This is a genomic window from Nonomuraea aridisoli (assembly GCF_003236395.1).
GTDB classification, from domain to species: domain Bacteria; phylum Actinomycetota; class Actinomycetes; order Streptosporangiales; family Streptosporangiaceae; genus Nonomuraea; species Nonomuraea aridisoli.
This window is the reverse complement of the sequence record NZ_POUD01000001.1, coordinates 1-54,116: the sequence shown is the minus strand read 5'-3', so window position 1 is coordinate 54,116 and position 54,116 is coordinate 1. Positions and strand designations below refer to the sequence as shown.

The window sequence follows — 54,116 nt, the reverse complement described above, 5'->3', positions numbered from 1 at the left end:
AGTTTCACGGTCGTGGCGCCGGCCGCGGCGTCGGCGGCCAGGGTGCCGCTGCCTTTCAGCTGGCTCTGCCACCACGAGTAGGGCGCGGTACGGCCGACGGCCGGGTTGGTGACGCTGCGGCGCACGTAGGCGGGCCCGTTGCCGAGCCGGACACCGACGGTGTTGGCTCCCGCGCGCAGGTCGTCGGTGACGTCGTAGGTCCGGTACTCGCTGGAGAGCTGGTAGTTGGAGTTGCCGGGCGCCAGCACCTCGTCCGTGAGCTCGCGGCCGTTGAGCGTCGGCAGGTGCAGCCCCACGCCGGAGAGGTAGAGACGGGCGCCGGCCACGCGCTTGCCGCGGTCGAGCTCGAACTTCCGGGCGAAGATCGGCATCGGTCGGCCTTCGGTGCGGCCGGGGTACTCGATCCAGCGGGCGGGCTCCCAGTCGCTCTGCTCCAGCAGGCCCATCTCCCAGGACGAGGGCTTGCTCCAGTCCGACGCCTTCTTCTCCGCGTCCCAGACGCGCACGTGCCAGGCGACCTGCCGGCGTGAGGCCGGCGGCCGGCCGGCGTAGGGGACACCGGCCTGGGTGGCGGACTCCACCTTGCCGGAGTCCCAGATCAGCCGCCCGCGTCTGAGGTCGGCCTCGCTCGCGGCGGCCTGGATCTGGTACGCGGTCTGCCGGTCTCCCGGGCAGGCGGCTTCTGATCCGGGCCGGTGGCACGGGTGACCGGCGGCCTGCCGGGTCTGGGTCATGCGCCAGCCCAATAAGGGGGTGGCGCTGTCGAGCCCGAGGGGCCGGTCTTTTCTGCCGTCCACCCGGAGGTCGACGACCTCGACGAGGGGTTGCCCACCGGCGGCGGTGGCCGGTGGGGCGGTGAGCGGGTGTGAGAGGACGAGAGCGAGGGACACTCCCAGTCCGGCGAGCACAGTTCTCCGGCGGCGCACTCTGGACACAGGTCACTCCCTTCCGGCCGACATCGCAGAGCCGGCCGGTGACTTCGCCTGCGGTGGCGGTGAGGATGGCCGACACGACGTCGGGGCCTGGAAGGGCTCCTCTCGGGTCGCTAAAAACGATTTAAGTTACCCGTGGATGTCGTTAACGTAAGCTTTTCCGCAAAGACCGTCAAGAGCGATTTTGAGTAACGATTCACGGATTTATTCCACTAAATAGCGCCGTGGCCCGCTCCTCCTGGGTAACGGTATCCATCGTCACCAGTCGTGGACGGTGCCGTCCTGCAGCCGGTTGATCGGCAGGTAGGCCGGGGCGTACGGGTACGCGGCGGCCAGCTCCTCCTCCAGCTCCACCCCGATGCCGGCGGCCTCCCCGGGGTGCAGGTATCCGTCGGTGAAGGTGTAGGCGTGGGGGAAGACGGCGCCGGTCTGCTCGGTGTGGCCCGCGTACTCCTGGATCCCGAAGTTGTGGATCGCCAGGTCCAGGTGGATCGCGGCGGCCATGCCGACGGGAGAGATGTCCTCCGGCCCGTGGATGGCGCTCTTGATCTGGTGTTGCGCGGCGAAGTCGAACAACTTCCGCAACGGGGAGACGCCGCCGAAGTGGGTGACGGCGGAACGCACGTAGTCGATCAGCTGCTCGCTCACGAGCGTCTGGTAGTCGAAGACGGTGTTGAAGACCTCGCCGATCGCCAGCGGGGTGGTCGTGTGCCGGCGGACGAGCCGGAGCCCGTCCTGGTTCTCGGCGGGCGTGCAGTCCTCCAGCCAGAACAGGTCGTACGGCTCCAGGTCCTTGCCGAGCCGCGCCGCCTGGATCGGGGTGAGCCGGTGGTGGGCGTCGTGCAGCAGGACCAGATCGGGCCCGAACTCCTGCCGGACCGCGTCGAACACCCTGGGCAGGCTGCGCAGGTAGGCGTCGGTGTCCCAGTCCTCCACCACCGGCCGGACGCCGTCCCCCGACGGCGCCGCGTCCTGCTGGACGCCGTACACGCGCTTCAGCCCCGGCACGCCGGTCTGCACCCGGATCGCCGGGTAGCCCTCGGCCAGCCGCGCGCGGATGGAGTCGAACAGCTGGGGCACGTCCCTGCCGCTGGCGTGCCCGTAGGTGCGGACGCGGTCCCGGCTCGCGCCGCCCAGCAGCTGGTAGAGCGGCAGCCCGGCCACCTTCGCCTTGATGTCCCAGAGCGCGACGTCCACGGCCGCGATCGCGGCCATCGTCACCGGCCCCCTGCGCCAGTACGCGCCGCGGTACAGGGACTGCCAGGTGTCCTCGATGCGATGCGGATCCGTCCCCAGGAGCAGGGGGACGACGTGGTCCCGCAGGTAACTGGCCACGGCGAGCTCGCGCCCGTTGAGCGTCGCGTCGCCGAGGCCGCTGACGCCCTCGTCGGTCTCCACCTTCAGCGTGACGAAGTTGCGGCCCGGGCTGGTGAGGACCACCTTGGCGTCGACGATCTTCATGAACTGCCTTTCTGAGGATGCGGCGGGCGGGATCAGCCCTTGGTGGCTCCGGCGGTCAGCCCCGCGACGAGGAATTTCTGCCCGACGATCGCGACGATGACGACCGGCACCGTCATGAGCGTGGCGGCGGCCATGAGACCGCCCCAGTCCGTGCTGGCGTAGGAGATGAAGTTGAACAGCGTCACGGGCGCGGTCTGGGTGGTCTCGTCGGAGAAGATCAGCGCGAACATGAAGTTGTTCCAGCTGAAGATGAACGCGAGGACGGACGCGGTCGTGGTGCCGGGCGCGGCCAGCGGCAGCGCGATGCGCCAGAAGGCGCCGAAGACGGTCAGCCCGTCGGTGCGGGCGGCCTCCTCCAGCTCGACCGGCAGCCCCTCGAAGAAGCCGATCATGATCCACAGGATCAGCGGCACCGACACGAACATGTGGCTCAGGACCAGGACGGTGTAGCTGCCCACCAGCCCGGCCTGGGCGAACAGGTAGTACCACGGCACGAGCAGGGAGATCGCCGGGACGATGCGGGCCACGAGCACGAGAGACCCGGTGCGCCGCATCCGGAACCGTCCGACCGCCCAGGCGGCGGGAACGGCGATGATCGCGGACAGCACGGTGGACGCGACGCCCACGACCAGGGAGTTGCGCAGGGACTGCAGGACCTCGCCGTCGGCGAGCACGTTGCGGAAGTTGTCCAGGGTGGGGGAGAAGATCAGGCCCACGCTGGGATCGGTGACCTGGACGTTCGTCTTGAACGCGGCGGCGAACATCCAGACGATCGGCAGGACGAAGACCAGGCACACGATCGTGATGGTGACGCCGCGCAGCCAGGAGAGCGCCCGCCGTCTGCTCCAGGCGGGACGTTCGAGGGCGGAACTCACGCGGACCTCCTTCCGGGCCGGCGCCGCAGCAGGATCACGACGCCGATGATGGCGAGGGTGAACAGGACGAGGACGGCGGAGGCCAGACCGTACTCCTGGTAGTCGAAGGTCAGCCCGTAGGCGTAGACGTTGAGGGTCTCGGCCTCGAAGGACGATCCGCCGCCCGGCCCCTTGGTGGCGTACAGGAGATCGAAGGTCTTCAGGGCGTCGATGGAGCGCAGCACCACCGCCGTGGCCAGCGTCGGGCCGAGCATCGGCAGCACGACGTACCGGAAGCGCTGCCACACTCCCGCGCCGTCCACGTGGGCGGCCTCCTCGGGCTCCGCGGGCAGGGTGGACAGCCCGGCGAGCAGCAGCAGCGTCATCATGGGCGTCCACTGCCACACGTCGATCAGCATCAGGATCGGCAGCGACTGGCTCACCGAGCCGAGGAACTCCTGGGGCAGGATGCCGACGGACGCGAGCAGGTGGTTGGCGATGCCGTTCGTGGGGTCGAGGATGAGCAGCCAGAGGATCCCGATGGCGACGGGCGTGGTCAGCAGCGGGATGATGAGCACCGTACGCACCCAGCGGGCGCCCCGGAACGGCTTGCGCATGAGCATCGCCAGGGCCAGGCCGAGCACGGTCTCCAGGAGCACGGCGCCGATCGTGAACAACACCGTGCGCTGGACGGCCGGCCAGAAGCGGCGCGAATCCGTGAGGGCGTCGCCGAAGTTGCGCAGACCGACGTAGTCCTTGTCGGCGTTCACCGCCCCGAAGGCGTCGGTGAAGCCCAGGTTGAGCGTGAACACCAGCGGAAAAATGATCATCAGGCCCACGAACGCCAGCGACGGGGCGAGCATCGCCCACTTCAGCCGCCGGTTGGCCTGCTCGAACGACCGCGCTCGCGGCTTGCCGGGCAAGGGCGCGCGGGCCGGCGCGGAGGTCTGGGTGATGGCCATCAGCCCTCCCTGTGACGGTTGTCGCGGACGAGGAACTCGGCGAACTCGGCGTCGGCCTCGCGGGCGACCGGCGCCACCGGCTGTCCGAGGATGCCCGCCACGAGCGGACGGCCGACGATGTCCCTGGCCCGGCCGACCTGCAGCACGTCGGGCCGGTCGATGCCCAGCCCGATCTGGGCCTGCGTCTGCATCGTCCTCGCCAGGTCGGCGGGGAACGAGGCCAGCGTGGCCGGGTCCGACCAGGCCGACTGGCGGGCCCCCGGGATGCCCTCCGCCTGCAGCCGCTTGACCATCTCCGGGCTCGACGCCCACCGGACGAACTGCCACGCCTCGTCACGCAGCAGGGAGAACGCGCTGATGGCCAGGCTCCACGACGGGATGTTGAACGGCCGCGCCCCCGCCGGGCCGGCCGGGAACGGCGCGAAGCCCACGGTCTCCTGGACGGTCGAGATCTTCGGGTCGAGGAAGTTGGTGTAGATGGCGTCGGCGTCCACGTAGAACGCCGCCTTGCCCTGCGCGAAGATCGGCATGGCCTGCTCCAGGCTCATGTTGGTGGCGCCGGGCGGGCCGGCCCGTTCGAGCAGCCGGCCGTAGTACTCGTACGCGGCGATCGACTCCGGCCGGGCGATGGCGGATCGTCCCTGGCCGGTGAAGTCGCCGCCGAAGGAGTAGAGGAAGCTGGACCACATGCTCACCGCGCCGCTGCGCTGTCCCCGGCCCACGAAGCCGAAGAAGTTGCCGCGCCGGTCGGCGAGCGGCAGCGCCGTCTCCATGAGCTCGTCGAGCGTCGCCGGCGCCGCGCCCAGATCCTTGCGGTAGTAGAGGACCGGCCGCTCGGTCACCACCGGCACGCTGAGGACCATGCGGCCGGTGACGGAGCGTTCGCGGGGCGCTTTCAGGAAATCGGCCCACTGGTAACCGGCGTCGCCCTCGACCCGGTCGGTGAGGTCGGCCAGCCAGCCGTTGTGCGCGAAGAGCAGCTGCTCCTGCAGCGCCCGGACCATCATGACGTCGATGTCCGTGGCCGAGGCGTTCAGTTTGACGTTGTAGCTGTTGGCGAGCTGGTCGGAGGTGAGCAACGACATCGAGACCCGGCGGCCGATCCGCTCCTCGAACTCCGCCATGTGCTTCCTGATCGCCTGCGACCACACGTGGTTGATCGCCATGATGCAGAGCGGCGTGTTCGGAGAGGGTCTGCCGCCGCCGGCCGAACAGCCTCCGAGTGCTGCTCCGCCGCCGATGATCGTCATGGCGGCCGCGAGCTTGCCGAAGGACCGGCGCGTGAGTGTCTGGCTGGGGATGGACATGCTCGTGCTCGGCTTTCTGCTGATGGGAAGTCCCTCACAGCTATGGTCCAACTGGTAGGACCAGTTGGACCATAGCAGCCGGTGTTCACCATGACCAGCCTTCGGCTGTTACCGCCCCTGGCTCTGGCTCAGCAATGTCTCGATGTGCTGCCTGGCCATGACGTCGACGCTGACGTCGAGGTCGCGCCCGTAGGTGCGCAGGCCGAGCGTGAGGTGCTCGTGCATGTAGCGGCGGGCCCGCTCGACGTCGCGGGCCGCCAGCGCCTCGTAGATCTCGCCGTGGTGGGGGACGCCCGGCTCGGCGATGGTCGGGTCGGAGTGTGACCGGAGCATCATCTCGAACATCAGCCCGCTGATGGACGACAGCATGACGCGCAACACCGGGTTGCCGCTCGCCTGCGCGATCGCCTCGTGGAAGTCGAGGTCGGCGTGGGCCTTGTCGACGACGTCGGTCGCCTTGAGCAGCGCGTCGTTGGCCCGCCCGATCGCCGCGAGCTGCGCGTCGGTGGCGCGCTCGGCCGCCAGCCCGGCGATCTCGACCTCGAGCGGGATGCGCGCCTCGATTAGCTGGCGGACGGTGGGCCGGCCCGCGCGGTAGAGCGCGTCGTAGTGGCGGGCCTGGACGGGGGACTGCTCCCTGACGAAGGACCCACGCCCGGGGGCGACCTCGATCAGCTGTTGCGTCTCCAGCCGGCGCAGCACCTCGCGGACGACGTTGCGGCTCGCGCCGAACTGGGCGGCGAGCTCGCGCTCCGAGGGGAGTTTGGCGCCCACCGCGATGTTTCCGGAGCGAATATCCTGCTCCAGCTGACGGGCGATGCGCTCCGTCAGAAGCCCTCGATAGGACTGTGACAGATCATGGCCCATCGGTGCTGGCGGGTCGGTGGGCATGCCCGAAGAATACAGGAGGCCCACGATCTCCGATCCGGCCCGTGGCCCGGGCTCATAGACTCGGTGAACGTCCCGGGGAATGGAGTTTCATGGTCGCGCCTGGCCGACGACGGGTGACGATCGCCGATGTGGCGAGTCACGCCCAGGTCTCCGTGACAGCGGTGTCCAAGGTGATACGGAACGCCTACGGGGTGAGCCCGGCCATGCGCGAGCGGGTCAGGGCCGCCATCGAGGAGCTCGGCTACCGGCCGCAGGCCGCCGCCCGTGGCATGCGGGGGCGCACGTTCACGATCGGCCTGATGTTGCCGCATATCAGAAATCCGTTCTTCGCCGATATCGTCGACGGCCTCGCCGAATATCTGCAGAGCACCGATTACCAGGCGTTCATGATTCAGGGCGGCGCCACCCGCAAAGTCGAGAGCCGGGCGGTCGACGCCCTCATGGACCGCCAGGTGGACGGCATCATCATGGTCGCTCCGCTCGCCTCGAAGGCGCGGCTGGAGGAGGTGGCCAGGGAGAAGCCCACCGTGGTGCTCGCCCGGCACGAGCGCTCGTCGTACTACGACACCGTGTCCGACGACGACGAGGCCGGCGCCGAGCTCGTCGTGAACCACCTCCTCGCTCTGGGGCACCGCCGGATCGCGCACATCACGCACCAGGACGACAGCCAGGCGCGCCCGTCCGACCTGCTGCACAACATCAGGGCCGCCACGTACGAACGGGTCATGCGCGAGCACGGGCTCGCCGGCGAGATCGCCGTCGCCAAGAGCTTCTACCACGAGAGAGGCGGCTACGAGGGGGCCCGTGAGCTGCTGAGCCGGTCCCCTCGCCCGACGGCGATCTTCGCGGGGGCCGACCAGGCCGCGCTCGGCGCGCTCGCCGCGGTCCACGAGGCCGGTCTCGCGGTGCCCGCGGACGTCTCGGTCGCCGGCTACGACAACACCCACCTGGCCGCGCTGCCCTGCATCGACCTGACCAGCGTCGACCAGGACGGCGCGGTCATGGGCGGGGCCGCGGGCAAGCTGCTGCTGGAGCGCATCGAGGGCCGCACGTCCGCGGTGCGTTTCACCGTGACCCCGACTCTGGTCGTCCGCGGCTCCACCGGGCCGACTACTTGACGAACGATAGCAAGTACTTGCTATCGTTCGTCAAGTGAACACTGCGGAGCACGTGGAGCTGGCGCGTGAGCTGACGCGGCTGGTCGAGGCGCGGATCGTCGACCCGCTGGAGATCCTGCTCGACCCGGCGGACGGTGTGGACGGCGTGGGTGACGTGCGGGCGCGGTTGCGGGTGCAGGCCGAGGTGTGGGCCGCGCAACTGCTGGGGCCCGACGAGCGGCTGGCCGTCATGACGTCCGCGCGGCTGATCGCCGCGCTCTTCCCCGGCGACGGGCCGTTCGACCCGCCCGACGAGTGGTGGCGTACGGCCTTCGGGCGCGCCGTGGCGCGGCGGGCGGGTCATCCGGGAGCGGAGGCGGTGGGCTTCTCCACCGCGGCGGCGATGCTCGGCATCACCCGCCAGGGTGTTCACGACCTGGTCAAACGCGCGAAGCTCGACCGGCACCCCAGCGGCGGGGTGACCACCGCGTCGATCCGCGCCCGGCTCGCCCTCCCCAAGGAGTCCCGAACCCAGGGAGCCCCGCACCGGGGCACCCCGACCCAAGGAGCAACGTGTCGCAGCACGACGTGACCATCACCGACCACACGATCCCGCTCGCCGTGCGCGACCACGGCGGCGACGGCCCGCCGCTGTTACTGCTGCACGGCCTGGGCGGCACGCTCGACGCCTGGCAGGAGGTGGCGCCGGCGCTGACGGCCGCGTACCGCGTCGTCGCGATGGACCTGCGCGGGCACGGCCTGTCGGGCGAAGCCCCATGGGAGTGGGACGCCGTCCTGGACGACGTCGAAGCGGTGGTCGACCGCCTGGGCCTCGGCGCCGCGGTGATCGTCGGCCACTCGCTGGGCGGGATGCTGGCCAGCCTGTGGGCCGCGCGCCATCCGGAGTGCCCGGCCGTCGTCAACCTCGACGGCCTGCGCTCGGCCGAGAACGACCCCGCGAACTACCCCGGCATGGACCCGGCCCTGGTGACGAGGGAGCTGGCGCAGCTGAAGGCGATGTTCGACGCGCAGGAGGCGGCGATGGCGCGGCCGTTGCCGCCCGAGCAGGTCGCCGCGCTCCCGCCGCGCGCCGTGACCACCTCCGGCGACGACAGCTACCTGCGGCCGGGCCCCGAGCTGCTGGCCGCCATACGGTACGCGCCCCACTTCCGCGACGCCGTCCCGGCGCTGCGGGCGGTACGGTGCCCCACCCTGGTGGTCCTGCCCACCCAGGACCCGCCGGGCATGCCGCCCAGCGAGCTCATGGCCGCCCTGCGCCGCGGGGTGCGCCGTGACCTGGCGCCCATCGCCGCGGCGCACCCGCACATCCAGGTGGTCGAGCTGGCCGCCAGCCACAACATGGTGCAGGAGAAGCCCGGCGACGTGGCCCGGCTGATCAGCGACTTCGTCCAGGACACCAGTCGCTGAGGCGGCGCAGGAACGTCATGGCGACGGCGGGCGGCTCCTGCGCCAGCACGCTCAGGTGGAAGGCGTGCGGCATGCCCTCGTACAGGTCGAGGGTCACCTCGACGCCGGCGGCCGCCGCGGCGGCGGCGAACCGGCGGGTGTCGTCCAGCAGCACCTCCGCGGTGCCGGCCACCAGCAGAAGCGGGGGCAGGCCGCGCAGGTCGCCGTGGAGCGGGGACTGCGGGGCCTGGTCGGCGCGGGCCCCGGCCAGGTACTGGGCGGTGATGCGCTCGACGACCGGCCGGCTGAGCACGTCCTGACCGTCGTCGGCGTCCAGCGACGGGCTCGACAGGGTCAGGTCGGTGAGCGGGGAGATCGCGACGGCCGCGCCGGGCAGGGGATCGCCCGCCGCTTTGAGCGCCAGCAGCGCCGACAGGACGAGGGTGCCGCCCGACGATTCGCCCGACAGGATCACGCGGTCGGCGGGCACGCCCTGTTCGAGCAGGCTCCGGTAGACGGCCACGACGTCGTCGAGGGCGGCGGGGTACGGGTGAGCCGGGGCCAGACGCTGATCCGTCTTGAAGACGGGGCGGCCGGTGGCCTGCGACAGGCGGTAGGCCATGAGCGGCTCCAGCGCCGGCTGGGTGTGCTCGAAGCCGCCTCCGTGCACGTACAGCGTGACGCCGTCCTCGGCGGCCGAGCCGGTGACCCACTGCCCTGGCACGCCGCCGGTATGGGGCAGCCGGGGCGTCATGTCGGCGTCGAGCGGCGGCGCTCCGGCGGCCGGCGACCGCATCGCGGCCATCACGGCCGCGCGGTCGCCGGGGTCGGCGGGGACGCGGGTGACGGTCGAGTGGTCCTCGTGCCGGGGCGGCAGTGCGTTCATCAGGGGAACGAGGTGCCGTTCCTCGTAGGCGAGATGGTTCTCGATCTCCGTGATGAGCCGGTCCACCCGGGTCAGCAGGTCGGCGGAGTCTGCCGAGACGAGCTGTCGCAGGTCGTCGAGGAGGCCGGCCAGGACGGTGTGCTCGGCGTGCAGCCGGTCGAGGACGGCGTCGAGCTCGGGGTGGCGGTCACGCAGGTGGGGGAACAACCCGCCGCTTTCCACGGTGTGGTGGTGGTGCAGCCCGCCGCACAGCGTCAGGCAGTTGACGCGAAGCTGCGCGCCCAGCCGCGGGCCCGAGGCGGCGACTTCGGCGCGCACCAGGGCCAGCTCCCGCCGGAACGCGTCGTGGATGGCCTTCAGCACCTCGCCCTCCGGCAGGTCGGGGAAGGAGCCGGAGCGCGGAGTCAGCGCGACGACGGGCAGGACGCGCCCGGACTTGGCCTGGTAGTCGGCCCAGCCGGAGTCGGCCTCCACGGCGCGGGCGAAGAGCCGGTCGCGTTCCTCGCCTTCCAGGACGGCGGCCTCGGCCTCGATCGTGAAGACGCCGGTCTCCACCGTGACCCGAGGGTCGGCGCGCAGGTTGTGGTACCAGGCCGGGTGGTGCGGCGCACCGCCTGCCGAGGCGATGACCAGCATGCGGCCGCCCTCGTCGGGCAGGTAGCCGAGCGGGACGGTGTGGCGGGCTCCCGAGCGGGCGCCGGTGGTGGTCAGGAGGAGCAGCCGGGCCCCCTCGAAGGGGCCGCCCACCCTTCCGCGGCCGGCGCGGAATTCCTCGATGATCTGCTGGTTGAAGTCGTACGGCATTCTCTGCTTTCTTGTCGAAACAATGCGCCCGGTTCGCGGGCATGCTGAAGTGGCCGCGTCGGCAACGGAAAATGTGCGCGCGGCAGCGGTCGGCGATATCGCCGATTGCGTAAAAGGAGGTTTCAGAAAGGCAGAGATGCGGCGGCCCTCGCGGCCGCCCGGCGCTCACGCAGCGGCCGGGTGCCTCACTCGCTTGTGGCCCATGGCCGACCCGGCAGTCACGCCCGCTAAGCTATCGCCGCCTCGCGAATGAGGCAACACCATATCCGTGACCGGAAAACGGTCTTTCCCGATCGGTGCGGCTTTTCGAATTCGCCGCCGATTCAGGCGCGGATGTCGCGGCGGTCGAGGATCGACGCGGTGGTCAGGAGGACGGTGAGGGTCGCCGCGGCGATCACGATGGAGCCGATGTCGCCCGCGGTGATGACGTCGGTGTCGGCGAAGGCGCCGGTGCCCAGCTGGGTGGCCCGGCCGACGATCGCGTACGGAGCCACGTCTCATCGGCCAAACTAACCGCCAAGACGCGCTCGCCGGCCGGGTGGAGCGGGCCCTCGGTCTGAGGCGGCCTGTACGGTGGGGAGGTTGCAGCGGTGACTCGCCGGGCCGGCGGCATGCGGGCCCACGGCGATTTCTCTCGCACCGCGGATCGGACACCCGGTATGACCGTTCTCACGGTAGACCTGGTTCATCACCCCGCCCACAGCGTGCTGACGCTCCACGGGGAGCTCGACTTCGCCTCCTCGGACCGGGTGCCGCCGCTGATCGACGCGGTGGTCAAGGCGGGCCGGCGACGCCTCGTGGTGGACACCGTCGGCCTGACGTTCTGCGACTCTCGCGGGCTTCGGGCGCTGATCCACGCCGAACGGGCCCTCGCCGCCCTGGGCGGCGGCATGGAGCTGGTCAACGTGCACGGTCGACTGCTGCGCCTCCTGGACATCACCGGTCTGACCGGTGTCCTCGCCATCACGACCGGCCCCGGCGCCGGTCAGGCGGTGCGGAAGTAGTGGCCCTTGCCCAGGTCGTCGATGAGGCCGGGGCGCGTGGGCTGCCAGCCCAGTAGCTCGCGGGTCAGCGCGCTGGAGGCCGGGCTGTCGATCGCCACCATGCCGGCCAGCCACCCGAAGTGCGCGTCCGCGTCCTCCTCGGGGATCGAGACCACCGGCAGGTCCAGGTGGCGGCCGATCACCTCGGCGATGGCCCGGATCGTCACGCCCTCGTCGGTCACCGCGTGCAGCGCCGATCCGGCCGGGGCCTGCTCCAGTGCCAGGCGGAACAGGTGCGCGGCATCGCGCCGGTGCACGCTCGGCCAGCGGACGGACCCGTCGCCGAGGTAGCCGGAGACGCCCTTGGCGCGGGCGACGCCGACCAGGCCGGCCACGAAGCCGGGGTCCCCTTCGCCGTACACCGTGGGGGGCAGCCGGACGACGGATGAGCGGGTGCCGCGGTCGGCGAAGGAGAGCGTCGCCTGCGCGGTGCCGTGCCGGGTCCCCGGGCCGCCGGGGAGCGCGTCCGAGGCGGGGGCACGACCGTCCTGTTCGGTCGCCACCCGCCCCGGCACGAGCCCGAGCAGGCCGGAGGCGAGGACGAACGGCCGATCGGAGCCGGCGAGCGCCTCGCCGAACGTCTCGACGACCCGCCGGTCCGCGTCGGCGGCGGCCTGGAAGCCTCCGGAGAAGGCGATGTCGTGCTTGAACGCGAGGTGGATCACACCGTCGGACGCGGCGGCCGCACGCCGCAGGACGTCGAGATCGTCGAGCGTTCCGCGCTGCACCTGTGCCCCGGCCGCGGTGAGGGCGGCGGCGGAGTCGTCCGAGCGCGCCAGCCCGATGACCTGGTGGCCGGCGCCGATGAGCTCGGGAACGACGGCGGAGCCGATCCAGCCGGACGCGCCGGTGACGAATACACGCATGAGAACTCCTCCAGCGATGTCAGTGACTGTCATCAGGCTAGCACTGATGTCAGTGGCTGTCATCGGGTTACGATGCAGGGCATGGGTCGATGGGAGCCGAACGCGCGTGGCCGGCTGGAACAGGCGGCGCTGGAGCTCTACCTCGAGCGCGGGTTCGAGCAGACCACGGTGGCGGAGATCGCCAAGCGGGCGGGGCTGACGGAGCGCACGTTCTTCCGGCATTTCGCCGACAAGCGCGAGGTCCTGTTCTGGGGCTCGGGCACGCTCCAGGAGCAGCTCGTGAACGCCGTCGCGGACGCGCCCGAGTCCGCGACGCCGATGGACGCGATAGCGGCGGCCATCGAGTCCGCCGGCGTCCTGCTCCAGCTGCGCGGCGAAAGCGCCCGGCAGCGCCAGGCCGTCATCGCCGCGAACACCGAGCTGCAGGAACGCGAGCTGATCAAGCTCGCGTCGTTGTCCGCGGCCCTCGCCGAGGCGCTGCGGCGACGCGGCGTCGCGGAGCCGGCCGCGAGTCTGGCGGCCGAGGCCGGGATCGCCGTCTTCAAGATCGCGTACGTGCGGTGGATCGACGAAACCGGCGGGCCGGACGTCTCACGCCTCATCCGCGAGTCGTTCGACGAGCTGAAAGCCGTCACCGCCGGCAGGTGACGCGACGTCACCTGCCCTGATCGACCCCGTCGGCCGCGTTGCCGCCGCCGAACCGCCGGGCGGCGTTCCCGCCACGACTCCTGGTCACGGCGCTCCCGCCTTCCCCGGGCGCGGGGCTGCCACCGCACCTCCGTCCAGCTCCAGGCGGCGGCCGGTGAACGCGGCCCGCAGGCGGCGATCGTGCGTCACCACCACCAGCGCGCCCCGGTACGAGGCCAGCGCCTGCTCCAGTTGCTCCACGAGCATCGGCGACAGGTGGTTGGTCGGCTCGTCGAGCAGGAGCAGGTCCACGGGCTCGCTCACCAGCCGCGCCAGCTCGATCCGGCGCCGCTGCCCGTAGGAGAGATCCTTCAGGCGCAGCCCCAGGTCGGACGGCCGGAACAGCCCCAGGGTCAGCAACGCGTCCGCATGCTCGTCCAGACTTCCCGGACGCCGGTGCGCGTAGGCCCGCAACACGGTCCACTCGTCCTGCGGGACGCCGGTGCGGCCGTCCTCCGCGCGCCCGCTGCGCGGGCCGTCTTGCGGAACGCCGGTGTGGCCGTCCTCTGCGAGCCCATCGTGCGGGCGGGGCCGCCGCGCGTCGGTGGGTTCGAGTGCGTCCTGTCGGAACAGGCCGGCTCGGCCGCAGCGCCGTACCTCACCCTCGTCCGGACGCAGCTCTCCGGCGAGCAGCCGCATCAGCGTGGTCTTGCCGGCGCCGTTCGGCCCGGTGACCAGCAGTCGTTCGCCGGCGCGGACGGTCAGGTGGTCGAGGCGCAGCCGCCCCGCCACCACCACGCCGTCGAGCGCGGCCACCTCGGCCCCGGCGGCCCCCGCGGTGGCTCCCGTGGCGGGTTCCGTGGTGGCGAGGGTGGTGGTGAAGCGCAGCGGCTCGGGCGGCGGCGGCGCCGGGTGGTCGGTGAGCCACCGCAGCCGTTGTTGCGACTGCCGGATACGGCTCGCGGCCCCGTGCGTACGGGAACGCGCCCGCCAGGCCCCGGTGCCCATGCCCGCCTTGGCCGTCTTGCGCGGGATGACCGCCAGCCGGCCGGCGTTGGCCGCCACCAGCGTGGCATGCCGGTCCAGCTCCGCCTTCCACTCCTCGTGGGCCCGCGCCTGGGCGGCGCGTTCGGCGGCCTTGGCCGCGAGGTATCCGGCGTACCCGTCGCCGTAGCGGCGCACCCGCCCGTCGCCGACCTCCCAGATGGCGTCGGTCACCCGTTCCAGGAACACCCGGTCGTGCGTGATCGCGACGACCGTGCCCCGGTGGGCGCGCAGGCGATGTTCGAGCCAGGCCACGGCCTGGTCGTCCAGGTCGTTGGTCGGCTCGTCGAGCAGCAGCAACTCGGGGCCGGACGCCAGCGTGGCGGCCAGGACGAGCCGGGAGCGTTCGCCTCCGGACAACGTGCCCAGCCGGCGGCGGCGTTCGAGCCCGGGGAGCCCGAGCCCGTGCAGCGCGATCTCCACGCGGGCGTCGGCCTCGTAGCCGCCGCGCGCCTCGAACTCCGCCACCAGCCGCGCGTACACCTCGTCCATGCCCGGCTCGTCGAGCAGCCGCTCGGCCGCCCGCATCCGGGTTTCGATCCCGCGCAGGTCGGCCAGCGCCAGGTCGACGGCGTCCGCCACCGTCGCGTGCGGCGGCAGCGCGAGCGACTGCGGCAGGTAGCCGACCCCGCCGGGCGCGACGACCACGAGCTCGCCGTTGTCCGGCCGCTCCGCCCCCGCCATGAGCCGGAGCAGCGTCGACTTGCCCGACCCGTTGTCGCCGATCACGCCGATCCGCTCGCCGGGTCTCACGGTGAGCGACACCCGGTCCAGGACGACGCGGGTGCCGTAACGCTTGGTGATCTCGTCGAGTGCCAATTGGCGCATGAAGGGCCCACCTCCTTGTCTTGTCAGCCCGGCGCTTTCCTGCTCAGGTGCTCCCAGGTCTCGTACTCCTCCGTACGGGCCCGCTGCATCTGCTGGACCAGGTCGTACGAGGCGCCGCCGACGATCAGCCGCAACGGCGGCTCCGCGAGGTCGGCCAGCTCCATGATCACCGGCGCGGCGGTGGCGGGGTCGGGGCCGGCGTCCTCGCCCCACAGCTCGGCCAGCCGGGCGCGCAGCGGCGCGTACTCCGGCCGCGCCCGCGTGGTCGTGGTGCCCCGGGTGAACAGGTCGGTGCCGTACCCGCCGGGCTGCACGATCGTCACCTTCACGCCGAACGGCGCCACCTCCATCGCCAGAGCCTCGCTCACCGAGTCGAGGGCGGCCTTGCTGGCCGCGTAGAACCCGACGGACGCGAACCCGCCTCCGGACCCCATCGACGTGACCTGCAGGATGTGGCCCGACCCCTGCGCCCGCAGGTGCGGCACCACGGCCTGGGCCACCCAGACGGCGCCGAAGAAGTTGACGTCGAACTGGGCGCGGACCTGCTCCTCCGTGGCCTCCTCCACCATGCCGAGCAGCAGCCCGCCGGCGTTGTTGACCACGATGTCGAGTCGGCCGAACGCCGCCGCCGCGTGGTCCACCACCTGCCGTACGGCCGCGCGGTCGGTGACGTCCAGCGTCAGCCGTACGAGGTCGTCGGGGTGGGCGGCGGCCAGGTCGGCGAGGGGGCCGAGGTCGCGGGCGGCGGCCACGACGCGGTCTCCGGCGGCGAGCGCCGCCTCGGTGAAGGCCCTGCCCAGGCCCCTCGACGCGCCGGTGACGAACCAGACTCGGGCTGTCATACGGCCTCCTCCCTCTCTGGAGACGATACGTTCCGTCTCGCGTATGGAGTTCAGTATGGGGCCGCGCCGGTCAGATTGCAAGACGAGACGTTGCGTCTCGCTAAATGGCAGTGCGTACCCGTCCGATCGTGACGGGCACAGCGGTCAGCGCCGGGCGGCTTCCAGCAGCTTCGCGATCTCGGCCGCCGAGGCCGGCCCGGCCGGGAGCTCGGTGAACCGGGGCGACGCCTCCGCCGCGTACGGGATGCCGTAGGCCGGGGTGCCGGGCTCGAAGCGCCGGCCCTCGGCGAGCGGGCCGGCGTCCACCACGTCGTAGCCCAGCAGGTCGAGCAGCTCCGTCGCCCGCGCCTTGGCGCCCGCGTCGTCTCCCGCGATCGGCAGCGCCGTACGGTCGGGCGCGCCCGCGGGCCGGGGCAGGTCGGCGAGGTGGCGGAAGAAGATGTTGTTGAACGCCTTCACCACGTGGGCGTCCGGCAGGTGCCGCTGGAGCAGCTCGCTGGTGGTGGTCTCCTGGGCGTCGAGCTCCGGGAAGGCGCCGTCGCGCTGCCTGTTACGCCCTGAACGTGATCGGTGAGGAGGCGTGGGCGTACTACTACGTCGACTTCCCGGTCGTACGGATCAGGGCCGACGAGGTCACCGGACGGTCCACCGGGGTGAGCGGCGCGCGTGCGCTCGTGGTCGCGGACGACCGCGTCACGCTCGTCGGAGGGTACGGCGAGGAGTGCGACCGCGTGGTCGTCGGCAGCCTGGAAGGACAGGACTTCCGGGTGGGCGGCCCCGGCCGGCTGGCCATGCCCGGCGAGCGACCGGTTCCCCGGGAGGCGGCCGTCCTGGGCCGGGGCGGTGAGCTCCATGTCGTCGCCGGCCACCACTGGCTCAAGCTCGGCATCGAGGACCTCGCCGGCCCCGACGGGCCGGCCCGCTGATCGAAGCCACCGGTCAGTGGCTGCCGGACAGCTCGCCGGACAGGGTGGCGTGCATGCGGGCGCTCGGCTGATTGAGGCCGATGATCTGTACGGTCTTGCCGCGGGCGGCGTACTTGGCCTCGACGGCGTCCAGGGCGGCGACCGACGAGGCGTCCCAGATGTGGGCGTCGGTCAGGTCGATGACCACCTGGCGGGGGTCGCCGGCGTAGTCGAACTGGGAGACCAGGTCGTTGCTGGAGGCGAAGAACAACTCGCCGGTGACGGCGTAGACGACCTGCTCGCCGTCGGGGTCGAGGCAGGCGGTGACGTTGGCCAGGTGGGCGACCCGGCGGGCGAAGATCACCAGGCCGGTCAGTGAGCCGACGACGACGCCGATGGCCAGGTTGTGCGTGGCGACCACGACGGCGACGGTGACGACCATGACGGTGGTCTCGCCGACGGGCATGCGCCTGAGGGTGGCCGGGGCGACGGAATGCCAGTCGAACGTGCCGAACGAGACCAGGATCATGACGGCGACCAGGGCGGCCATCGGGATCTGCGACACCCACGGGCCGAAGACGATGCACAGCACCATGAGCAGCACACCGGCGGTGAAGGTGGACAGCCTGGTACGGGCGCCGTTCCGCACGTTGATCATCGTCTGGCCGATCATGGCGCAGCCGCCCATGCCGCCGAAGAAGCCGGTGACGATGTTGGCGATGCCCTGGCCGATCGACTCGCGGGTCTTGGACGAGCGGGTGTCGGTCAGGTCGTCCACCAGCTTGGCCGTCATCAGCGACTCCATCAGCCCGACCAGGGCGAACCCCAGCGCGTACGGGGCGATGAGGGTGAGCGTGTCGAGCGTGAAGGGCACGTCCGGCAGGCCCGGGAGGGGCAGCGAGGAGGGCAGCGTGCCGCGGTCGCCGACGGTCGGCACGGCCAGGTGCGCGCCGACGGTCAGCGCGGTGAGCGCGGCGATGGAGATCAGCGGCGCCGGGACCACCCTGGTCAGGCGGGGCAGGAACACCATCAGCACCAGCGCGCCCCCGACCAGCGGATAGACGATCCACGGCACGTCGACGAGCTCGGGCACCTGCGCCATGAAGATCAGGATGGCCAGCGCGTTGACGAAGCCCACCATGACGCTGCGCGGCACGAAACGCATCAGCCTGGCCACGCCGAGCGCGCCGAGCGCGATCTGGATGAGGCCGCCGAGGATGACCGTGGCGATCAGGTGGCCCAGGCCGTGCTCACGCGCCAGGGGCGCCACGACGAGCGCGATGGCGCCGGTCGCGGCCGAGATCATGGCGGGCCGGCCGCCCGCGACGGCGATGACCACGGCCATGGTGAAGGAGGCGAACAGGCCGACGCTGGGATCGACGCCGGCGATGATCGAGAACGAGATCGCCTCGGGGATCAACGCGAGCGCGACGACCAGCCCGGACAGGATCTCGGTACGGGCCACCGCGGGCTTCAGCCAGACAGGCCGGCCGGGCATGGAGAAGGAACTGGGCAACACGACATCCTTAGCGGCTCTGCGGCATGCGGACACGGCGGCAGCGCCTGGGAGACAGAGGCGGAACGGTACGCGAGGGTCACTACCGTGAGGGGCTCACGGCGGGCAGTCGGCGGTCATGATCACAGGCATGCGCGCGTCGGAGTCCCTTACCTCATGGAGCGGGTGGTGTGCCGGCGGGTGTCGCGATCGCACGCCACTGTGCGATCATGTCCCGCGCTCGTGGCCACCGGAGGAGCCGGCGACGGAACCCCGTGCTGGCCATCGGCAACTCTACCCTAACGTTAGGGTAGAGATCCGGCGGGGCCAGGCGTGCCTGCCCGCACACCGCAGCGAGCCGAGCAGTGAGGTCGTGCGAAAGATGGACGGATCAGAGGCTTCCGCCGTTGACCAGGCCGGCGCCGGCGAAGATCACATGCACATCGGCGAGGTGGCCGCCCGTACGGAGCTGTCGCTGCGCACCATCCGGCACTACGACGAAGTCGGCCTGGTCCGGCCGTCGGCGCGCAGCCAGGGCGGGTTCCGCCTCTACACCGAGGCCGACGTGGCCCGGCTGATGGTGATCCGCCGGATGAAGCCGCTCGGCTTCACTCTGGACGAGATGGGCGAGTTGCTCGCCATCACCGACCGGCTCGACGACCCCGCGGCCGCGCTCGGCACGGCGGAACGCGAGCAACTGCTGGCCCGGCTGCGCCGGTTCGAGCAGGCCGCCCGCGAGCGCTGCGAGGCGTTGCGCACGCAACTGAGCCGCGCCGAGGAGTTCGCCACCGACCTCCGCCGCCGCGCCGACCAGGCCGAAGGCCACCCCACGGACTGACGCACCTGTTGGGGGCAGCACGGTCACGCCGTACGCTGCTGCGCCTGGGGGGCGCGGTCACGCCGTACCGTGACGTGTTCGCTGGGGAACGGCGTGGTCGCGCCGCGCCGGGAGGGCGACGGCGAGCACGGCGACGACGGCGAGAACCGCCGCCATGAGCGCGAACGCCCGTCCGTGGCCGACGCCCGCAGCGCCATGGTGATCGCCGACCGAGGCGACGAGGGCGGCCAGGCCGAGGGCGCCGCCGAGCTGCTTGGCGGTGTTCATCAGGCCGGAGGCCGCTCCGGCGTGCGCGGCATCGACGCCCGAGGTGACGGCGACGGTGAGCGGCGTGTTCAGCAGGCCGCCGCCGAGCGAGACGAGAACGGCCGGGCCGAGAATCCCTTCCACGTACGACTCGCCCGGAGCGATCCGGCTCTGCCAGAGGAAGCCCGCGGCGCCGATCAGCGCACCGGCGACGATGAGAACGCGATGATCGGCACGGCACATCAGCCAGGGCGTCAGACGCAGCCCCACCAGCAAGGTGAGCAGGGTGTGCGGGAGGAACGCGAGCCCGGTCTGCAGCGGCCCGTAGCCCAGAACGCGCTGCATGGACAGGGTGAGGAAGTACCACATCGGGTTGAGGCAGGCACCGGCCAGCAACATCGCCAGGTTGCCCAGCCAGATCACGCGCGGCCGGAGGAGCCCTGCCGGGATCAGCGGCGTCCGGGCGACCCGCGTCTCCACCACCACGAACAAGCCCACCATGACGCCGCCGGCGACGGCGAAGACGGGTGCGCCGCCGAGGCCGTGGGCGAGCGCGGCCGGCCCGCCCGTGGCCAGCGCCGCGCCCAGAACGTCCACCCGGCTCCGCCGCCGGACGCCGGGCCGCAGCAGGCGGGCGCCGGCCAGGCACGCCAGCCCGATCGGCACGTTGACCAGCAGGACCCAGCGCCAGGACAGGTGCTCGGTCAGCGCGCCGCTGATCAGGTTGCCCGCCGTTCCCCCGGCCAGGCTCACTGCCGTCCACACGGCGATGGCACGAGTGCGGAGCGGCCCCTCGGGAAACGCGGTGGTCACGATCGTCAGCGTGACGGGGGCGAGCACGGCCGCGCCGAGCCCCTGGACGGCACGGGCGGCGACGAGCGCCCCCGCCGAGCCGGCGAGGCCCCCGGCCAGGCTCGCCGCGGTGAACAACGTCAGCCCGGCGGCGAAGACGCGGCGGTGCCCGTACAGGTCGGCCAGGCGTCCGCCGAGCAGCAGGAATCCGCCGAAGACCAGCGCGTACGCGTTGCCGACCCACGCCAGGCCGCGGGAGTCGAAGGCGAGCGCGTCCTGGATCGCGGGCAGCGCGACGTTCACCACCGACACGTCGAGTACCACCATGAACTGTGCGGCGCACACGAGCGCCAGGACGCCCCTCATCGCCACCCCTCGAGCAGATCAATGCGATCACATCGGTTTAAGCCCACATTCCGATGTGATCGCATTGAAAAGCGCGCGTACGATGGCAGCGAGAGGGGTGGTGGAGTGGCGGAGCGACGACGTACCCGTGGCCCGGGGGCGCACCATGAGCGGCGGCGCGCGGAGATCGCCGACGCCGTGCTCGCCATCGTCGCCGACCGCGGCCTGACCGCGGTGTCGCTGACCGAGGTCGCCGCCCAGGCCGGCATCTCACCCGGCCGCGTCCAGCACTACTTCCCGGCCAAGCGGCAGCTGGTCGAGGCCGCCTTCGACCGCGGCAACGAGCTGTCCAGCCTGCGCATCAGGGAGCGGGTCGGCAACGAGCTCGACGCCGCCGACCCGCGACTCGTGCTGACCACCGTGCTCACCGAGCTCATTCCGTACGACGCCACCACCGAGGCCCACATGCGGGTGCGTCAGTCGTTCCAGGCGTTCGCGTTCGCCGACGAGACGATCGCCGCCCGGCTGCGCGTCCTGTACGCCCGATTCCACCGCCAGATGGCCGACCTCATCAGCAAGGAGCAGGAGTCCGGCCGTGTCCGCGCCGACCTCGACGCGGCCGGTGTCGCGCTGGTGCTCGTCGCCCTGGCCGAGGGGCTGGCCGCGTACGTGCTCACCGGGGTCACGCCGGCCGGCGTGGCGCGCGACCGGCTGCTCGCCGAGATCGCCGCCCTTTACGGATGATGAGGCGCCCGAGCCCGTGGCCGGGCTCGGGCGCCTGTCTCACACGTCACGCGGCCAGGCGGCTGCGGAGCAGGTCCTTGGCCTGTTCGGCTCCCTTGCGGCTTTCGCCCTGGGCGCGGCGGAAGAACGCGGCCAGCTCACTGTCGCCGGTGCGTTCGGCGTCCGCGACGTAGGTCTCCAGCCGCAGCACGTTGCTGAGGCACTGCTCGACGAACCAGATCAGGTTGTAGTCCTTGTCCCGCGTCCCGGTGACGTCACCGGTCTCCTGCCGTGTCGGATCCATGGGCTTCTCCTCTGTGTCGGACGGTCGGTTCGTCGCTGATTGCCTCTTTCCCAGCAGGTGCGCTCTATGCCTGTACCTCGTTCGGTGTAATACCTTGCCGCGCAAGGTATCGGGTCGTACCGTGGTGTCATGTCCGAGGACGCAGAGGCGGCGCCGGGATCGGAGACCATCGCCCGGCTGCGCCGCGAGCTCGCACGCGGCACCACCGAGCTGGCCGTGCTGTCCGTCCTCAGCGTGCGCCGCCGATACGGCTACGAGCTGCTGAAAGTGCTGCGGGAGACGGGCGAGGGGGCCCTGGAGGTCAAGGAGGGCACGCTCTACCCGCTGCTGCACCGGCTGGAGGATTCCGGCCATATCCGCGCGTCCTGGGAGGCCGAGGGCCGCGCCAGGCCGCGCAAGTACTACGTCCTCACGTCGGACGGCCGTGCGTACCTCGGCATGTTGCGCGTCGAGTGGAGCGGCCTGGTCGACGGGATGCGACAGCTACTCGACACTCTTGGTGAGGTGCAGGAATGGCCGACGAGCGGCAGATCATCGACGACTACACCGAAAGAGTCGGACGCCACCTGACCGGCCCCGCCCGCGACAGGGCGAAGACCGAGCTGGGCGAGCACCTGTCCGACGCGGCGGAGGCGGGCGAGTTGACCGAGGCCCTGAGCAGGCTCGGCAGCCCGGAAGAGGCGGCGGCCACCTTCGCCCAGTTACGTGACGCGCCGCCTGCGCCCGTCGACGCCCGCTTCGTGGCGGTCGTGATCGACAACCTGCCCCTGGTCGGCGTCACGATCGCGCTCCTCGTCCAGGGGATCGTCCGGACGGTGGAGTCCGGGATCGGCTTCGGGCTGGCGTTCCCGCCATGGGTGTACTTCGAGATCGGCGACGGCTGCGTGGCCGTCGGGACCATGATCTGCGACTCCTATGACGACGCGGGGCTCCTCTACAGCCTGGGCGTTCCGCTCGCCCTGCTCTGGTCGATCGTCGGGCTGGGCCTGCTGGAGGCGCGGAACGGCCTGACACCCGGCAAACGCCTCATGAAGCTCCGCGTCGTGACCGAGACCGGGCTGCGCATCCACCCGGTCACCGGCGTCGTACGGCGGCTCAGCCTGCTGCTCGGGCCGCTCGCCTGGGTGGACTGGGCGCCCGTCGTGTGGGGCGACCGCAGGCGGGTGCTCGACCGCCTGACCGAGTCCAAGGTCGTGCGGGAGGAGAAGTGAAGACCGCCGTCCGCGTCCCGCCCCTGGCGGCGCTGGCCGCCGGCGTGGCGCTGTGGCATCTCCCCACGGTGGTGGACCGGCTGCTCGGCGGGCTCGACTTCGGCGTCATCCTGGCGTTGCGCTGGCTCGCCGCCGCGCTGCTGCTGGGCTTCGTCCTGGCCGTGGAGCGACGCCCGCCGTCGTCGGTGGGGCTGCGCGCCCCGCGCGGGCGCGACGTCCTGATCACCGTCGGGCTGTCCGTCCTGACCCTGGTGATCGCCTACTCCCTGTACGGCCTCCTCGCCGGCGCGGGCCCCGACCAGCAGACGCAGTCGGGGCAGATCATCACCAGCCTGTCGGTCGTGGGCAGCGTCCACCTGATCCTCAACGCGGCCGTCGTCGAGGAGCTCTTCTACCGCGGCTTCCTCATGGAACGGGTCATCGACCTCACCGGGCGGCCCTGGCTCGCCGCGCTCGTGTCGTACGCGCTGTTCGTCGGCGGCCACCTGCCCGGCTCGGGCGGGATCACCACGCTGACCGTCGTCGCCGTGGGATCGTTGCTCTTCGTCGGCCTCTACTGGGCGCGGCGCAACCTGCTGTTGTGCGTCGGCGCGCACGCCGTCCTCGACCTGCCCATCCTCGCGGTCGCCCTCACCTGACGGACGCGGCGGCGTCGCGGGAGGCCATGGCGTCGAGGAGGGCGGTGCCGCGCCGCCGGAGCAGGCGCAGCGTGAGGGCGGGGGCCGCGTACAGGACGGCGACGGCCGGCAGGAGCATCGCCCACCACAGAGCGCCGAGGACGCCGGCCAGCCCGACCACCGGAAAGACCGTCATCTGCCCGCCGGTCGGGTCGCCCGCCTGCTGGCCCGGGTAGACCCGGTCGCGGGCGTCGGTGCCCACGGCCGGCATCACGACCGCGAGCAGCGGCGCCGCGGCGCAGCCGACCGCCGCCGCGGCGACGGCCCCGCAGACGGCGGCGCCTCCCAGCGGCGAGCCGCTCGCCGCCCACAACACGGCCGCCAGCACGACGGACGGCACCCCGAACAACAGCGCCCACGCCGCCATCCGCCCCCGCACGTCCGCCTTGAGCGCCCCCGGTGTGGTGAGCAGCTGCCACAGCGCCGTGCCGTCCAGGGCGTAGGTGTTGATCGCCACCATCGCGCCGAACACCGCCGCCGCCGGACCCACCAGCGGCAGAGCCCAGCTCCAGTCGGTGAACGCGATGATCAGCGCCATCAGCAGCGGTGTCAGCCACGCGCTGCGCAGCTCCACGCCGCGCGCCGGGTCACGCAACCACGTGGCCAGCTCACGCGCGACGACCGCCGACACCTGCGGCGACGTGAACGGCAACGACAGTCCCCGCCCCGGTACGGCAGGCCGCCGCGGCGCGGCCCGGCGCGGCGGCCGGCGCAGGGCGCGAGCCGTCAGCGCGATCCAGCCCAGCTGCAGCAGTGCCCCCACGACCAGCAAGGCCGCCACCGGCGGCACGACCGCACCCGGCCCGGCGCCGTCGCGGGCGGCGACGACCGCGCCGTACCCCCAGCCGGTGGGCAGGGCCGCGAGCACGTCGGCCACCGGCTCGGGCAGCCCGCCGAGCGAGGGGGTGACCAGGGCGGTGTCGCCCTCGCCGAGGCGCGGCAGCAACCAGGCCGCGAACGGCACCCACCCGGCGAACGACACCGCGAGCATGACGGCGGTCTGCGTGGCGGCCAGCGTCATCCCGGCCCGGGTCTGCAGCAGCCAGGACGCCAGCGCCGCCACGGTCTTGCCCGCCCAGACCAGCAGATACAGCTGGGCCACCACCGCGACGACGGCGATCGCCACCACGACAGGCCCGCCCGGCGCGGCCAGGACCACCAGCGACGTCAGGCACGCCAGCGTGATCAGCGGCCCGACGCCGAGCAGCTCGGTCCACGACAGGGCGCGGGCCAGCCGCCACGGCCGGATCGGGTAGCCGCGCAACCACTCGCGCGAGATGACCGACGGATCGTGGCGGGGCTGGGCCAGCGGCCCGAACAGCCACATGCCGCCCCACACGGTGATCGCCACCGCGATCCAGCCCTCCTGAACCACGCCGCGCCCGGCCAGTGCGGCGCCTGTGACCACCAGCGCGGCCAGGACCAGACCGGAGACCAGGCTGAATCCGCGCTCGTTGTGCGGGCCGTTGCGGAAGAGGCTCAGCTTGAGCGCGAGCAGCGTCCGCGTCATGCCAGCCACTCCAGCGGACGCACCGGGTCGGCGCCGACCAGCTCCACGAACCGCTCGTTCAGCGTCGATCCCGCGGCCACCTCTTCGACCGGCCCTTCGACCAGCACCCGCCCACCGGCGACCACCGCCACCCGGCGGCAGTTGCGCTCGACGAAGTCCATGATGTGGCTCGACAGGACCACCGTGCCGCCGGCGTCGACGTACTGCTTGAGCACCTGCTCGATGGAGTGGGCCGAGACCGGGTCGATCGCCTCGAACGGCTCGTCCAGCACCAGCACGCGCGGCCGGTGCAACATCGCCAGCGCCAGATTGATCTTCTTGCGCATGCCGGTGGAGTACTCCACGATCAGCGTGCGCCGGACCGCGTCGAGGCCCAGGATCTCCAGCAGGTCGCGGGCGCGTGCCCGCCAGCCGTCGTCCAGCCCGCGCAGGCCGGCGCTGTAGCGCAGCACCTCGGTGGCGGTCAGCCGCTCGGGCAGCGACAACCCGTCCATCATGACGCCGAGCTGGGCCAGGGCGGTCTCGCGGGCGGTCCGCAGGTCGTGACCGGCGATTCTGATCGAGCCCGAGGTGGGCTCGCGCAGCCCGCAGACGGCCGTGAGGGTGGTGGTCTTGCCGGCTCCGTTGGGGCCCACGATGCCGTAGAACATCCCAGGTGGAATGGTCAGGCTGAGACCGTCGACGGCGACCACGGAGCCGAAGCGCTGGGTGAGGTCCGTCACCTGCACGGCGGGGACAGAGAGATCGGGCACGGAGTTCCTCTGAAAGACATCATGACATTTCGCCCATTTCTATCTGATCGGTGCCGGGTCGCGCCTCCCGTCATTCGACGTTCTCCCTACGCGAAGGGTGGGAGAGGTGCTGGGATACTTCTCGGCCCCCAACCGGTAGGGCCGTGGAGAGCCGGGGAGCGCCCGCCAATGCCGAAGACGCCGGATCGTACGCGATCCATGAACGCGCACGCCGTGAACCGCCGCGCGGTCCTGCGCACCACCGGGCTCCTCACCGCCGGCCTGCTCTTGGGCGCCGCTCCCGCCGCGGCCGCCGTCCGCCGCCCCACGCCGGCCGGGGCGTGGGCGGAGCTCCGGCGGGGCAACCGCCGCTGGGCCTCCGGCAAGGTCCTCCACCCGCACCAGGACCGCGCCCGGCGTGACGAGGTGGCGGACAAGCAGGAGCCGTACGCGACGGTGGTGTCGTGCATCGACTCGCGCGTGGCCCCCGAGCTCGTCTTCGACGCGGGCCTCGGCGACCTGCTCACGGTGCGCAGCGCCGCCCAGACCATCGACCCGCTCGTGTCGGGAGCGATCGAGTACGGCCCCGCCGAGCTGGACGTCCCCCTGGTCGTGGTGCTGGGCCACCAGCGCTGCGGCGCGATCTCGGCCGCCGCCCACGCCCTGGACGAAGGCCGCAGACTTCCCGGCCGCCTCCAGGACATCGTCGAAGCCCTGCGCCCCGCGTACGAACGCGCCGACGGCGACGTGGAGAACATGACCAAGCTCAACACCGTCGGCGTCGTCGCCGACCTCAAGGCCGACCAACTGCTCGCCCGCCAGGTCGCCAGGGGCAGACTCAAGATCGTCGGAGCCTACTACTCCCTCGACACCGGCCTCGTCACCCGCCTCGTCTAGAGGTCAGGGGCCGTGGTGGCCGTGTTCGCGGAGCTCGCCGCCCAGCTCGGCGCGGAGGTCGCCGAGCAGGGCCGGGGTGGCGACGACCGCCCAGCGGTCGCCGACGAGGTACGTCCCGCCGTACGGCTGCGCCGCCTCCAGCCAGGCGTCCTTGCCGGCCGCAGTGGCGAAGGTCATGATCGTGTAGCGGCCCTGCGGCGACTGGCACACGACCTGCCGGTAGTCGGCGGCCCGGCCCTGCTCCTGCGGTCGCGGGCAACGCGTGGCGGCGACGATGCGGTCCATGTCCACCGGCGGACGTGTCTCCGGCGCGGCGGCGTGGTGGTCGTGGCCGCCGGCGCTCGTCGGCTCGGAACCCTGGAACGACGCCACGGCCAGGCCCACCCCCAGGGCGGTCAGGCAGCAGGCGGCGACGGCTCGTAATCGGTGCAGTGGAAGTCTCACGTTGAACCCAGCTGTCGGTGCGGCTCTCATGCCTGGGTACGCGGCCGGCGCCCTCAGGGTTCAGATTCGTCCTTGAGACGTTCGAAGACGAGCTGGGTGCGCCGGACGGCGCGCACGCCGTACACCTGGCTGATCAGTTCGGGGGTGAGGACCTCGCCGGGCGGGCCTCCGGCCACGATGCGGCCGGAGCTCATGACGTACAGGCGGTCGCAGAACGCGGCCGCCTGGTTGAGGTCGTGCAGCACGGCCAGCGTGGCGACGCCCAGCTCGCGCGCCAGGTGCAGGATCTCCAGCTGGTGGCGGACGTCGAGGTTGGAGGTGGGCTCGTCGAGCAGCAGCAGGCGGGTCTCCTGCACCAGGGCGCGGGCGATGAGCGCGCGCTGCTTCTCCCCGCCGGACAGGGTGGCGTAGACGCGGTCCTCCGCGCCGGCCAGGCCGACGCGGTCGAGCGCCCGCGCGCAGCGCTCCTCGTCGGCGGCGGCGTCGCGTCCGTACGGGGTGCGGCCCATGAGCACGACCTCCCAGACGGTGAAGTCGAGCTCGGCGGGCGTCTCCTGGGCCACCACGGCGGTCCTGCGGGCGGACTCGCGCCACGGCAACCGGTGCACGTCGTCGCCGTCCACGCTGATGAGCCCGGCCGAGGGCCGCAGCGCCCGGTAGATCGTCCGCAGCAGGGTGGACTTGCCGCATCCGTTCGGGCCGACCAGGGCGACGAACTCGCGGTCGTCCACCCGCAGGTCGGCCTCATGCACGATGGGGCGGCCGTCGAGGCTCACGGACACGCCGGCGACGTCCAGCCTCATGTGACGGTCACCGCCCGGTCCACCGAACGGCGGCGCAGCAGCCACAGGAAGAACGGCACGCCGAACAGCGCCGTGACGATGCTGAGGGCCAGCTCCTGCGGCGCGACCACCATCCGCGCGGCCACGTCCACGAGCTGCAGGAATGCCGCCCCCAGCAGCGCCGTCACCGGCAACATCCGGCGGTGGTCGGCGCCGACCAGCAGGCGGGCCGCGTGCGGCACGATCAGCCCGACGAACGCGACCGCGCCGCTCGTCGCCACCAGCACACCGACCAGCAGCGACGTGAGCACGAACAGCGTGATGCGCAGGCGGTGCACGTTCACGCCCAGCGAGACGGCCGTCTCCTCGCCGGCGCTGAGCGCGTTGAGCGGACGGTGTTGCAGCAGCAGGTACGTCAGCCCGGCGGCCAGCACGACCGACGGCAGCGGCAACATCTCCCAGCGGGCGCCGCCCAGGCTGCCCATCAGCCAGAACAGCACCTGCTGAGCCGCCCGCCCGCTCTGCGCCTGCTGCAGCACGAAGCTGTAGGCGGCCTGGAACAGGTACGCCAGCGCCACCCCGGCCAGCACCAGCCGCGACGGCGTGAGCCGCCCCGAACGCTGGGCCAGCACGTACACCAGCGCCAGGGCCAGCAGCGCCCCCGCGAAGGCGGCGGCCGACAACGACAGCCCGCCCAGCGCGGAGGCGCCCATGATGAACACGACCACCGCGCCGAACGACGCCCCTGAGGAGATGCCGAGCAGGAACGGGTCGGCGAGCGGGTTGCGCACCAGCGCCTGCAGCACCGCTCCCACCACCGCCAGCCCGGCCCCGACGAGCAGAGCCAGCAACGCGCGCGGCAGCCGGAACTGCCAGACGATCTGCTCATGCACGGGCGTCCACGTCCGCGGCACGAGGCCGGGCACGAGGCGGTCGGCGACGATGGCCCACGCCTGCGGCAGGGCGACGTGCACCGCGCCGATGCTGACGGCCAGCCACGTCGAGGCGACCACCGACACGGCCAGCACGGCGACGAGCAGGGCGAACCGGCCGTTCCCGCGAGCGGCCGGCGTCTTTTGCGCGCTCATCGCTGGAAGGCGTCGGGGTGCAGGAAGCGGGCGAGGTCGACGACGGCCAGCAGGTTGCGGTAGCCGGGATGCTGGGCCGCCACGGGCAGCGCGAACACCCGGTCGTCCTTCGCGGCGGGGCTGTTCGCGGCGACGGAGAGGGTGTCGGCGGCCTTGGCCGCCACGGTCGGCTTCTTCTCGCCGCGCAGCGTGGCGTACTCGCTGATCACGACGGCGTCGGGCTGCGCGGCGGCGATCGCCTCCGGGTTCACCTCGGTGTAGTCGGCCTTGACGTCGGCCAGCACGTTCTGCCCGCCGGCGGCGGTGATCAGCTGGTGCGTCACCCCGGCGCCGCCGTACGCGTTGACCGGGCCCTTGCCGCCGTCGGTGGCCAGCACCTTGACCGGCGGCCGGCCGCCGACGCGCTCGCGCACGTCGTCGAGATCGGCGCGCAGCTCGTTGATCAACTGGTCCGCGCGGTCGGGGACGCCGAAGATCGCGCCGAGGTTGCGCAGGTCGGTGAGGGTGTCGTCGAGGGTGAACTCGAGCGCCGCCTCGGGGCTGCACCAGCCGCCCATGATGTACACCGGGGCGCCGGCGGCGTCCAGTTCCTCCACGGTGGCGTAGCCGCCGGCCGCGTCGAAGCTCGCGATGCTGTTGTCCAGGACGAAGTCCGCTCCCTGGGCCAGCATGAGCTCCTTCTGCGGCAACATGATCGTCGGAGAGATCTCCGGGATCCTGTCGTACGGCTCCTTGTGGCCGGGCAGGAACGCGCTCTCCGAGAAGTTCGTCCGCCCGGCGACCCGGTCGCCCAGGCCGAGGGCGAACAACGTCTCCAGCGCCGGGTGGTAGCCGGTCACCACCTTGGCGGGCGGCTTGTCGAAGGTGAGCGTGCGCCCGCAGTTGCTCACCGTGACCGGGAACCCGGCCTGCGGCGCCGCGGCCGGCTCGGCCTCCCGCGTCGCGGGGACCTGCCCGCAGGCGGCCAACGTCAGCGCCATCGCCAGGACGAGCAACTTCTTCATGACGCGGAGCCGTCGTGGGTGGTGCGGGGCATGCGGCGGGCCTCCGAAGTCGGACGGTCGTGATCCGGGGCCCATTCTGCACATAAGTTGCAATTACCAGCAACCTGCATCAAACGCGACGGGGTTGGCGCACGGTCGCCAGCCAGTTCGCGACCAGCGGATTCGTGTCGTTCCTGCGCCAGGCCATGGCCACCCGGGTGCGGACGTCGCCGGGCTCGATCCTGCGGAAGGCGACCCCTTGGAGGCGGACGCGCCGGATGCTCGCCGGAGCCACCGAGACGCCCAGACCCGCCCCGACCAGCGCGCAGACGGTCTGCCATTCCACCGCGCGCTGCGCGACCGGCGGGGTGAAGCCCGCCGCCGCGCAGAGGCCGACGATCTGGTCGTGCAGCCCTGGGCCGGCCGCTCGCGGCAGGAGCACGAACGGCATGCCCGCCAGTTGCCCGATCTCGACCGTCCGGTGGGCGGCGAGCGGGTGCTCGGCGGGCAGGACGGCCACGAACGGCTCGGTCAGCACGGTCTCGTAGCCGAGCTCCGTCTCGCCTGCGGGCGGCTCCCGCAGCAGCCCGACGTCGATGACCTGGTCGCGCAGGGCCGTGAGCTGGGGCGCCGTGGTCATCTCCAGGATGTCCAGCCGTACGTCGGGATACTCCTGCCGGAAGGCGCGCAGCAGGCCGGGCAGGAACGTCAAGGCGAGTGAGGCGGCGAAGCCGATGCGCAGGCGCCCGGCTCTGCCGCTCCCGGCGGCGCGGGCGGCGGCCAGGCCGTCCGCGAGGCCGGCGAGGGCACGCTGGGCGGCGGGCAGCAGCTCCCGGCCCGCCGCCGTGAGCGCGACGCGTCCCGGCGCGCGGTGGAACAGCGCATGGCCGACCTTCTCCTCCAGCCGCCGGATCTGCTGGCTCAGCGGGGGCTGGGCGATGCCCAGGCGGGCGGCCGCGTGGCCGAAGTGCAGCTCCTCGGCGAGCACGACGAAGGCGTGCAGTTGCGCGAGGGGGAGTTCTGGCCGATCCATACGTGTAGAGATATCAGCCCATGGCCGCGACCGTATTAGACGTATCCCCGCTGGTCGGCCTAGGGTCCTGACGCATGACAGAGCGACGCGCGATCCTCAGCGGCTCGACGTTCGAGGAGCAGATCGGCTATGCCCGGGCCGTGGTGGACGGCGACTGGGTGCACGTGTCCGGGACGACCGGGTTCGACTACGCCACCATGACGATCTCCGACGACGTGGTCGAGCAGGCCGAGCAGTGCCTGCGCAACATCGAGTCAGCCCTGGCCGAGGCGAGATGCACCCTCGCCGACGTGGTGCGGGTGCGCTACCTGCTGCCCGACCGGGACGACTTCGAGCCCTGCTGGCCGGTGCTGCGCCGCGCGTTCGGCGACGTGCGGCCGGCCGCCACGATGCTCGTGTGCGGCCTCTCCGACCCGCGCATGAAGATCGAGATCGAGGCGTACGCGCGCCGCCCCGGCCCGGCGGTCGGATGACTACCAGGTCGTGGTGCCGAAGGCGGCGCGCAGCCGGGCCATGTCGTGACGGTCGCGGTCGCGGGGCTCGTACCCCTGGTGGAAGGCGATCTGCTGGGCCACCGACAGGCAGTTCACCGGCACGCCCGCGATCACGCCGGTGGCGAAGGCGTCCGCCGGGTAGTGGAAGACGCCGCCGCGATCGTCGGCGTGCTGGACGGCGGACCCGTCCGGCCGGAACCGCAGCGGATGCAGGTCAAGCTCGTGGCCCTCGTCGTCCTTCATGACGAACCGGGCGGGCCGGCCGGGCTCGACGCCGGGCTGCTCGGCGAAGCCGGCGTTCTCCAGCGTCGTGATCAGCAACGGCTCCTGCTCGACGCGGTGCAGCAGGTCGAGGTCGTCGTGTTCCCGCGTGACCTCGCCCACCAGGGCGTCGATGCCCCACCCGCCGCCGACCCAGACCTCGCACCCGGCCTCACGCAGCAGCCCCAGCACCCGCAGCACCGCACTCGTCTCCATCACCCGAGGCATTCTGCCGCCTAGAACGCGAGGTCGCCGATCCACTCGACGATGGAGTGGTGCCGGGGGTTCCAGCCGAGGAGGTCGCGGGCGCGGGTGGCGCGGACGCGGCTGTTGGAGCCCAAGGCGTGCCGGGCGAACTGGGGGTCCCAGACGTTGCCGGGCGAGTCGGGATCCCACGGTCGCGGAGCGGGCATGCCGAGGGCGCGGGCGAGGGCCGCCGCCATCGCGCCGAAGGACTCCTCGCCGTTCTCGACGAAGTAGAACGTGCCGGGAGGGGACTTCTCCAGGGCGAGGGCGTACAGGTCGGCCATGTCGTCGACGTGGACGTTGGACCAGATGTTGTGGCCCGCGCCGACGTGGCGGACGACGCCGTCCGAGCGCGCCTGGCGGATCAGCGCGTCGATGAGCACGCTCTGGCGGCCCGGCACCCTGCCCCGCCCGTAGACGAGGCTGTTGCACAGTACGGCCGAGCGCACGCCCCGCTCGGCGGCGGCCAGCACCAGCCGGTCGAGGGCCATGCGTGCCGCGCGGATCGGGTGATCGGGCTCCCAGTCGTCGAGGGCGTCCTCGCCGAAGACCTCCTCCGATCGTTCGCCGGTCGTGCCGGTCGCCACGAAGCCGGTGCCGCTGGTGTGGAGCAGGGCCTTGCCCGAGCCGGCCAGGGCGGCGACGAAGGTCTCGACGGCGCCGCGATGATCGCTGTCGGCGGCGTTGACGACGGCGTCGGCGCGGCGGGCCAGCCGGGTGAGCGACTCGGCGTCGTCCAGGGCGCCCACCACGGGCTCGATCCCCAGGCGGGTGAGTGCCGCGGCCTTGGACGCGTCGCGGATCAGGCCGGTGACGGTGTGGCCGGAGTCGATGAGCCGTGCGGCGACCGTGCCGCCGATCAGGCCGCTCGCTCCGGTGACGAGGACGTGCAACGGGACCCCCTTGCAGGTGTTCGGACCAGGCGATCCTCGTCCCGCCTCCCGTCCGGGACCAAGCCGTGTTGCCGATCCGGCAAAGCCGTCAGCCGTCGAGGACGGGCAGGTCGAGGCGGGCGAGGCGGTCGGGGTCGGCGACGGCGTCGATGCGGACGATCCTGTCGTTCGCGATGGTGAAGCCCAGCACCGCGACCGGCCGCCCGCCCAAGGTCACCACGGCGCCCGCGGACCCGTTCACCAGGGCCGGGTGGGCCATCGCGGCGGGCCGGTGGAACGTGAGCACCTGACCGGCGACGGCCGCCGCGCCGCGCGCCACCACGGAAGCCTCCGGACGCGCCGTGCCTCCGTCGGCCCGCAGCACGGCGTCCGGGTCGAGAGCCGAGACGAGCGCGTCGAAGTCGCCCCGGCGGGCCGCGGCGTAGAAGGCGTCGACGATCTCCCGCCGGCGGCCGAGGTCGGGCTGGGGAGCCTGGACCTCGGCTCCCCGCACGCGGCGCCGGGCCCGGCTGGCGAGCTGCCGGGCCGCGGCCGGGGAGCGCCCGACCATGGGGGCGATCTCGTCGAAGGGCAGGCCGAACAGGTCGTGCAGCACGAACGCCAGCCGTTCGGCGTGGGTGAGGGTTTCGAGCACCACCTGCAGCGCGAGCCCGACCGAGTCGGCCAGCAGCGCCTCCTCCTCGGGGGTCGCCCCGTCCGTACGGGTGACGACCGGGTCCGGCACGTGCACGCCCATGAGGTCCTCGTGCCGCGTCGCGCGCGAGCGCAGCACGTTCAGGCACACCCGGGCGACGATGGTGGTCAGCCAGGCGCCGAGCCTGTCGACCCGGCCGGCGTCCGCGCGGCTGGCGCGCAGCCAGGCCTCCTGCACGGCGTCGTCGGCCTCGGCGAGCGAGCCGAGCATCCGGTACGCCACCGCTCTCAGGCGGGTCCGGTTCGCCTCGAAGCCCTCCGCCAGCCAGTCGGACTCGGTCATCGGTCACATTCCTCCGCCGCTAGGGGTCATAGAGGTGACACCTGGAATCCGCTCGATGTGACAAGGCGGCAGATCATGCAGACAGCCACGACCGACCTCGGCGAGCTGACCGGAGACTATGTCATCGACACCGCCCGTACGCGGATCGGCTTCGTCGGCCGCCACACGATGGCCACCCGGGTGCGCGGGTGGTTCGAGGCGTTCGAGGGCGGCGCGTACCTGGACGGCGACGACCCGTCGAAGTCCGACGCCGAGCTCACGATCCAGGCCGGCAGCATCAGGACCGGCGACCGGCGGCGCGACGGTCACCTGTGCGGCAAGTTCCTCGACGCCGACGGCCACCCGGCCATCACGTTCGTCTCGACCGGGGTGGTGCGGGCCGGCGAGCTCTTCAAGGTCGCCGGTGACCTGACCATCCGCGGGGTGACCAGGTCCGTCACCATCGACTTCCGGCTGACCGGGGTGGGGAATGACCCGGAGGACGGGTTCCGGGTGGGCTTCGCGGGCGGCGTCACGATCGACCGCGACGACTGGGCGGTGAACTGGAACGCCCTCACGGGGGTCCTGATCAGCAAGACGGTGACGCTGGAGCTGGAGGTCGCGATGGTTCGGCGGCCCTGACCGTGCTGGCACATAAAGCGCGATATGTCCAACCTTGTGTTAGTTCGGGGCTCGTGTAAAGGTCGCTTGTGACCTTCCGTCAGCGGGTGCGTAAGGCCCCGTTCGGCGGACGTACCCGGACCTTCGCGAGGAGCAGTAGGTGCACTTACACCGGGCATTTGTCAGCAGGGGGCTGGCGGCGGTCGCCGTCGCCGCGGCCCTGACCGCGTCAGTCCTCACCGTCCCGCCCGCGCAGGCGGCGAAGGCGGCCGACCCCGGCAGCTGCAAGACCAAGGACGACCCGTCCTGGTCCGGCTGGTCCGACCACGCCCAGGTGGGCGCGGCCCTGGCGCAGATCGAAGCGAGCAGCGGCGGGCGCGTCGGCGTCGAGGTCGCCGGCCGGTCCGCCCAGGGCAGGGAGCTGTGGGTCGCCCGCGCCGGCACCGGCGACCGGGTGTTGCTGGTGACGTCCGCCATCCACGGCAACGAACGCACCGGCACCGAGGCCCTGCTCGGCATCCTCAAGGACCTCGCCGCCGGCGGCGACGCGCGGACCGAGCGGCTCCTCGACGAGATCACCCTCGTCGCGATGCCGATGGTCAACCCCGACGGCGGCGAGCTCAACCGGCGCGTGAACGTGGTGCCGTGGGAGGACACGGTCGCCGCGTTCCCGCAGCTCGAAGGGGCTCCCCGCGCCTGGTACCACCGCCTCAGCGGAGACGGGATCGACCTGCCCGGCTACGACCTGAACCGCGACTTCAACCCCGACCTCGACTACGTGCCGCGGGCCGCCGACCTCCCCGGCGAGGAGACCGACGCCGGCTTCTTCCTGTCCTCCGAGTCCCGCGCGATCCGCGACGTGTACGTGGCCATGCGCGAGGAGAAGGGCTCCGTGGACGCGTACGTCGACCTGCACCACATGGGGCCGTGCGACATCCTCACCGGCGGCCCCCAGGACGGCGACCTCATCACCTTCTCGCTGGACTACCCGCCGCTCGGCGTCCAGGACGGCGCCGCCTACCAGGACGAATGGCCGGCGCTCGACCAGGACAAGTCCCGCCGTTACGCGCTGTCGGTCTACAACGGCCTGATCGAGAAGTACGGCGCCCAGTCGCCGCACGTGGCCGTCGGCCGCTACTTCCACCCGGACTCGCGCGAGTACGCGGGCCAGGGCCGATCGGCGTTCGCCCTGAACGGCACGGGCACCGTGCTCTTCGAGGTCCGCGGCCAGCAGGACGACCTGGGCCAGAAGCAGAAGGGCATGTTCGTCCAGTCGGTGCGCACGGGCATCGAGTCCCTGATGGACGGGCTGGCGACCGGCAGCGCCGACACCCTGGACGGTGACGACTTCTTCGACCTGCCCGACTACGGCTGGGACACCGCCGCCGACTGACCGGACCCCGTGACGGCCGCGGAGCGCGGGCTCCGCGGCCGTTCCTCACGCCGGGGTGGTGGCGAGTCTGCGCGCGGTCTCGATCACCGTCTCGCGGCGCCGCGCCCAGGCGGCCTCGTCGGTCTCCTCGTCCAGGACGGCGCGGCACATCCCGGGCACCGCGAAGCTCCAGGCGATCAGCCCCATGAGGGTGAACAGCAGGTCCTGGGCGGCGCGGACCCGGCCGTCCCCGGGGAGGTCGTCGGCGACGCCGCCGTCCACGAGGTGGTGGACCTTCTCCCGGAAACCGTCACGGCGCTGCCGCTCGCTCTCGCCGGCCTCGTCGCGGGCCTCCAGCGCCTCCCACAGCAGCAGCCTGATCAGCTCCGGGTGTTCCCGGTACCAGTCGAACATCTGCCCGATCGACTCCGCCACCGTGTCGGGGTCCATGGAGACGGAGGCGCGGACCTCCTCCAGCTTCTTGGAGGCGGTGGCGGGGGGCTGCGCCCGTGCATTCGTCGCACGCGCACCTGCGCAGCAGGCGGTCGGCGGTGCCGACGAGGGCCGCCTCCTGCCAGGCCACCAGGGCGTCGGCGACGGCGCCCGGCCACATCCGGGTGTGCTCCAGGGCGATCACCGCGGCCATGGGGCGGCGGCCGAGCCCGGGGACGTGACGGATCAGTGCTCTGTGGGCGCCGCACGCCGATCCTGGCGTACGGACCTGGGAAGGGGGCCTACGCGGCATGGCCCTTTCGGGACGGGGTCATGGGCACGATGATCGCATGCCTGGAGCGCGGGCTCCAGGCATGCGATCAGTGGATGCGTGTGGGTCAGCCGGCGCTGCAGGAGACCGTCGGCCAGGTCCAGTTGCCGTTGTGCTGGATCGTCACCCCCCAGTTGTCTCCGTTGCCGTTGGGTCTGGCGACCAGCACCTGGGAGCTGGGGTAGCTCGCGCTGATGTTCCAGGTCGACATGACCCTCGCCGGTGACGGGACGTTCATCGTCACGGTCCAGTTGCTGGAGCCGCTGACCGAGACGTTGAGGTTGTAGCGGTCGCTCCACTGCTGACCGGCCGACAGGGTCGCGGTGCAGCCGCCGCCGGGGTTGCCCGGGTTTCCGGGATTGCTGCTCGCGCCGACGGTGATGTTCGAGCTGCCGCTGCTCTGGTAGCCCTCGGTCGCGAGGATCATGTAGTCGTGGGTGCCGAGGCTCATCCCGTTACGGGCCCACGCGTCGAAGTGGTTGCCGGCGGTGATGGTGCCGCCCGTCCGCTTCGACTGCCGGACGCTCCAGTACTGGTTGAACGTCCTGGTGCCCTCGATGGAGGGGGCGTTGTAGCGCGTCGTCTGGTAGATGTCGTACGTGCCGCCGTCGCTCGTCACGGTGCCCTTGTACGTCCCCGTGGGCCGGTAGGTGCCCCAGTTGTCGACGACGTAGTACTCCACGAGCGGGTTCCTCGTCCAGCCGTAGAGCGTCAGGTAGGCGTTGCCGGACGGGTTGAAGCTGCCGGAATACGTCACGGTCCGCCGGCCACCGGGGTTCCAGCCCTTGCCCGCCACGAAGTTTCCGGTGTTCCGCCACGAGGTGCTGTAGTTGCCGCCGGATCCCAGCTCCATGGAGACGGTCCCGGGGCTGTCGGTCCAGAACGAATAGAAGTAGCCGTTGTGGTTCCCGGTCTGGTTCGAGGTCACGGGGGCCGCGTTGGCGGCGCCCGGCATCATCGTGGTGGCCGCGACCAGCGCTATGACGCCGACACGGCCGACGAGCCGCCTGATACGGCCGCGTCTGGGGCTCTCGGGGTCGTTCATCTGCGTGTTCTCCTCCTCGTGAACGATGGGGGCGCCGGCACGGTGACACGTCGTGACACGTGGCGGGGCGGGGAGGGCCTGGTCGCGGTGGGCGGACCGGAAGTACGGCGTCAGTGTTCGTCCGGCTTCGTCGGACTGTCAACGATCATCCGGGCGGCGCCGCGATCACGCATCGTTGCGGCGACGTAGAGCCTGGTCAGGACGCTGTCCGGCGAGCCGGGACCGGTTCTGATCCATGAAACTTTCAATGATCACCCGAAACATTCGCCACCGAGCCGTGGGGGCGACACGCCGGGGTTCGATAACAAGGTCCTTAAACATCAAAACGTGGTTGAATAACCCCCTTTCGGTTTTGACGGGTTGTTTGGGCTTGAAGAGGTAACTGAGAAGATCCGTATGGGTATGTCTGCTCGCGTCTGGGTCTTTCGCTGAAATGGCGGATGCCAGATTTCGAGCCGATCTATCCATGAACGGGAAAAAGAACGTGAATACTGAAAGTCGGCGGTCACGAACGTCGCGCCATGGGCGTCTCGTGGCACTAGCTCTCACCGGCGCGGTCGCCGGTGTCATGTTCCTTCCGCTCGGCCAGGCGGTGGCCGGAGCCAGCACGGGCTTCCCGGCCGTCGAAGCCGGCGGTCCGCCGCCCAGGCCGAAGGCCGCTCCGCGTCCGGCGGCGCCCGCCAGGCCGAGGGTGATCACGCACGTCCGCAAGGAGAAGCCCATCCTGGTGATGCCCAAGCGGCGCCACCACCACCGGGAACACCGCAACATCGACGCCATCATCGACAACTTCAACTTCAACGACGGCAGGAAGCGCGAGGCGCGGCACCACAGGCACCACCGCCACCAGCACCACCACCACCCGTTCTTCGGCCCCAACATGGTCGAGCCCGAGGACGAGCTGGTGCCCGAGGAGGAAGCCGAGCTGATCGACGGCCTCAACTAACTGCGCAATAAGGGCAAATGGTGCAATTGGCGCCGACCACCGATATAACGGTCGGCGCCAGGCGAAAAGCGCCGGCGCCCTTACCGATAACGGTGGGAGAAAACGGCGCGCGTCGCCGGAACACACCACCCTCGCAAACGGAGCTGTCGCGGATTCCGATCCACGACAGCTCCGTCATGCTGGGACGACATTTCGAAAAGCAGTCGACGAGGAGGGTTGCCGGGGCCAGGGCTACGGCACCGAGGCCGCCCGCGTCATCCGCCGCTGTTGCCGGAGGGTCACTGATCGGTGCGGAGGGCTTCGGTGGAGTAGCCGGCGATCTGCTTGTACCGCTGGGAGATCTGCGCCAGCTCCTCCACCTTGATCACGTCGTCGATGGAGTCGAACGGCTGGTCCCCGGTGCGCTGCCACACCTCGCGGATGATCACGTCCGGGGGCATGCTCCGGTTGGCGAGGACCACCTGGGTGGTCGCGGGCAGCCGCTCCGCCTCGTACGCCCGCAGCGCGACCACCGGGTCGGCCGTCGTGCTCAGGTGGTTGCGCAGCGCGCGGGCGTCGAGGATCGCCTGGCCCGCGCCGTTGGAGCCGCGCGGCACCATCGGGTGGGCGGCGTCGCCGAGCAGGGTGATCCGCCCTTCGCTCCAGCGGTCCAGCGGGTCCTGGTCGACCATCGGGTACTCGAGGACGGTCTCGGAGGCCCGCATCATCGCCGGCACGTCGAGCCAGTCGAAGTGCCAGTCCTCGAAGGCGCCGATGAAGTCCTCCAGGTCACCACGGCGGTTCCAGTCGCGCTGCAGGTGGCGCGGGGTCTGGATCTCGACGACCCAGTTGAGGAGCTGGTCGCCGTCCGGCAGGTTCCTGATCGGGTAGGCGACCAGCTTGCCGCGGTCGATCCAGCCGGCCCGCACCATGCTGGCCCCCGACAGGAACGGCCGGCCCTTGGTCACGCCCCGCCACATGTTGATGCCCGAGTAACGAGGCTCGCCCTCGTCCGGGTGGAGCTGCTTGCGCAGGACCGAATGGATGCCGTCGCAGCCGACCAGCAGGCGGGCCCGCACGGAGGGCAGGGGGTCACCGCCGGGGCCGACGAAGTGGGCGGTCACGCCGTTCTCGTCCTGCTCGGCGCGGACACACCGGTGCCCGAGCACCACCGCGTCCGGACCGATCCGCTCCCGCACCGCCGCGAGCAGCACCGCCTGCAGGTCGCCGCGGTGGATGGAGTACTGCGGATGCTCGTAGCCGGCGTTCAGGCCGGACGGCTCGCGGTAGATGAGCTGGCCGAAGCGGTTGAAGAACACCGATTCGCTGGTGACGATGCCGACCGCGGCCAGGTCGTCGCCGAGACCGAGCCGGTGCAGGACGCGCGTGGCGTGCGGCAGCAGGTTGATGCCGACGCCCACCGAGCCGAGCTGCGGCACGGACTCGTAGAGCCGGCAGCCGATTCCGGCGTCGTGCAGTTCGAGCGCCAGCACCAGGCCGGCGATGCCGGCTCCGACGATGAGGACCTCGTCCTCGGTTGAGCGGCTCGCGGGATCGGGGGACCGTCGCGGCATGAAGACTCCTGGCTTCTGTGCGGGATTGCGCCGACCGGCGGGGATGGAAGCCGTTGCCGGGGCATCGGCGCTGGGGTGAGCGCCGAGCACATGGTGCCATCGTGTTGTCTGGAGCAGACAAGTTCAGCGTAAAGTTTCTGCTATACAGAACAACATGCTCGACTCCCTGCCTCCCTATGCCATCGGATCGGTGGACAAGGCACTCCTCATCCTGCTCATGATCCGGGAGCGCGGGGAGGTGCGGGTCACGGACGTCAGCGACGAGCTGGGCGTCGCCCGCTCCACCGCCCACCGGCTGCTGCTCACGCTGGCCCATCGCGGCTTCGTCGCGCAGGACCGGGTCACCCGGGCCTACCGCGCCGGCCGGGTCGTGGTGGAGATCGGGCTCTCCGCGGTGGGCGGGCTCGACGTGCGGCGCAAGGCCAGGCGGCACATGGAGTGGCTGGCGGCCGAGCTGCACGAGACGGTCAACCTGATCGTGCTGGAGGGCAACGGCGCCCGCTTCATCGACGGGGTGGAGGGCGACCGGCCGCTGCGGGTGTCGTCCCGTACGGGCACCCTGCTGCCGGCGCACAGCACCTCGGGCGGCAAGGTCCTGCTGGCCGAACTGCCCGACGACGAGGTGCTCGCGCTCTTCCCCGACGGCCTCACGCGGGTCACCGACCGCACCATCACCGACCCCGAGGCGTTGCGCGTGGAGTTGCGCAGTGTGCGCGAGCTCGGCTACGGAGTGAATCACGAGGAGAGCGCCGCCGGGCTGGACGCCGTGTCGGTGTGCGTGCGCGACCATCTCGGCCGCGCCCTCGCCGCGCTCGCCGTCAGCCTGCCGCACCAGCGCATGACCCACGGCAACCTGCACATGATGCTGCCGCTGCTGCGCCGTGCGGCCGAGGCCATCAGCCAGGATCTCTGATCAGGAGGGCTCCGGCCGGGCAGCCGCCGGAGCCCAAGTTGTTCTGCTGTGCAGAATCTATGACCGTTCGATTCCCTTTTACGAAAACCACCCGTAACTTCTGGCAACGAACAGCAGATCCGGGCGCCCTGCCACGAAACGGGTATATGTCATGATTCAGCATGGAAACGGTCGCATCAGCATGCTCTCGCGCGGGTGGCGTCGGTGACCTACAACGACTACGACGCCCCCCACGCCGACCTGCGCGAACTGATCGAGCGGATCGACCGGTCCGGTCAACTGATGAGGGTGGGCGGCGTCGACCCTCATCTCGAGCTCGGCACCCTCATCGAGCTCATCGCCCACCGCGGCGGTGAGGGCGGCCCCGCCGTTCTGTTCGACGACCTCGTGGGCGCCAAGCCCGGCCATCGGGCCTTCTCCGGCGCCACCAACTCGGCCGAACGCCTGGCGCTCACCCTCGGCCTTCCGGCTCCGAGCCATCCGCTCGACGTCGTGCGCGCCTACCGCGACCGGATGAAGACCCACGAACCGATCCCCCCGGTCACCGTGGACGACGGTCCGGTGTTGGAGAACGTCCTGCGCGACGACGAGGTGGACGTGACCGCGCTGGTGGCGCCCTTCCTGCACGAGCGGGACGGCGGCCGCTACATCGGCACCGACGACCTGGTCATCATGCGCGACCCGGACGACGGGTGGGTCAACATCGGCACCTACCGGAGCATGGTCCACGGGCCGGACCGGGTGGGCCTGTGGATCTCTCCCGGCAAGCAGGGCCGGCAGATCAGGGAGAAGTACTTCTCCCGCGGCGAGCCCTGCCCGGTCCTCATCTCCTGCGGCCACGACCCGCTGCTCTTCCTGGCCTCGGGCAACGAGCTGCGCTACGGCCTGTCGGAGTACGACTACGCGGGCGGCCACCGCGGGCAGCCGTTCGAGGTCGTGGCCTCCGAGCTCTACGGCCTCCCCATGCCGGCCAGGGCCGAGCTGGTGCTGGAGGGCGAGATGTACCCCGGCGACGTGGCGCCGGAGGGGCCGTTCGGCGAGTTCACGGGTTACTACGCCGGCGGGCGCTCCGACCAGCCCGTGGTGCGGATCCGCCGGATCTACCACCGCAACGACCCCATCGTCACGGTCGCCTCGCCGATCAGGCCGCCCTCCAACTTCTCGTACAGCAAGTGCGTGATGAAGGCGGGGATGATCTGGGACGAGGTGGAGCGGGCGGGGCTGTCCGGGGTGCAGGGCGTGTGGTGCCACGAGGCGGGAGCCGCCCGGCTGTTCAACGTCATCTCCATCAAGCAGGCCTACGACGGTCACGCCAAGCAGGCCGGCCTGCTCGCGGCGTCCTGTCAGTCGGGCTCCTACCTGGGGCGCTTCGTGGTCGTCGTGGACGACGACATCGACCCGACGAACACCTTCGACGTCCTGTGGGCCATGTCCACCCGGTGCGACCCCGCCGAGGACATCGAGATCATCCGCCGCGCCTGGAGCGGGCCGCTCGACCCCCGCATCCCGCACGGGCAGACGCACAACTCGCGGGCCATCATCACGGCCGTCCGTCCCTATGACCGCCTCGCTGACTTCCCGCCTGTGGCCGAGGCCGGTCCGGAGCTGCGCGACCAGGTCGCGCGCAAGTTCGCCGGCGTCCTGTCCGCGCTCGGCGCTCCAACCCCCCACGTGCAACCGGAGGAAGCAGAATGAGCAGGCTCCGCCAGACCGCGATCGCCGCGGTGACCGCCGCCCTGGCCCTCGGCCTCGCCGCGTGCGGCGGCGACACCTCCGCCACCGGGAGCGGTGACGACGCCACCATCACGTACGGCATCTACGAGCCCGGCGCCGACTCCGGCTACCTGCTGATGGGCCAGGAGAAGGACTTCTTCGCCAAGCACGGCGTCAAGGTCAACGTCGTCCAGCTGAAGAGCGCCCAGCAGGCGTTCCCCGCGCTGCTGGCCAACCAGGTCGACGTGATCCAGGGCAACCCCAGCGAGGCGCTGCTCGCGGCGCAGAAGGGCGCGAAGCTCAAGTTCGTCGGCTCCACGATGCCCGGCCAGAACTACGCGCTCTACGCCAAGAACGAGGTCGGCTCCCTGTCCGCGCTGTCCGGCACCACGCTCGGCGTCTCCACCCCGACCGGCCTGCCGGCGGTGGTCGCCAAGGCGATGATGCTCCAGTCCTCCGTCGACCCGGCCTCGGTGAAGCTGGTCAACTCCGGCGGCTCGTCCGACCGGTACAAGGCGGTCGTCGGCGGGCAGATCCAGGTCGCCTCCGCGCCGCTGGACTACGCCGCGCAGGCCGCCAAGGACGGCGTCAAGCTGCTCGGCCGGGCCAAGGACGTGGTGCCCGACTTCCCCAGGTACGCCCTGATCACCAGGGACGACGTGCTCCAGTCCAAGGGCGCCGCCGTCACCGGGCTCATCGCGGGCCTCGTGGAGGGCATCCGCTATGCCAACGATCACCCGGACGAGGCCAAGGCGCTGGCCGCCAAGACGCTCAAGGTGCCGGCGACCGACCCGATGATCGACGAGACGTACAAGGAGTTCCACGACGGCGGCTACCTCGCCCTGAACGGTGAGATCCCGGTCAAGCAGATCAAGTACCTCGCCGACCTGCAGACGAAGCTCGGCATCACCCCGTCGCCCATCGCCGTGGACCCGATGGTGGACGACAGTTATCGCCAGAAGGCCGTGGCCGAGCTCGGCGAGGTGCCCTCCCGCTACTACGGAGACGCCAAATGAGCGGCGACCTCGCGGTGGACGTCCAGGGAGTGTCCAAGGTCTTCCGCGACGACAAGGGCCGTGAGGTGCAGGCGCTGCACGACGTGTCGTTCCAGGTGCGCCGCGGTGAGATCGTGGCGCTGACCGGGCGCAGCGGCTGTGGGAAGACCACGCTGTTGCGCATCGTCATGGGCCTGGAACACCCGACCTCCGGCACGGTCGAGGTGGACGGTGAGCAGGTCCGCGGGCCGGGGGTCAACCGGGGCATCGTCTTCCAGAACGCCGAGCTGCTGCCCTGGCGTACCGCGCTCGGCAACGTCGAGTTCGGTCTGGAGGCCCGCGGGCTGCCCAAGGCCGAGCGGCGGGCGGCGGCCGAGCGGGCGATCGAGCTGGTCGGGCTCGCGCATGCGGCCCACCGCCGTCCGCACGAGCTGTCGGGCGGCATGCGGCAGCGGGTCGGCATCGCCCGCGCGCTCGCCATCGACCCGGCCGTGCTGCTCATGGACGAGCCGTTCTCCGCGCTCGACGCGCAGACCAGGGAGAACATGCAGGCCGAGCTGCTGGAGATCCACGAGCGGACCGGCAAGACCATCGTCTTCGTCAGTCACGACATCGACGAGTCCGTGTTGCTCGCCGACCGGGTGGTCACCCTGGTGCCCGACCCCGGACGGGTGCACGGCGTGCTCGACACCGCCTTCGGCGGTTCCACGTCCCTGGACGAGCGCCGCGGCTCCGCGGAGTTCGCCCTACGCCGCCACGAGCTGCTGCAACTCGTGCACGGCCGGGAGATCCAGCAGCAGGATGGAGTGTCCGCATGACCGCCCTGGCAGACAAGGCGGCGCCGGCCGTCGACGACGAGACCTCGCTGTCCAGGAGGATCCGGGCCCAGCGCCGAGGCGGACGCGACCGCCTGATCACGGCCGGCACCGTGGTCGTCCTCCTCATCGTCTGGGAGGTCGCCGCCCGCCAGGTCAACCCGATCCTGGCCGCGCCGCCCAGCGCCGTCCTCCAGGCGCTGATCTCCATGATCGGCGACGGCTCGCTGCCCAAGGCGGTGTGGGAGAGTGCCCAGCCCTTCCTGGCCGGCTACCTGCTCGCCATCGTCGTCGGGGTGCCGGTGGGGCTGCTCATCGGACGCTTCCGGGTGGTCGAGGCGGCGATCGGGTGGCTGATCATCGCGGGCTACGCGATGCCGATGATCGCCCTGACCCCGGTCTTCATGCTCTGGTTCGGCCTGGGCTTCGCGGTCAAGGCGGCGATGGTGATGACCATGACGGTCTTCGCGATCTCCATCAACACGTGGAACGGCGTGCAGAACGTGCCGCGTACACTCATCGAGGTCGGCACCGCGTTCTGCGCCTCGCAGCCGCGCATCCTCGGCCAGATCGTGATCCCCTCCGTCATCCCGTCGATCATGACGGGCCTGCGGATCGGCATCGGCAAGGCCGTGGTCGGCATCGTGATCGCGGAGTTCTTCACCGCGATCGGCGGTGTCGGCGGGGTCATCGTGGACGCCGGCCACAGCTTCCAGCCCGACCGCATGTTCGCCGCGGTCGTGGTGCTGATGCTCGCCGCCGTCGCGCTGACCGGGCTGATCGGCCTGGTCGAGCGGTGGCTGGCCCCCTGGAATCGGTCCATCACCGGAGGAGCGCATTGAACACCCCTGTCATCGCGGGCGCGCCGCGCCGGGTCGTCGTCGGCGTCTCGGGCGCGACCGGCACCGCGCTGGCCGTACGGACCCTGCAACTGCTCGGCGCGGCGGGGGTGGAACGGCACCTCGTCGTCAGCCCCGCCGCCCGGCGCACGGCCGCGTACGAGATGCCGGACGCGTCCTTCGACGCCGAGGTGGTGCACAACTTCCGGGACATCGGCGCCTCCATCGCGTCCGGCTCGTATCCGGTGGACGCGATGATCGTGATCCCGTGCAGCGTCAAGACCCTGGGCGCCATCGCCGCGGGCGTCTCGGAGAACCTGCTCGTGCGGGCCGCCGACGTCACGCTCAAGGAGCGGCGGCGTCTGGTGCTGTGCGTACGGGAGACGCCGCTGCACCTCGGGCACCTGCGGGCGATGGTCACCGCGACCGAGATCGGCGCGATCATCGCGCCGCCGATGCCCGCGTTCTACGCGGCACCGGAGTCGCTGGACGACGTGGTGGACCACATCGTGGCCCGGGCGTTGTCATTGATCGGCGTGACCGTGCCGGGCGCGCCGCCGTGGCAGGGAGAGCCCGCCTCGGTGGCGCGCCGGCAGTCCGACGCCGAGATCCGGAGCCAGGGCGGCACCACCAGGTAGGCCGCCGGTTCCGCGGGCTCCCCACGCACCTGCGACGGGGAGCTTTCCCGCGTGCTCGGCGATCACCGCGGCTCCGGCCTCCTGGCGGCGGCGGCCGCCCGGATCAGGGCGGGGGCGGCGGCGAGCAGGGCGACACCGCGCAGGGCGGCCGCGACGAGGTACGGTGCGCGCAGCCCCAGCGCGTGCGCCACCAGGCCGCCGGCGAGCGCCCCGAGGGGCATCAGGCCCCAGCCGAGCATCCGGTAGACGCTGTTCACCCGGCCGAGCATCTCCGACGGCACGCTCTCCTGCCGCAGGCCGACGGTCACGATGTTCCAGAGCGTGGTGACGAAGCCGTTGACGGCGAGCAGGGCGCCGAGCACGTACGCGTTCGGGCTCAGGCCGATCCCCGCGAAGACGGCCACGTTCGTGACCAGGGCGGCCAGCAGCGCGGGCAGGGCGCCGAGCCGCTCGACGAGGCGGGCGTTGACCAGGGCGCCGAGCAGGCTGCCGAGCGCGGCGGCGGCGAGCAGCAGGCCGTAGCCGCGCGGGCTGAGGGCGAGCGTCTGGGTCGCCAGCAGCACGAGGGTGGCGTTGGCGAGCTGGCCGCAGAAGTTGTTGACCCCGAGCAGGATCGCGAGGGTGCGCAGCAGCCGGTGCCGGGCCAGCATGCGCAGGCCGTCCGCGATCGCCCTGCCCATGGGCGGACTCTGCCGGGGGCCGCCTCTCGGCAGCGTCGCCAGCAGCGCGGCGGCCAGCGCGAAGAAGCCGGCGGCCAGCCCGTACGGGAGGGCGGCGGCCACCGCGAAGAGCAGGCTGCCGATCGGCGGGCCCGCGAACTGCAGGCCGATCGTGTTGATCGCCTGCTGGTGGCCGTTCGCCTGGTGCAGCTGGGATCTGGCGACGAGGTCCGGCAGGAGTGCCTGGGCCGCGTTGCCGATGACCACGCCGCACGTGCCCAGCGCGAACGCGGTGATCGCGAGCGCCGGGACGCCGACGTGGCCGAGCGCGGCGAGGACCGCGACGACGCCGGCCACCGCGGCCTGCACGACCTGCGCGCGCCACAGCAGGCCGGCCCGGTCGTGGCGGTCGACGAGCGCGCCGACCGGCAGCGACAACAACAACCACGGGACGTACGTCGCGGCCGACACGACCGACACGAGCCTGGGGTCGCGCGTGACCGCGACGGCGAGCAGGGGGACGGCCGCCGCGAACACCCCGTCCCCGACGGTGGCGAACCCCGTCGCCCACCTGAACCGCCAGTAGCGCGTGGGCAGGTGTGACCCGGCATCGGTGAGCGTCATCCCAGGAGCTTCACGCCCCGCCGCCCGCCGGCGACACCATTCAGCCCCCGGCTACACGGTCGGGCTCACCTCGCGCCGGGGTTCCATAATCCGTGCATGGCGCTGACGATCCATCTCGGTGTGGAGGAGCTGGCGGCGACCCGGTTCGCGGTGTCGCCGCTGTCGGAGACGGTGTCCTGTCTGCGGCAGCTGGGCGACCGGGACAGGCACGCCGTCCACCGGCCGTGGTTGCGGTGGGCGCTGGACGGCCTCGCCAGGGAGCCGCTCGATCTGCCGCACACCTGGCCGCTGCTGGTGAGCGAACGGCTGAACTGGCCGGAGTTCCTCGTGCCGGCCCCACGCGGCGCGAGCACGACCATCGAGCAGGATCTGGCGGCCCTGTGCCGGACGAGTCCGGATCAGGTGCGGACGAGTCTGCGGCGGGTGTTCGGCGCGGAGCCGCCCGCCGCCGTCGCCGCGCTCGCCGCTGACCCGGAGGAGGGCCTGCGCAGGATCGCGGGGGAGCTGCGCGCGGCGCACGACCGGCTCATCGCGCCGCACTGGTCGCGGATCAGGGCCGTGCTCGACGCCGACGTCGGTTACCGCGCCAGGCGGCTGGCCGCCGGCGGGGCGGCGAGGTTGTTCGCGGACCTGCACCCCGACCTGCGGTGGGACGACGGACGCCTGCTGCTCGGGGGAGCGCGCTGGCCGTCCGCGATCACGGTGGACAGGGGGCCGGGCGGGCTGGTCCTCATGCCGGTCGCCCTGGGGTCGCCGCACGTACTGATCAAGAAGAGGACGTCCACGCAGACCACGGTCCGCTACCCGGCACGGGGCGTCGGCGCGTTGTGGACCGCGGGGACGCGGGCGCCGTCGGCCGGCGCCGTCAGGCTGCTCGGCCGGGCCAGGGCCGAGCTGCTGGAGGCGCTGCGCTCCCCGGCGACCACGACCGACCTGGCGCGTACGTTCGGCGTCACCCCGAGCGCGGTGTCGCAGCACCTCGGCGTGCTGCGTGACAGCGGCCTCGTCGCGCGGGAGCGGACCGGCCGTAACGTCCTGTACCGGACGACCGCTCTGGGCGAGTCCCTGTGCGATCCGGCGGGTACGTCTTGACACGCCGTCACCGCCACACCCTACTCTTGCTCATATGAAGAGTTCTTCAGATGTGAGCGTGGACGGGTGCACGGTCAAGGTCGTCGACGCCGATCGGGTCGCCGCCGTCTGCGAGCGCATGCCGCCCGCCGACGACCTGGCCGACACCGCCGACGTCTTCGGCCTGCTGTCCGACCCCAACCGGCTGCGGCTGCTGGTCGCCCTGCTGGACGGCGAGCTGTGCGTGTGCGACCTGGCGGCCGTGACCGGCCAGAGCGAGTCGGCCGTCTCCCACGCACTGCGGCTGCTGCGCGCCCACCGCATCGTGGCCGCCCGCCGCTCGGGCCGGATGGCCTACTACCGGCTGGAGGACCCGCACGTACGGATGTTGCTCGACCTGGCGCTCGCCCACACCGAGCACACCGAGGCCGTCCACCCCGAACGCGAAGGAGCCCCGTGATGGGCGCCGGTCACGGGCACGGTCACGGGCACGCGGGCGCCCGGCACCGTTGGCGGCTGGCCGTCTCGTTCGTGCTGATCGGCGCGTTCTTCGTGGTCGAGCTCGGCTACGGCCTGATCTCCGGGTCGCTGGCGCTGCTGTCGGACGCCGGTCACATGGCCGCCGACGTGGTCACCCTGGGCGCGGCGCTGGTCGCGACCCGGATCGCCACCCGCCCCGACACCACCGGCCGGCGCAGCTACGGCTCCTACCGGGCCGAGGTGTTCGCGTCGCTGCTGGCCGTCGTGCTGATGCTGGTGGTCGCGCTGTACGTGGTCGTCGAGGCCGTCGGCCGCATCGGCAGCGCGGCCGAGGTGGCCTCGGGCCCGATGCTGATCGTCGGCGCCGCCGGCCTGGTGGTCAACGTCGCCGCGCTGGTCCTGCTGCGCGCCGGCGCCGGCGAGAGCCTCAACGTCAAGGGCGCCTACCTGGAGGTCGTCGCCGACACCGCCGGCTCCGTCGGCGTCATCGTGGCCGGCTGGCTGATCGCCGTCACCGGCCAGACCGTGTGGGACACCGTCATCGCCCTGGCCATCGGCGTCTTCGTCGCCGTACGCGCCGTCGCGCTCGGCCGCCAGGTCTTCGCCGTCCTGGGCCAGCACGTCCCCGAAGGCGTGGACGCCTCCGCCGTCGCGGCCGACCTGGCCGCCATCGACGGCGTACGCGACGTGCACGACCTGCACCTGTGGACGCTCACCTCCGGCATGAACGTCGCCACCGCCCACCTCGTCACCGCCGACCTGAGCGACAACCACGCCGTCCTGGACCGGGCCAGGGACGTGTTGCTCCGCCGCCACGACATCGCGCACGCCACCCTCCAGGTCGAGCCCGCCGACCACCGCGGATGCGACGAACTCGGCTGGTGACCCCAAATAGGTATACTTGCGGATGAACCTCCCTATTGAGGTCGCGGTGGTGGGGCCCACCGCCCCGTCGGCCGGACCGGCGGGCAACCGCGGCGCGAGGCCGCCAACGGTCCCTACCAGAGGTGATGTCGTGCTGCTGGTAGGAGGAACCGCGAAATGTCCCGTCCCGAAGTGGAACGTCCCGCCGATGTGCACCCGCCGGTCCAGCGGCCGGCGCCGCGGGTCCCCTGGCCGACGCTCGGGGTGATCGCGCTCGGCGGCGCGGCGGGCGCGCTGGCCCGCTACGGCCTCGGCGTCGCCTTCCCGCACCAGGCCGGAGCGTTCCCGTGGACGACGCTGGCCGTCAACGTCTCCGGGTGCCTGCTGATCGGGGTGCTCATGGCGGCCATCACCGAGATCTGGTCCGCGCCCGGATGGGTGCGCCCGCTGCTCGGCGTCGGCGTGCTGGGCGGATACACGACGTTCTCCACGTACATCCTGGAGATCCGCCAGCTGCTGGCCGGCGGGGCGGCGCGCGCGGCGCTGGCGTACCTGGTGGTCACGCCGGTGCTGGCGCTGGCCGCGGTCTGGGCGGGCAGCGCGGCGACGCGGGCCCTGAACCGCCGGAGGCGGGCATGAAACTGGCCGGAGCCGCCCTGCGGCTGACCATCTTCGTCGGCGACACCGACACCTGGCACCACAAGCCGCTCTACCACGAGATCGTGCACCGGGCGCACGCCGCCGGGCTGGCCGGCGCGAGCGTGTTCCGCGGCGTGGAGGGCTACGGCGCCGCCAGCCACATCCACACCACGCGCATCCTGTCGTTGTCGGAGGACCTGCCGATGGCGATCGTCATCGTCGACGAGGCCGAACGCGTCCGCGCCTTCCTCCCCGAGTTGGACGAGCTGATGTCCGAGGGACTGGTCGTCGTGGACGAGGTCGAGGCGATCCGCTACACCGCCGGCGGGACGGCCGGATGAGCGGCCCGCTCGCCGTCGTGCTCGTGGCCGCCGGCGCGGCGATCGGCGCGCCGCTGCGCTACCTGGCCGACCGTTTCGTGCAGGCCCGCCACGACACCGTGTTCCCGTGGGGCACGTTCGCCGTCAACCTGGCCGGGTCGGCGCTGCTGGGCTTCCTGGCCGCGCTGCCCGCCGACCCGGCGCTGATGACCGCCGCCGGGATCGGCTTCTGCGGGGCGCTGACCACCTACTCCACGTTCGGCTACGAGACGCTGCGGCTGGCCCAGGAGGGCGCCCGGTTCGCCGCGGTCGCCAACGTCGCCGCGAGTGTGGCGGGCGGGCTCGGCGCGGGCGTGTGCGGGTTCGCACTCGCCCACGCCGTGACGGGATGAGGCGCGGGCGGGTGCGGGTCCGCGCTCGCCGCTGTACTCGGGGTGGATGTGGTGGTCGCGGGCCGGGCACATGCGTCCGGGGTCGCGGTATAAACACGCGGTATAAACAGGCGATACCGTGACGAAACCTGCCTGGAGGTCGACCTCCGTGAATTCCCCCCGCACCGCCGTCGTGCTGCCCACCACGAGGGAGACCGCGATCTGGGGCTATTTCCCCACCGACCGGGCGCCGGTGCTCACCGTGGACTCCGGCACGGTCGTCAGGATCGACGCCGTCAACCAGAGCGGGGTCTCCGCGGCGGACGGGCCGGTCGCCTACTTCGAGGCGCTGGGCGTCCCGGCCGGCGAGGTGCTGCCCGAGCTGGCCGAGGTCGCGCGGAACCCGCGCCCGACCGGGTCCAGCGGCCACGTCCTCACCGGCCCCGTCGCCGTGCGGGGGGCCGAGCCCGGCGACGTCCTGGAGATCGACATTCTCGACCTGTCGCCGCGCGTCCCGTACGGCGTGAACATCTCCGGCCCCGGCAGCGGCGTCTGCGGCGACCTGCTGGAGACGGGCTCCACCCGCCTGCTCCGGCTGGACGCCGCCGGCGGCCACTACGCCTTCGGCCACGGCATCGAGGTGCCGTTCCGGCCGTTCGCGGGGATCATGGCGGTCGCGCCGCCCACGTCGGCCGGCTTCGTCTCCGCCAACCCGCCGGACCGGTGGGGCGGCAACATGGACTTCCGCGACCTGGTCGCCGGCACGACGCTGTACCTGCCGGTCTTCCAGCCGGGCGCCCTGTTCTACGTCGGCGACACGCACGGCGCGCAGGGCCACGGCGAGGTGAACCAGACGGCCGTCGAGCACTCGATGGCGTTCACCGCCCGGTTCACCGTGCGCAAGGACCTCCACCTGGAGTGGCCCCGCGCGGAGAGCGACACGTACGTCTGGTGCATGGGCATCGACGCCGACCTCGACGTGGCGCTGCGGATCGCCGTCGAGGAGGCGGTCGGCCACCTCGTCGAGCACTCCGGCGGCGCGCTCACCACCGCGGACGCGTACGCGCTGTGCAGCATCGCGGTCGACTTCGTCGTCGCCGAGGCGGTCGACGGCAACAAGGTCGTCGTCGCCTACATCGCCAAGTCCCTGCTGCCCCGGCGCTGACGCCGGGGCGCGGTCATTCGGGGGAGGTCATTCGGGGGAGTGGCGCCGGATCTCCTCCGGCCAGGCCAGCGGCACGCCGAGGGCCCCGGACAGGAGATCCTGGAACCGGCGCACGTCGTCGCGGCGCACCTGCGCGGGCGTGCGGCCGGAGTCCAGGCAGTACGCGGCCAGCGCGCCGGCGGCCTCCCCGATCGACCACTCCACCGGGTGCAGCCGGTAGGCGCCGTTGGCGATGTGGGTGGTGCCGATGTTCTTGTTCGCCGGCAGGTGGACGACGTCGAAGCGCTCCGGGCTCACCTTGGGCTGGAGCGGATGGACGTGCTGGCCCACTCCGCCGCCGGCGACCTTGCGCTGCTTCACGCCGGTCGGTATCCCGAGCGGATCCGGTCGCTGGTGCTGGTGGCCGCCCGGGCCCGGGCGGCCGGGATCGAGTTCCCGATCAAGGGACGGCGCGAAGCGTTCGCGCTGCGCAGCGGCGAGCCCTGGTACGAGGAGGCGGTGCCCGCCTTCGAGCGGGCGATGGCCGGGGAGGCGACCAATGACGACTTGTGGTTGCTGAACCGCCTCAGCTACGGCCGCTGGGACGCAGCCGCGGAGGCCCACGCCGCCTCCGGCGAGGACGGCTACAACGAGGAGGCCGCCCACGCCTATCCCGGTCCAGGCGCATTCGACGATGCGGCCTCGGTGCGCGAGGTGCTGGCCAAGCTCGACGCGCTGGTCCTGGTGCTCGCGGGGGAGTTGGACCTGTCCCCTCGCCCGGACAAGGCTGCGGAGGTTGCCGCGCTTCTCCCGCGCGGAGAACTCGTCGTCCAGACGGGCGCCGCGCACTACCCATGGCTGGACGACTCGGAGTTCTTTGTCCGGACCGTAGGCACTTCTTGCGCCGAAGCGGCGCTTAGCGGTCGGCTCCGAAGTCAACCCCCGAAGGACTTCCCGGAAAATCGGATGAATTAGATTCAACCGGTCAAGTCGTGCGGGGGAGTCGTCGTTGTTCGCGGACCGGTTGTTGCCGGCGTTGCCGGCGTTGTTCGGGGGGACGTTGCTGGCCGTCGTCCTGTTCGTGCCGTTCGTCTTCCACAGCTACCGGCGGCGCGGCGAGGTGGGCTTCGGGCCGGCGCTGCTCGCGTTCGGCTTCCTGGTGTACGGGTTCGCGCTGGTCGCGTACACCCTGCTGCCGCTGCCGCGGGTGGACGGCGCGTGGTGCGCCGCCCATACGGCGATGAGCCACCCGCAGCTCGACCCGCTGCGCTTCCTCGACGACATCTCGCGGGAGCAGCGGGCGCCGGGGCCGCTCGGGCTGCCGGCGAACCCGGCGGTGCAGCAGGTGCTGTTCAACGTGGCGCTGTTCGTGCCGCTGGGCGCGTACCTGCGGCACTACTTCCGGCGCGGCGTGGTGACCGTGGTGCTCGCCGGGGCCGCGGTGTCGCTGCTGATCGAGGTCACCCAGGTCACGGGGGACTGGTTCCTGTTCCCGTGCCCGTACCGGCTGTTCGACGTGGACGACCTGCTGGCCAACGGCCTCGGCGCGGGGCTGGGCGTGTTGTTCGCGCCGCTGCTGCACCTCGTCCGCGGACGGAGCGCCGCCCTCTCCCCGCAGGCCGCCCGGCCGGTCACCGCGGGGCGGCGGCTGCTCGGGATGCTGGTGGACCTGGTCGCCGTCTTCCTGCTCGGCGGCGTCCTCGCCACCGCGCTCGACCTCGTCCTCCGGTACGGCTTCGACCTCCCCCCGGTCGGGCCGTGGGCGCACGCCGTGCTCGACCCGTGGCTGCCCGCGCTGCTCCTGCTCGCCCTCCCGTCGTTCGGCCCGTCCGGCGCCACCCTCGGCCAGCACGCCGTACGGCTGCGCCGCACCCGCGCCGGCGGCGCCCGGCCCGGGGCCCGGATCGTCCCCGCGCTGTTGTCCGGCGGCTTTGGCTACTGCCTGCTCATCGGCCTGGCCCCCTTCGCCCCGGCGGCCGGCGGCCTGGCCGGCCTGGTGCTCCTCGCCACCCTGATCCTCGCCCTGC

63 protein-coding genes (1 of these 63 running past the window's edge) are annotated in these 54,116 nt (G+C 71.9%); 33 read left to right on the top strand and 30 right to left on the bottom strand.

Going from position 1 to position 54,116, the window contains the following annotated elements:
• The 5 genes from C1J01_RS00295 to C1J01_RS00275 form a co-directional block, all read right to left on the bottom strand.
• Positions 1-935: the beginning of an alpha-L-rhamnosidase gene (locus C1J01_RS00295; RefSeq protein ID WP_181448495.1), read on the bottom strand. Its footprint begins 2,278 nt before the window's first position; 935 of the gene's 3,213 nt are visible here — the first part of the coding sequence; it begins with the start codon at positions 933-935; its stop codon lies off the left edge, out of view.
• 255 nt (positions 936-1,190) lie between these two features.
• Positions 1,191-2,393, bottom strand: coding sequence for a D-mannonate dehydratase ManD (manD, locus tag C1J01_RS00290; RefSeq protein WP_111175000.1), 1,203 nt, complete (start codon positions 2,391-2,393; stop codon positions 1,191-1,193).
• A 32-nt stretch (positions 2,394-2,425) separates the two neighbouring features.
• Positions 2,426-3,268: a carbohydrate ABC transporter permease gene (locus C1J01_RS00285; RefSeq protein WP_111174999.1), complete on the bottom strand. Its 843-nt coding sequence runs from the start codon at positions 3,266-3,268 to the stop codon at positions 2,426-2,428.
• A complete protein-coding gene (locus C1J01_RS00280) occupies positions 3,265-4,209 on the bottom strand; it encodes a carbohydrate ABC transporter permease (protein WP_111174998.1) in 945 nt (314 codons plus the stop codon). The genes C1J01_RS00285 and C1J01_RS00280 overlap by 4 nt, the downstream gene beginning before the upstream one ends.
• Positions 4,209-5,375: an extracellular solute-binding protein gene (locus C1J01_RS00275; protein WP_220039647.1), complete on the bottom strand. Its 1,167-nt coding sequence runs from the start codon at positions 5,373-5,375 to the stop codon at positions 4,209-4,211. The genes C1J01_RS00280 and C1J01_RS00275 overlap by 1 nt, the downstream gene beginning before the upstream one ends.
• On the opposite strand from C1J01_RS00275, the gene C1J01_RS51025 reads away from it, so the two are divergent.
• The gene (locus tag C1J01_RS51025) at positions 5,365-5,574 is read left to right on the top strand and encodes a hypothetical protein (RefSeq protein WP_220039646.1); all 210 of its coding nucleotides are present in this window, start codon (positions 5,365-5,367) and stop codon (positions 5,572-5,574) included. The genes C1J01_RS00275 and C1J01_RS51025 overlap by 11 nt on opposite strands.
• 50 nt (positions 5,575-5,624) lie before the next feature.
• Here the strand turns inward: C1J01_RS51025 and C1J01_RS00270 are convergent, their stop codons facing one another.
• Positions 5,625-6,407, bottom strand: coding sequence for a FadR/GntR family transcriptional regulator (locus C1J01_RS00270; RefSeq protein ID WP_220039645.1), 783 nt, complete (start codon positions 6,405-6,407; stop codon positions 5,625-5,627).
• A gap of 89 nt (positions 6,408-6,496) precedes the next feature.
• On the opposite strand from C1J01_RS00270, the gene C1J01_RS00265 reads away from it, so the two are divergent.
• The 3 genes from C1J01_RS00265 to C1J01_RS00255 are packed head-to-tail and all read left to right on the top strand — an operon-like array spanning position 6,497 to position 8,932.
• Entirely contained in the window at positions 6,497-7,525 is a 1,029-nt protein-coding gene (locus C1J01_RS00265) for a LacI family DNA-binding transcriptional regulator (protein ID WP_111174995.1), read from the top strand.
• Between the two features lie 34 nt (positions 7,526-7,559).
• A complete protein-coding gene (locus C1J01_RS00260) occupies positions 7,560-8,096 on the top strand; it encodes a hypothetical protein (RefSeq protein ID WP_220039644.1) in 537 nt (178 codons plus the stop codon).
• Entirely contained in the window at positions 8,078-8,932 is an 855-nt protein-coding gene (locus tag C1J01_RS00255) for an alpha/beta fold hydrolase (RefSeq protein WP_220039643.1), read from the top strand. Before C1J01_RS00260 ends, C1J01_RS00255 begins: the two co-directional genes overlap by 19 nt.
• On the opposite strand, the gene C1J01_RS00250 is transcribed toward C1J01_RS00255, so the two are convergent.
• Complete coding sequence (locus C1J01_RS00250) at positions 8,901-10,601, bottom strand: nitroreductase/quinone reductase family protein (protein WP_111174994.1); 1,701 nt, start codon at positions 10,599-10,601, stop codon at positions 8,901-8,903. The two genes, C1J01_RS00255 and C1J01_RS00250, sit on opposite strands and share 32 nt — an antisense overlap.
• Before the next feature lie 323 nt (positions 10,602-10,924).
• Entirely contained in the window at positions 10,925-11,095 is a 171-nt protein-coding gene (locus C1J01_RS49485) for a hypothetical protein (protein WP_181448494.1), read from the bottom strand.
• A gap of 165 nt (positions 11,096-11,260) precedes the next feature.
• Here C1J01_RS49485 and C1J01_RS00245 point away from each other — a divergent pair, with 165 nt between their 5' ends.
• Positions 11,261-11,605: an STAS domain-containing protein gene (locus C1J01_RS00245; protein WP_181448493.1), complete on the top strand. Its 345-nt coding sequence runs from the start codon at positions 11,261-11,263 to the stop codon at positions 11,603-11,605.
• Here C1J01_RS00245 and C1J01_RS00240 read toward each other — a convergent pair.
• Positions 11,587-12,510 (bottom strand): SDR family oxidoreductase, encoded by a 924-nt coding sequence (locus C1J01_RS00240; RefSeq protein ID WP_111174992.1) that lies wholly within the window; start codon positions 12,508-12,510, stop codon positions 11,587-11,589. The two genes, C1J01_RS00245 and C1J01_RS00240, sit on opposite strands and share 19 nt — an antisense overlap.
• An 81-nt stretch (positions 12,511-12,591) precedes the next feature.
• On the opposite strand from C1J01_RS00240, the gene C1J01_RS00235 reads away from it, so the two are divergent.
• On the top strand, positions 12,592-13,158 hold the full coding sequence (locus C1J01_RS00235) for a TetR family transcriptional regulator (protein WP_111175066.1): 567 nt from the start codon (positions 12,592-12,594) through the stop codon (positions 13,156-13,158).
• Positions 13,159-13,242: 84 nt separating this feature from the next.
• Here C1J01_RS00235 and C1J01_RS00230 read toward each other — a convergent pair whose 3' ends face one another.
• The 3 genes from C1J01_RS00230 to C1J01_RS00220 all read right to left on the bottom strand — a co-directional run bounded on the left by C1J01_RS00230 (position 13,243) and on the right by C1J01_RS00220 (position 16,310).
• Positions 13,243-15,009, bottom strand: a complete 1,767-nt coding sequence (locus C1J01_RS00230; protein ID WP_111174991.1) for an ABC-F family ATP-binding cassette domain-containing protein — start codon at positions 15,007-15,009, stop codon at positions 13,243-13,245.
• Between the two features lie 23 nt (positions 15,010-15,032).
• On the bottom strand, positions 15,033-15,851 hold the full coding sequence (locus C1J01_RS00225) for an SDR family NAD(P)-dependent oxidoreductase (protein WP_111174990.1): 819 nt from the start codon (positions 15,849-15,851) through the stop codon (positions 15,033-15,035).
• 144 nt (positions 15,852-15,995) lie between these two features.
• Entirely contained in the window at positions 15,996-16,310 is a 315-nt protein-coding gene (locus C1J01_RS00220) for an NADPH-dependent F420 reductase (RefSeq protein ID WP_220039642.1), read from the bottom strand.
• A 104-nt stretch (positions 16,311-16,414) separates the two neighbouring features.
• On the opposite strand from C1J01_RS00220, the gene C1J01_RS00215 reads away from it, so the two are divergent.
• Positions 16,415-16,777, top strand: a complete 363-nt coding sequence (locus C1J01_RS00215; RefSeq protein WP_111174989.1) for a hypothetical protein — start codon at positions 16,415-16,417, stop codon at positions 16,775-16,777.
• A gap of 13 nt (positions 16,778-16,790) precedes the next feature.
• Here the strand turns inward: C1J01_RS00215 and C1J01_RS00210 are convergent, their stop codons facing one another.
• Entirely contained in the window at positions 16,791-18,254 is a 1,464-nt protein-coding gene (locus tag C1J01_RS00210) for a SulP family inorganic anion transporter (protein WP_111174988.1), read from the bottom strand.
• Between the two features lie 433 nt (positions 18,255-18,687).
• Between C1J01_RS00210 and C1J01_RS00205 the strand changes: the two genes are divergently transcribed.
• Positions 18,688-19,089 (top strand): MerR family transcriptional regulator, encoded by a 402-nt coding sequence (locus C1J01_RS00205; RefSeq protein ID WP_111175065.1) that lies wholly within the window; start codon positions 18,688-18,690, stop codon positions 19,087-19,089.
• Between the two features lie 57 nt (positions 19,090-19,146).
• Here the strand turns inward: C1J01_RS00205 and C1J01_RS00200 are convergent, their stop codons facing one another.
• Positions 19,147-20,493, bottom strand: a complete 1,347-nt coding sequence (locus tag C1J01_RS00200; protein WP_111175064.1) for an MFS transporter — start codon at positions 20,491-20,493, stop codon at positions 19,147-19,149.
• Between the two features lie 105 nt (positions 20,494-20,598).
• Here C1J01_RS00200 and C1J01_RS00195 point away from each other — a divergent pair, with 105 nt between their 5' ends.
• On the top strand, positions 20,599-21,216 hold the full coding sequence (locus C1J01_RS00195) for a TetR/AcrR family transcriptional regulator (protein ID WP_235854143.1): 618 nt from the start codon (positions 20,599-20,601) through the stop codon (positions 21,214-21,216).
• 46 nt (positions 21,217-21,262) lie between these two features.
• Here the strand turns inward: C1J01_RS00195 and C1J01_RS00190 are convergent, their stop codons facing one another.
• Positions 21,263-21,499: a hypothetical protein gene (locus C1J01_RS00190; RefSeq protein WP_111174986.1), complete on the bottom strand. Its 237-nt coding sequence runs from the start codon at positions 21,497-21,499 to the stop codon at positions 21,263-21,265.
• 129 nt (positions 21,500-21,628) lie between these two features.
• Between C1J01_RS00190 and C1J01_RS00185 the strand changes: the two genes are divergently transcribed.
• Genes C1J01_RS00185 through C1J01_RS00175 form a run of 3 tightly spaced genes read left to right on the top strand, consistent with a single transcriptional unit; the run spans position 21,629 to position 23,348 of the window.
• Positions 21,629-22,069 (top strand): PadR family transcriptional regulator, encoded by a 441-nt coding sequence (locus C1J01_RS00185; RefSeq protein WP_111174985.1) that lies wholly within the window; start codon positions 21,629-21,631, stop codon positions 22,067-22,069.
• Positions 22,012-22,710, top strand: a complete 699-nt coding sequence (locus C1J01_RS00180) for an RDD family protein (protein ID WP_111174984.1) — start codon at positions 22,012-22,014, stop codon at positions 22,708-22,710. The genes C1J01_RS00185 and C1J01_RS00180 overlap by 58 nt, the downstream gene beginning before the upstream one ends.
• Positions 22,707-23,348: a CPBP family intramembrane glutamic endopeptidase gene (locus C1J01_RS00175; protein WP_181448492.1), complete on the top strand. Its 642-nt coding sequence runs from the start codon at positions 22,707-22,709 to the stop codon at positions 23,346-23,348. The genes C1J01_RS00180 and C1J01_RS00175 overlap by 4 nt, the downstream gene beginning before the upstream one ends.
• Here C1J01_RS00175 and C1J01_RS00170 read toward each other — a convergent pair.
• A complete protein-coding gene (locus C1J01_RS00170; protein WP_111174982.1) occupies positions 23,341-24,897 on the bottom strand; it encodes a hypothetical protein in 1,557 nt (518 codons plus the stop codon). The genes C1J01_RS00175 and C1J01_RS00170 overlap by 8 nt on opposite strands.
• A complete protein-coding gene (locus tag C1J01_RS00165) occupies positions 24,894-25,649 on the bottom strand; it encodes an ABC transporter ATP-binding protein (protein WP_111174981.1) in 756 nt (251 codons plus the stop codon). The genes C1J01_RS00170 and C1J01_RS00165 overlap by 4 nt, the downstream gene beginning before the upstream one ends.
• 198 nt (positions 25,650-25,847) lie before the next feature.
• Here C1J01_RS00165 and C1J01_RS00160 point away from each other — a divergent pair, with 198 nt between their 5' ends.
• The gene (locus C1J01_RS00160; protein WP_111174980.1) at positions 25,848-26,525 is read left to right on the top strand and encodes a carbonic anhydrase; all 678 of its coding nucleotides are present in this window, start codon (positions 25,848-25,850) and stop codon (positions 26,523-26,525) included.
• Between the two features lie 3 nt (positions 26,526-26,528).
• On the opposite strand, the gene C1J01_RS00155 is transcribed toward C1J01_RS00160, so the two are convergent.
• The 5 genes from C1J01_RS00155 to C1J01_RS00135 all read right to left on the bottom strand — a co-directional run bounded on the left by C1J01_RS00155 (position 26,529) and on the right by C1J01_RS00135 (position 30,855).
• Entirely contained in the window at positions 26,529-26,969 is a 441-nt protein-coding gene (locus tag C1J01_RS00155; RefSeq protein WP_146615418.1) for a hypothetical protein, read from the bottom strand.
• Between the two features lie 53 nt (positions 26,970-27,022).
• Positions 27,023-27,772 (bottom strand): ABC transporter ATP-binding protein, encoded by a 750-nt coding sequence (locus C1J01_RS00150; RefSeq protein ID WP_111174978.1) that lies wholly within the window; start codon positions 27,770-27,772, stop codon positions 27,023-27,025.
• Entirely contained in the window at positions 27,769-28,839 is a 1,071-nt protein-coding gene (locus C1J01_RS00145) for a FecCD family ABC transporter permease (protein ID WP_111174977.1), read from the bottom strand. The genes C1J01_RS00150 and C1J01_RS00145 overlap by 4 nt, the downstream gene beginning before the upstream one ends.
• The gene (locus C1J01_RS00140) at positions 28,836-29,843 is read right to left on the bottom strand and encodes an ABC transporter substrate-binding protein (RefSeq protein WP_181448491.1); all 1,008 of its coding nucleotides are present in this window, start codon (positions 29,841-29,843) and stop codon (positions 28,836-28,838) included. The genes C1J01_RS00145 and C1J01_RS00140 overlap by 4 nt, the downstream gene beginning before the upstream one ends.
• A gap of 109 nt (positions 29,844-29,952) precedes the next feature.
• Entirely contained in the window at positions 29,953-30,855 is a 903-nt protein-coding gene (locus C1J01_RS00135) for a LysR family transcriptional regulator (protein ID WP_111174975.1), read from the bottom strand.
• A gap of 74 nt (positions 30,856-30,929) precedes the next feature.
• Here C1J01_RS00135 and C1J01_RS00130 point away from each other — a divergent pair, with 74 nt between their 5' ends.
• On the top strand, positions 30,930-31,328 hold the full coding sequence (locus tag C1J01_RS00130) for a RidA family protein (RefSeq protein WP_111174974.1): 399 nt from the start codon (positions 30,930-30,932) through the stop codon (positions 31,326-31,328).
• Here C1J01_RS00130 and C1J01_RS00125 read toward each other — a convergent pair whose 3' ends face one another.
• The 3 genes from C1J01_RS00125 to C1J01_RS00115 all read right to left on the bottom strand — a co-directional run bounded on the left by C1J01_RS00125 (position 31,329) and on the right by C1J01_RS00115 (position 33,725).
• Entirely contained in the window at positions 31,329-31,826 is a 498-nt protein-coding gene (locus C1J01_RS00125) for a nucleotidyltransferase domain-containing protein (RefSeq protein ID WP_111174973.1), read from the bottom strand.
• A 20-nt stretch (positions 31,827-31,846) separates the two neighbouring features.
• Positions 31,847-32,749 carry an NAD-dependent epimerase/dehydratase family protein gene (locus tag C1J01_RS00120; protein ID WP_111174972.1) on the bottom strand — a complete coding sequence of 301 codons (903 nt, stop codon included), beginning with the start codon at positions 32,747-32,749 and terminating at the stop codon, positions 31,847-31,849.
• An 88-nt stretch (positions 32,750-32,837) separates the two neighbouring features.
• Positions 32,838-33,725 carry a sigma-70 family RNA polymerase sigma factor gene (locus tag C1J01_RS00115; protein WP_111174971.1) on the bottom strand — a complete coding sequence of 296 codons (888 nt, stop codon included), beginning with the start codon at positions 33,723-33,725 and terminating at the stop codon, positions 32,838-32,840.
• 75 nt (positions 33,726-33,800) lie between these two features.
• Between C1J01_RS00115 and C1J01_RS00110 the strand changes: the two genes are divergently transcribed.
• Entirely contained in the window at positions 33,801-34,346 is a 546-nt protein-coding gene (locus C1J01_RS00110) for a YceI family protein (protein ID WP_111174970.1), read from the top strand.
• A gap of 139 nt (positions 34,347-34,485) precedes the next feature.
• Entirely contained in the window at positions 34,486-35,718 is a 1,233-nt protein-coding gene (locus C1J01_RS00105; RefSeq protein ID WP_220039640.1) for a M14 family zinc carboxypeptidase, read from the top strand.
• 45 nt (positions 35,719-35,763) lie between these two features.
• Here the strand turns inward: C1J01_RS00105 and C1J01_RS00100 are convergent, their stop codons facing one another.
• Positions 35,764-36,147, bottom strand: a complete 384-nt coding sequence (locus C1J01_RS00100; RefSeq protein ID WP_181448490.1) for a hypothetical protein — start codon at positions 36,145-36,147, stop codon at positions 35,764-35,766.
• A gap of 59 nt (positions 36,148-36,206) precedes the next feature.
• On the opposite strand from C1J01_RS00100, the gene C1J01_RS49480 reads away from it, so the two are divergent.
• Positions 36,207-36,371: a hypothetical protein gene (locus C1J01_RS49480; protein ID WP_181448489.1), complete on the top strand. Its 165-nt coding sequence runs from the start codon at positions 36,207-36,209 to the stop codon at positions 36,369-36,371.
• 156 nt (positions 36,372-36,527) lie between these two features.
• Here the strand turns inward: C1J01_RS49480 and xynA are convergent, their stop codons facing one another.
• A complete protein-coding gene (xynA, locus tag C1J01_RS00095) occupies positions 36,528-37,505 on the bottom strand; it encodes an endo-1,4-beta-xylanase XynA (RefSeq protein WP_111174969.1) in 978 nt (325 codons plus the stop codon).
• A 532-nt stretch (positions 37,506-38,037) separates the two neighbouring features.
• Between xynA and C1J01_RS00090 the strand changes: the two genes are divergently transcribed.
• On the top strand, positions 38,038-38,451 hold the full coding sequence (locus tag C1J01_RS00090) for a hypothetical protein (RefSeq protein ID WP_146615417.1): 414 nt from the start codon (positions 38,038-38,040) through the stop codon (positions 38,449-38,451).
• Between the two features lie 278 nt (positions 38,452-38,729).
• On the opposite strand, the gene C1J01_RS00085 is transcribed toward C1J01_RS00090, so the two are convergent.
• The gene (locus tag C1J01_RS00085; RefSeq protein ID WP_111174967.1) at positions 38,730-40,004 is read right to left on the bottom strand and encodes a flavin-dependent oxidoreductase; all 1,275 of its coding nucleotides are present in this window, start codon (positions 40,002-40,004) and stop codon (positions 38,730-38,732) included.
• Positions 40,005-40,158: 154 nt separating this feature from the next.
• Between C1J01_RS00085 and C1J01_RS00080 the strand changes: the two genes are divergently transcribed.
• The 6 genes from C1J01_RS00080 (at position 40,159) to C1J01_RS00055 (ending at position 45,917) form a co-directional block, all read left to right on the top strand.
• Positions 40,159-40,917, top strand: coding sequence for an IclR family transcriptional regulator (locus tag C1J01_RS00080; protein ID WP_111174966.1), 759 nt, complete (start codon positions 40,159-40,161; stop codon positions 40,915-40,917).
• A 204-nt stretch (positions 40,918-41,121) separates the two neighbouring features.
• Positions 41,122-42,612: a UbiD family decarboxylase gene (locus C1J01_RS00075; RefSeq protein WP_146615416.1), complete on the top strand. Its 1,491-nt coding sequence runs from the start codon at positions 41,122-41,124 to the stop codon at positions 42,610-42,612.
• The gene (locus tag C1J01_RS00070) at positions 42,609-43,646 is read left to right on the top strand and encodes an ABC transporter substrate-binding protein (protein WP_111174964.1); all 1,038 of its coding nucleotides are present in this window, start codon (positions 42,609-42,611) and stop codon (positions 43,644-43,646) included. The genes C1J01_RS00075 and C1J01_RS00070 overlap by 4 nt, the downstream gene beginning before the upstream one ends.
• Entirely contained in the window at positions 43,643-44,443 is an 801-nt protein-coding gene (locus C1J01_RS00065; protein WP_111174963.1) for an ABC transporter ATP-binding protein, read from the top strand. Before C1J01_RS00070 ends, C1J01_RS00065 begins: the two co-directional genes overlap by 4 nt.
• Positions 44,440-45,282: an ABC transporter permease gene (locus tag C1J01_RS51020; protein ID WP_111174962.1), complete on the top strand. Its 843-nt coding sequence runs from the start codon at positions 44,440-44,442 to the stop codon at positions 45,280-45,282. The genes C1J01_RS00065 and C1J01_RS51020 overlap by 4 nt, the downstream gene beginning before the upstream one ends.
• A complete protein-coding gene (locus C1J01_RS00055; protein WP_235854142.1) occupies positions 45,279-45,917 on the top strand; it encodes a UbiX family flavin prenyltransferase in 639 nt (212 codons plus the stop codon). The genes C1J01_RS51020 and C1J01_RS00055 overlap by 4 nt, the downstream gene beginning before the upstream one ends.
• Positions 45,918-45,979: 62 nt before the next feature.
• Here the strand turns inward: C1J01_RS00055 and C1J01_RS00050 are convergent, their stop codons facing one another.
• Positions 45,980-47,200: an MFS transporter gene (locus C1J01_RS00050; RefSeq protein WP_111174961.1), complete on the bottom strand. Its 1,221-nt coding sequence runs from the start codon at positions 47,198-47,200 to the stop codon at positions 45,980-45,982.
• 96 nt (positions 47,201-47,296) lie between these two features.
• On the opposite strand from C1J01_RS00050, the gene C1J01_RS00045 reads away from it, so the two are divergent.
• From C1J01_RS00045 to C1J01_RS00015, 7 genes are all read left to right on the top strand, one after another.
• On the top strand, positions 47,297-48,292 hold the full coding sequence (locus tag C1J01_RS00045) for an ArsR/SmtB family transcription factor (RefSeq protein ID WP_181448488.1): 996 nt from the start codon (positions 47,297-47,299) through the stop codon (positions 48,290-48,292).
• Positions 48,293-48,326: 34 nt separating this feature from the next.
• Positions 48,327-48,731 carry an ArsR/SmtB family transcription factor gene (locus tag C1J01_RS00040; protein ID WP_111174960.1) on the top strand — a complete coding sequence of 135 codons (405 nt, stop codon included), beginning with the start codon at positions 48,327-48,329 and terminating at the stop codon, positions 48,729-48,731.
• A complete protein-coding gene (locus C1J01_RS00035) occupies positions 48,731-49,636 on the top strand; it encodes a cation diffusion facilitator family transporter (RefSeq protein WP_111174959.1) in 906 nt (301 codons plus the stop codon). Before C1J01_RS00040 ends, C1J01_RS00035 begins: the two co-directional genes overlap by 1 nt.
• Before the next feature lie 156 nt (positions 49,637-49,792).
• Complete coding sequence (crcB, locus tag C1J01_RS00030) at positions 49,793-50,254, top strand: fluoride efflux transporter CrcB (protein WP_111174958.1); 462 nt, start codon at positions 49,793-49,795, stop codon at positions 50,252-50,254.
• Positions 50,251-50,595 (top strand): DUF190 domain-containing protein, encoded by a 345-nt coding sequence (locus C1J01_RS00025; protein WP_111174957.1) that lies wholly within the window; start codon positions 50,251-50,253, stop codon positions 50,593-50,595. The genes crcB (C1J01_RS00030) and C1J01_RS00025 overlap by 4 nt, the downstream gene beginning before the upstream one ends.
• Positions 50,592-50,966 carry a fluoride efflux transporter CrcB gene (gene crcB, locus C1J01_RS00020; protein WP_111174956.1) on the top strand — a complete coding sequence of 125 codons (375 nt, stop codon included), beginning with the start codon at positions 50,592-50,594 and terminating at the stop codon, positions 50,964-50,966. The genes C1J01_RS00025 and crcB (C1J01_RS00020) overlap by 4 nt, the downstream gene beginning before the upstream one ends.
• 148 nt (positions 50,967-51,114) lie before the next feature.
• Positions 51,115-52,110: an acetamidase/formamidase family protein gene (locus C1J01_RS00015; protein WP_146615415.1), complete on the top strand. Its 996-nt coding sequence runs from the start codon at positions 51,115-51,117 to the stop codon at positions 52,108-52,110.
• Between the two features lie 27 nt (positions 52,111-52,137).
• On the opposite strand, the gene C1J01_RS51015 is transcribed toward C1J01_RS00015, so the two are convergent.
• Positions 52,138-52,440, bottom strand: a complete 303-nt coding sequence (locus tag C1J01_RS51015; RefSeq protein WP_235854141.1) for an FAD-dependent oxidoreductase — start codon at positions 52,438-52,440, stop codon at positions 52,138-52,140.
• Between C1J01_RS51015 and C1J01_RS51010 the strand changes: the two genes are divergently transcribed.
• On the top strand, positions 52,423-53,064 hold the full coding sequence (locus C1J01_RS51010) for an alpha/beta fold hydrolase (protein ID WP_220039657.1): 642 nt from the start codon (positions 52,423-52,425) through the stop codon (positions 53,062-53,064). The two genes, C1J01_RS51015 and C1J01_RS51010, sit on opposite strands and share 18 nt — an antisense overlap.
• A 34-nt stretch (positions 53,065-53,098) precedes the next feature.
• Positions 53,099-54,116 (top strand): VanZ family protein (locus C1J01_RS00005; RefSeq protein WP_111174953.1); only part of this gene is annotated, 1,018 nt, incomplete at its 3' end.

Coding starts and splice junctions, on each gene's coding strand:
- C1J01_RS00025 (WP_111174957.1), top strand. CDS start 50,251: ATGAAACTGGCCGGAGCCGCCCTGCGGCTGACCATCTTCGTCGGCGAC.
- xynA (WP_111174969.1), bottom strand. CDS start 37,505: ATGAACGACCCCGAGAGCCCCAGACGCGGCCGTATCAGGCGGCTCGTC.
- C1J01_RS00225 (WP_111174990.1), bottom strand. CDS start 15,851: ATGACAGCCCGAGTCTGGTTCGTCACCGGCGCGTCGAGGGGCCTGGGC.
- C1J01_RS00210 (WP_111174988.1), bottom strand. CDS start 18,254: ATGCCCGGCCGGCCTGTCTGGCTGAAGCCCGCGGTGGCCCGTACCGAG.
- C1J01_RS00275 (WP_220039647.1), bottom strand. CDS start 5,375: ATGGCGATCAACCACGTGTGGTCGCAGGCGATCAGGAAGCACATGGCG.
- C1J01_RS00050 (WP_111174961.1), bottom strand. CDS start 47,200: ATGACGCTCACCGATGCCGGGTCACACCTGCCCACGCGCTACTGGCGG.
- C1J01_RS00140 (WP_181448491.1), bottom strand. CDS start 29,843: ATGAAGAAGTTGCTCGTCCTGGCGATGGCGCTGACGTTGGCCGCCTGC.
- C1J01_RS00270 (WP_220039645.1), bottom strand. CDS start 6,407: ATGCCCACCGACCCGCCAGCACCGATGGGCCATGATCTGTCACAGTCC.
- C1J01_RS00170 (WP_111174982.1), bottom strand. CDS start 24,897: ATGACGCGGACGCTGCTCGCGCTCAAGCTGAGCCTCTTCCGCAACGGC.
- C1J01_RS00065 (WP_111174963.1), top strand. CDS start 43,643: ATGAGCGGCGACCTCGCGGTGGACGTCCAGGGAGTGTCCAAGGTCTTC.
- C1J01_RS00235 (WP_111175066.1), top strand. CDS start 12,592: ATGGGTCGATGGGAGCCGAACGCGCGTGGCCGGCTGGAACAGGCGGCG.
- C1J01_RS00115 (WP_111174971.1), bottom strand. CDS start 33,725: ATGACCGAGTCCGACTGGCTGGCGGAGGGCTTCGAGGCGAACCGGACC.
- C1J01_RS00250 (WP_111174994.1), bottom strand. CDS start 10,601: ATGCCGTACGACTTCAACCAGCAGATCATCGAGGAATTCCGCGCCGGC.
- C1J01_RS00240 (WP_111174992.1), bottom strand. CDS start 12,510: ATGCGTGTATTCGTCACCGGCGCGTCCGGCTGGATCGGCTCCGCCGTC.
- C1J01_RS00245 (WP_181448493.1), top strand. CDS start 11,261: ATGACCGTTCTCACGGTAGACCTGGTTCATCACCCCGCCCACAGCGTG.
- C1J01_RS00150 (WP_111174978.1), bottom strand. CDS start 27,772: ATGAGGCTGGACGTCGCCGGCGTGTCCGTGAGCCTCGACGGCCGCCCC.
- C1J01_RS51010 (WP_220039657.1), top strand. CDS start 52,423: ATGGACGTGCTGGCCCACTCCGCCGCCGGCGACCTTGCGCTGCTTCAC.
- C1J01_RS00205 (WP_111175065.1), top strand. CDS start 18,688: ATGCACATCGGCGAGGTGGCCGCCCGTACGGAGCTGTCGCTGCGCACC.
- C1J01_RS00070 (WP_111174964.1), top strand. CDS start 42,609: ATGAGCAGGCTCCGCCAGACCGCGATCGCCGCGGTGACCGCCGCCCTG.
- crcB (WP_111174958.1), top strand. CDS start 49,793: ATGTCCCGTCCCGAAGTGGAACGTCCCGCCGATGTGCACCCGCCGGTC.
- C1J01_RS00110 (WP_111174970.1), top strand. CDS start 33,801: ATGCAGACAGCCACGACCGACCTCGGCGAGCTGACCGGAGACTATGTC.
- C1J01_RS00200 (WP_111175064.1), bottom strand. CDS start 20,493: ATGAGGGGCGTCCTGGCGCTCGTGTGCGCCGCACAGTTCATGGTGGTA.
- C1J01_RS00180 (WP_111174984.1), top strand. CDS start 22,012: ATGGCCGACGAGCGGCAGATCATCGACGACTACACCGAAAGAGTCGGA.
- C1J01_RS00035 (WP_111174959.1), top strand. CDS start 48,731: ATGGGCGCCGGTCACGGGCACGGTCACGGGCACGCGGGCGCCCGGCAC.
- C1J01_RS00080 (WP_111174966.1), top strand. CDS start 40,159: ATGCTCGACTCCCTGCCTCCCTATGCCATCGGATCGGTGGACAAGGCA.
- C1J01_RS00135 (WP_111174975.1), bottom strand. CDS start 30,855: ATGGATCGGCCAGAACTCCCCCTCGCGCAACTGCACGCCTTCGTCGTG.
- C1J01_RS00185 (WP_111174985.1), top strand. CDS start 21,629: ATGTCCGAGGACGCAGAGGCGGCGCCGGGATCGGAGACCATCGCCCGG.
- C1J01_RS00085 (WP_111174967.1), bottom strand. CDS start 40,004: ATGCCGCGACGGTCCCCCGATCCCGCGAGCCGCTCAACCGAGGACGAG.
- crcB (WP_111174956.1), top strand. CDS start 50,592: ATGAGCGGCCCGCTCGCCGTCGTGCTCGTGGCCGCCGGCGCGGCGATC.
- C1J01_RS00265 (WP_111174995.1), top strand. CDS start 6,497: ATGGTCGCGCCTGGCCGACGACGGGTGACGATCGCCGATGTGGCGAGT.
- C1J01_RS00190 (WP_111174986.1), bottom strand. CDS start 21,499: ATGGATCCGACACGGCAGGAGACCGGTGACGTCACCGGGACGCGGGAC.
- C1J01_RS00045 (WP_181448488.1), top strand. CDS start 47,297: ATGGCGCTGACGATCCATCTCGGTGTGGAGGAGCTGGCGGCGACCCGG.
- C1J01_RS00100 (WP_181448490.1), bottom strand. CDS start 36,147: ATGGACCCCGACACGGTGGCGGAGTCGATCGGGCAGATGTTCGACTGG.
- manD (WP_111175000.1), bottom strand. CDS start 2,393: ATGAAGATCGTCGACGCCAAGGTGGTCCTCACCAGCCCGGGCCGCAAC.
- C1J01_RS00125 (WP_111174973.1), bottom strand. CDS start 31,826: ATGGAGACGAGTGCGGTGCTGCGGGTGCTGGGGCTGCTGCGTGAGGCC.
- C1J01_RS00280 (WP_111174998.1), bottom strand. CDS start 4,209: ATGGCCATCACCCAGACCTCCGCGCCGGCCCGCGCGCCCTTGCCCGGC.
- C1J01_RS00145 (WP_111174977.1), bottom strand. CDS start 28,839: ATGAGCGCGCAAAAGACGCCGGCCGCTCGCGGGAACGGCCGGTTCGCC.
- C1J01_RS00040 (WP_111174960.1), top strand. CDS start 48,327: ATGAAGAGTTCTTCAGATGTGAGCGTGGACGGGTGCACGGTCAAGGTC.
- C1J01_RS00230 (WP_111174991.1), bottom strand. CDS start 15,009: ATGCGCCAATTGGCACTCGACGAGATCACCAAGCGTTACGGCACCCGC.
- C1J01_RS51020 (WP_111174962.1), top strand. CDS start 44,440: ATGACCGCCCTGGCAGACAAGGCGGCGCCGGCCGTCGACGACGAGACC.
- C1J01_RS00160 (WP_111174980.1), top strand. CDS start 25,848: ATGAACGCGCACGCCGTGAACCGCCGCGCGGTCCTGCGCACCACCGGG.
- C1J01_RS00130 (WP_111174974.1), top strand. CDS start 30,930: ATGACAGAGCGACGCGCGATCCTCAGCGGCTCGACGTTCGAGGAGCAG.